This is a genomic window from Paraburkholderia sp. RL17-373-BIF-A, assembly GCF_046030175.1.
In the GTDB taxonomy this organism is placed as follows: Bacteria; Pseudomonadota; Gammaproteobacteria; order Burkholderiales; family Burkholderiaceae; genus Paraburkholderia.
Genome location: NZ_JARESO010000025.1, coordinates 57,672 through 113,448 on the forward strand (window position 1 = coordinate 57,672; position 55,777 = coordinate 113,448).

Here is a 55,777-nt window from a genome sequence, read left to right on the forward strand (position 1 = left end):
GCCTCGTGCTGGGCGCGAAGCAATACCGCGGCAACGTGCAGCAGGCGCATCAGCCGCTCGAGGGAATCGAGCCGCAGCACTTCAGCCGCTGGCTGTATCTGTTTCTGGATACGGTCGAATCGCGTTATCAGCCTGCCGCGGCGGTGCGCTTCATGGAACCGGCGCTGCGGATCGCGCAGAGTCTACAGTTGAGCCGTTTCGGCTGGGACTACAAGATTCCGGAGGAACAGCAGGCATTGCTGGAGCGCGTTGCGCCGAAACGGCGTCCGCGCGACGGTGAGGATGCGGCTCACGCGGCGCGTCCGTCAGGCGAGCCGTTTCCGGCGCGGATCATTGGCCGGGCGCGGGATGAATGAGCCGGGTTCAGGCTTCAGGGTCGTTTTATCCCATCCGGCGGGCCGGAAAGCATCACCCGAGCGGTTACAGTTTTGGGAGCGCTTCAGAACGTCGTGAGTGGCGCCAAGATGCTTGTTTGGCCCGCAGAATCCTGCAAACCCGAAGCCGCCACGCCTACTCCCCCGTCCGATTGCCCGATTCAATGCCCCAACGGGCGAGCGCCGCGTCGTCGGTGACGCGGGCATCGACCCAGTGCTCACCGGCCTCGGTCTTCTCTTTCTTCCAGAACGGCGCTTGGGTCTTCAGGTAGTCCATCACGAATTCGCACGACGCGAACGCTTCCCCGCGATGCATGGCCGTCGTCGCCACCAGAACGATCTGATCGAGCGGATAGAGCTTGCCGACCCGATGCACGATCGACACCTCGATGCCCGGCCAGCGCTCGCGCGCGCTCACGATGATCGCCTCCAGCGACTTCTCCGTCATGCCGGGATAGTGTTCGAGTTCCATCGTCTCGACCGTGCTGCCGTCGTTCAGATCGCGCACGGTGCCGACGAAGCACGCCACGGCGCCGATCTTCGGATTGCGCGCGCGCAATGCGGCGACCTCGGCAGTGAGGTCGAAGTCTTCCGTCTGGACGCGAACGGGCATCTGTGGCTCCTATGCGGTTAAGCGGCGTGGCGGCGTTGCGGCTCAGCCACCAGTGACGGGCGGAAAAAACGCGACTTCGCAGCCTTCGGTGACGCGCGTGCCGGCGCTGGTCATCACGTGATTGCAGGCCATGCGCAGCGCGCGGCCTTCAGCCAGCGTGTCGGCCCAGATGCCGCCGCGCACGCGCAGCCACGCGCGCACATCGCCGACGGTCGCGATGCCGTCGGGCAGGTCGACGGTTTCGTCGGCCAGGTCGAGCGCTTCACGCACGCTCGCAAAATATCGGAGTTGAATCTTCATCGGGATGCCACCGGCTCTGGCCGGCCTCAGTTCAGCAATTCAGAAAAAGGAATGAAGCGCACGGTCTCGCCGGCGCTGATCGCGTGATTCGGCGGATTATCGATCAGGCCGTCGCCCCAGACCGTCGACGTCAGCACGGCCGAACTTTGATTCGGAAACAGATCGAGGCCGCCGGCCGGGTTGATGCGCGCGCGCAAGAATTCGTTGCGGCGGTCGGCCTTGCTCTGCGTGAAATCCGCCCGCAGCGACAGTGCGCGCGGCGCGACCGTCTGCACGCCGGCGAGGCTCAGGATGAACGGACGCACGAACAGCAGGAAAGTGGCGAAGCTGGACACCGGATTGCCGGGCAAGCCGATAAAGAAGGTTTCCGCCGAGTCCGAGGCCGAGGCCAATGCCGCAGCGGAAGCCGACTCCGCCGCCTCACCACGCTGCGCCGCGCGGCGCACCGCGCCGAATGCGAGCGGCTTGCCCGGCTTCATCGCGATCTGCCACATCGCAAGCCGGCCCTCTGCCTCCACCGCCGGCTTCACGTGATCTTCCTCGCCCACCGACACGCCGCCGCAAGTCAGGATGAGGTCATGCGCCTCGGCGGCTTCGCGCAGCGTCGCGCGGGTCGCGTCGAGCTTGTCCACGACGATGCCGTAGTCGGTGACTTCGCAGCCGAGCTTCTCCAGCAGGCCGCGCAGCGTGAAACGGTTCGAGTTGTAGATCGCGCCCGGCTTCAGCGGCTCGCCGGGCATGGTCAGCTCGTCTCCGGTGAAGAACACGGCGACCTTGACGCGCCGCCGCACCACCAGTTCGGCGCAACCGACCGAGGCGGCGAGTCCCAGCGCCTGCGGCGTGAGCCGCGTGCCCGCCGGAAGAATGACCGAGCCGCTGCGGATATCCGCGCCTTGCGCCGTGATCCATTCGCCCGGTTGCGGACTGTGCAGGATGGTGACTTCCGCGCCGGCGGCTTCGGTTTGCTCCTGCATCACGATCGCGTCGGCGCCGGGCGGCACCGTAGCGCCGGTGAAGATGCGCGCCGCCGTGCCGGGCTTCAGGGGCTCCGGCGCGTGACCGGCCGGAATGCGCTGCGAGACCGGCAAGCGGCTGTTGCCCTGCGTCGTCAGATCCGCCGTGCGGATCGCGTAGCCGTCCATTGAACTCGTGTTCATCGGCGGGACGTCGAGCGGCGACGTGACGTCGGCCGCGAGCACGCGGTTCAGCGCTTCCAGCGTGGGGATCGATTCTGTGCCGGCAATCGGGCTCGCCGCGCTGAGCAGGGTCGCCAAGGCTTCGGCGGTGGCGAGCATCGGCGCGCGGGGCGTGGGTGTGGACATCTCAGGTCTCGAAGCCGCAGGTTAAAAGAATATTGTAGCGGTCGAAGCAGATAGCCTGGGCGGCGGGCGTTATCAGGGGAGTTTTTTGGAGCTTGAGCGCTTGCCGCGAGGCTTCGCGGCAAGCGTCATTTTGCGTGAGGCGCCTGGAGCATGTCGGCCAGGCTGCGTGAGCCCTGGACAACGCGCTCACGCTTCACGGCAACCGCGTCTTAAGCGCCCGCCTTCGCCACAATGAAGTCCTTCACGCGCTGCGCATCCGCCGGCAGCACTTCGAAACGCTGCGGCAGCGACTCCAGGCCCGAGAATGCGGCCGGCCGCTCCGGCTCGCGCAACAGCGCTTCGCGGATCGTCTCGCCGAACTTGATCGGTTGCGCCGTCTCCAGCACGATCATCGGAATGCCCGGCTGCAGATGTTCGCGCGCCACCTTCAGACCGTCGGCCGTGTGCGTGTCGATCATCGTGTCGTAACGTTCGAACACGTCGCGGATCGTATCCACGCGGCTGTCATGGCTGCTGCTGCCCGACACGAAACCGAACTCCTTCACGCGCGCGAAATCGCCGCTCGCCGCGAGATCGAAGCCGCCCTTCTCCTCGACATCGCGGAACAGTTGCAGCACGCGCGCCGGATCGCGGCCGAGCAGATCGAACACGAAACGCTCGAAGTTCGACGCCTTCGAAATGTCCATGCTCGGGCTGCTGGTGTGATACGTCTCGGCCGCCTTGCGCACGCGGTAAATGCCCGTGCGGAAGAACTCGTCGAGCACGTCGTTTTCGTTGGTCGCGACGACCAGCTTCTCGATCGGCAAGCCCATCATGCGCGCGATGTGGCCCGCGCACACGTTGCCGAAGTTGCCCGACGGCACCGTGAACGACACGCGCTCGTCGTTCGACTTCGTGGCTTCGAAATAGCCCTTGAAGTAGTACACGACCTGCGCGACGACGCGCGCCCAGTTGATCGAGTTGACCGTGCCGATCTTGTACTTCGCCTTGAACGCGTGATCGTTCGACACGGCCTTGACGATGTCCTGCGCGTCGTCGAACACGCCTTCCACGGCGATGTTGAAGATGTTCGGGTCTTGCAGGCTGTACATCTGCGCGGTCTGGAACGCGCTCATCTTCTTGTGCGGCGACAGCATGAACACGCTGATGCCCTTCTTGCCGCGCATCGCATATTCGGCGGCGCTGCCGGTGTCGCCCGAGGTCGCGCCGAGAATGTTCAGCGTTTCGCCATGCTTGGCGAGCGCGTATTCGAACAGGTTGCCGATCAACTGCATCGCCATATCTTTGAACGCGAGCGTCGGACCGTTCGACAGTTCCAGCAGCGACAGCGGCGCGCCGTTCTCGACGCCCAGCGTCTTCAACGGCGTGATCTGCGCGGCGCTTTCGTCGTCGCGCACGTTGCAGTACGTGGCCGCCGTGTACGTCTTACGTGTGAGCGCGCGCAGGTCTTCGGCGGGAATGTCGTCGCTGAATTTGGACAGGATCTCGAAGGCGAGGTCCGCGTACGGCAGCGTGCGCCAGCGCGTCAGTTCGTCAGCCGTGACGCGCGGGTAGTCGGCCGGCAGGTAGAGGCCGCCATCTTTGGCGAGACCGCCCAGCAGGATGTCGGAAAAGGTATGGCGCTCGCCGGCTCCGGCGCCGCGCGTGGAGAGGTAGTTCATAGTTCGGCCTAGTTCAGCGCTTCCATGCGCAGCTTCGTGACTTGCGAGACAACGGTCTTCAACGCTTCGATCGTTTTGATCGCGGCGTTGACGTTCTTCTCAACCGTTTCGTGCGTAATCAGGATGATGTCGGTTTCGCCCTTGCCGTTCGCGTCGACCTGCTCCGATTCCTTCTGCAGCAGCGCGTCGATCGAAATGCCGGTGTCGGCCAGAATGCGCGTGATGTCGGCCAGCACGCCCGTCACGTCCGCCACCCGCAGACGCAGGTAGTAGCCGCTCGTGACTTCGTCGATCGGCAGGATCGGGGTGCTCGACAGGCTGTCCGGCTGGAACGCCAGATGCGGCACGCGATGCTCCGGGTCGGCCGTGTGCAGACGCGTCACGTCGACCAGATCGGCCACCACGGCCGAGGCCGTCGGCTCGGCGCCCGCGCCCTTGCCGTAGTACAGCGTGGTGCCGACCGCGTCGCCGTGTACGACGACCGCGTTCATCGCGCCTTCCACGTTCGCCAGCAGGCGCTTTTCCGGAATCAGCGTGGGATGCACGCGCAATTCGATGCCCTTGTCGGTGCGGCGCGCGATGCCGAGCAGCTTGATGCGGTAGCCGAGTTCCTCGGCATATTTGATGTCGATCGCCGCGAGCTTGCTGATGCCTTCGACGTAGGCGCGGTCGAACTGCACCGGCACGCCGAACGCGATCGCGCTCATGATGGTCGCCTTGTGCGCGGCGTCCACGCCTTCGATGTCGAAAGTCGGATCGGCTTCGGCGTAGCCCAGTTCCTGCGCGGCTTTCAATGCGGTCGCGAAATCGAGCCCGCGGTCGCGCATCTCCGAGAGGATGTAGTTCGTCGTGCCGTTGATGATGCCCGCGATGTACTGGATGCGATTAGCCGTCAGACCTTCGCGCAGCGCTTTGATGATCGGAATGCCGCCCGCCACCGCTGCCTCGAACGCCACCATCACGCCGTTGGCGCGCGCCGCTTCGAAAATTTCCGTGCCGTGCACCGCGAGCAGCGCCTTGTTGGCCGTGACCACATGCTTGCGGTTCTTGATCGCGCGCAGAACGAGGTCGCGCGCCACGCCCGTGCCGCCGATCATTTCGGCCACGATATCGATCGACGGATCGTCGACCACCGCGTTGAAGTCATCGGTCAGCGCCACCGTGCCGGCTTCGCTGCCCAGCGCCGCTGTCGCCTTCGCGGGATTGCGCACGGCAATGCGCGCAATCTCGATGCCGCGGCCCGCGCGGCGTTTGATTTCTTCCTGATTGCGGCGCAGTACCGTGAAGGTGCCGCTGCCTACCGTGCCGAAGCCCAGCAGTCCAACTTTGATCGGTTCCATGCAGCGTGTGTTTTCGAGTAGATGATTAAAAGGGAAACGGGTGGCGCCTGGTGGACGGCGCGACGCGGTGGGTGCCGCGTCGTACGCCCTATTGTGCGCTAGGCTGCGTGACGCTTGCGGTAACCGTCGAGGAAGCGCGCGATGCGGTTGATCGAATCCGCGAGATCGTCCACGTTCGGCAGGAACACGACGCGGAAGTGATCCGGCGTTTTCCAGTTAAAGCCCGTGCCCTGCACGAGCAGCACACGCTCTTCCAGCAGAAGGTCGAGGATGAACTGCTGGTCGTCCTGAATCGGATAAATCTTCGGGTCCAGACGCGGGAACATGTACAGCGCCGCTTCGGGCTTCACGCAACTCACACCCGGGATGGCCGTCAACATGTCATACGCGAGTTCGCGCTGTTTGTACAGGCGCCCGGTCGGCACGATCAGGTCGTTGATGCTCTGATAGCCGCCGAGCGCGGTCTGGATCGCGTACTGGCCGGGCACGTTCGGGCACAGGCGCATGGACGCCAGAATGCCGAGCCCTTCGAAGTAGTCTTTGGCGTGACGGCGGTTCTCGCCGGCGGTCAGGCCGGAGATGAACATCCAGCCGGCGCGATAACCGCACGAACGGTAGCTCTTCGACAGACTGTTGAAGGTGACCGTGAGCACGTCTTCGGAGAGCGCCGCCATGGACGTGTGCTTCTTGCCGTCGTAGACGATCTTGTCGTAGACCTCGTCGGCGAAGATTACGAGGCCGTGCTGGCGGGCAATCTCGATCAGGCCGAGCAGCAGTTCGTCCGAATACAGTGCGCCGGTCGGATTGTTCGGGTTGATGACCACGAGCGCGCGCGTGTTCGGCGTGATCTTCGCGCGAATGTCGTCGAGGTCGGGCATCCAGCTATTCGATTCGTCGCAGATGTAATGCACCGGCGTGCCGCCCGACAGGCTCACGCCGGCGGTCCACAACGGGTAATCGGGCGCGGGCAGCAGCACTTCGTCGCCGTCGTTCAAAAGGCCCTGCAGCGCCATCACGATCAGCTCGGAGGCGCCGTTGCCGATGTAGATGTCGTCCAGTTCGACCCCGTGCACGCCCTTTTGCTGCGTGTAATGCATGATCGCCTTGCGCGCGGCGAACACACCCTTGGAATCGGAGTAACCCGACGAACCCGGCAGGTTCAGGATCATGTCCTGAATGATTTCGTCCGGCGCGTCGAAGCCGAACGGCGCGAGATTGCCGATGTTCAGCTTGATGATGCGATGACCCTCTTCTTCGAGCCGCTTCGCGTGTTCGAGGACGGGCCCGCGAATGTCATAACAGACATTCAACAACTTGTTGGATTTGAGAATCGGTTTCACGGCGGGCACTTCATCCTGGTTGATGGCTTGGGCGAACAGACGTGCGTTCCTCAGGCGCGCCAGCGGCGGATTGCACCGGTACGGCAGCGAGCAGAACACACACAGACAAAGCAGACGAAAAGCGGCCGAAAGCGGGCAAAACCAAGGCGGGTAGCCGGTGGGCCGCACCCGTGGACTCAGCGCGGCTTGTGGCGGCGCATGAGCGAGGGGCGCCGCAAGGCGGCTAAAAAGTTATAATTTAGCGGATTTTGGCCGACTTCCGCAATGCACCAACCGCAACGGCAAGCCTTTTCGGCCGCTTGTGACCCGCTTGTGACCCGCTTGTGACCCGCTTGTGCCCCGTTTGTGCCGGTTTGTGCCCCATGCGCGTGTCCCACTCGCGTCGAATCGCCCTGCCTCGGCTCAAGCCGGTCAGGCCGCCCACACGCATGATGTCTCACGACGACTTCGGAAAACCAATTTGAAATTACATCAGGATTCGAGCGGCGCCCTCAACACCGTCACCGGCTACGGCGCCGACTACGTCGAAATCAATCTGGTGCGCCATTCGGGCAGCATTCTCGTGCTGCCGGACGCACCGGTCATCCCTTGGCCCGTCTCCTCTTTCGAGCAGCTCAGTGCCGAGCACTTCGCCATGCTGGTCGACTCCGCGCCCGAAGTGGTGGTGTTCGGCAGCGGCGAACGGCTGCGCTTTCCGCATCCGCGCCTGATCGCCGCGCTCACCGCGAAGCGCATCGGCGTCGAAACGATGGACTTCAAGGCCGCCTGCCGCACGTACAACATTCTGATGGCCGAGGGCCGCAAGGTCGCGGCCGCGCTGCTGATCGAAGCCTAGAACCGTGGTCGCGCTGCCGGCCCGGAGCGTGTCGGTTGCAATGCGCGCGCGGGCTGCTGCGCAACTTGTCCAGGGCGTTCGCGCCACCGCATTGGAGCGCGCGCCCTGGCCGCGTCACGGCCGATAACGTACACTGCGCGCCATTGATTGCCGGACCGCCAGTCTAAGCATGACCGCGCGCGCCGGCAGCGACCTCTGTCGACGCAAGGTGAAGCAAGCGCCGCCGTCGAAGCTAGCGGCGCGTCGCAACGCAACCAGAACGCCACGCGGACGGTCTCATGCACGCGCGCGCCGAGGATGGCCGTCCCGCCAGGCGCCGGCCGCCTCGCGGGCGACCGCCCGCCTGACCGGTCGCCATTTCCGAACAACACCGCTTCGCCGCCCGCGCGGCGTCGCCACAAAGGTTGAAATCCATGAACGATACGCCGTCCAGGCTACCGCTCAACCGCACCACGATCCTGCTGCTGGTGCTGGCCCTTGCCGTGATCTGGTTCGTGCCGCTCGGCTGGCGCCACCTCTTGCCGAGCGACGAAGGCCGCTACGCCGAAATGGCGCGCGAGATGTTCACGACCGGCGACTGGATCACGCCGCGCTACAACGGCTACAAGTATTTCGAAAAGCCGCCGCTGCAAACCTGGGCGAACGCACTCACGTTCGCGTGGTTCGGCATCGGCGAATGGCAGGCGCGGCTCTACACGGCGCTGACGGGCTTTGCCGGCGTGCTGCTGGTCGGCTTCACCGGCGCGCGCGTGTTCAACGCGGCGACCGGCGTGTTCGCGGCGATCGTGCTGGCGACTTCGCCCTACTGGAACCTGATGGGCCACTTCAACACGCTCGACATGGGCCTGTCGTTCTGGATGGAACTGACGCTGTGCGCGCTGCTGCTCGCGCAGCGCCCCAACCTGCCGACCGGCAGCGTGCGCGGCTGGATGTGGGTGTGCTGGGGCTCGATGGCGCTGGCGGTGCTCTCCAAGGGACTCGTCGGCGTGATCCTGCCGGGTGCGGTACTCGTGCTGTACACGGTGATCGCGCGCGATTGGGCCGTGTGGAAGCGCCTGCATCTGATCGGTGGCCTGATCGTGTTCTTCGCGATCGTCACGCCGTGGTTCGTGCTGGTGCAGCAGCGCAACCCGGAATTCCTGAACTTCTTCTTCATCGTTCAGCAGTTCAAGCGCTATCTGACGCCCGAGCAGAACCGTCCGGGGCCGTTCTACTACTTCGTGCCGGTGATGATCGTCGGCTTCCTGCCGTGGCTCTCGGTGACGCTGCAGAGCGTGCGCCACGCGTGGCGCCTGCCGCGCCAGCCGAATGGCTTCGCGCCGGTCACGCTGATGCTGACGTGGACCGTCTTCATCTTCCTGTTCTTCAGCGCGTCGCATTCGAAGCTGCTGTCCTACACGCTGCCGATCGCGCCGCCGATCGCGCTGCTGATCGGCATGTACCTGCCGCTCGTCACGCGCGAACAACTGCGCCGCCATCTCGCCGGCTATGCACTTTTTCTCGTAGTCGCCGCGTTTGCCGCGTTGTTCATGTCGCGCTTCGGCAGCGCCCGCAATCCGGCCGAACTCTATGCGGAGTACCGCACGTGGGTGCTGGCGGCGCTCGCGGTCGCCTTCGTGCTGACGCTGGCCGCGCTGTGGCTGAACCGCCGCAGCCGGGCCGGCAGCCTCGGTGCCGTCGCCACCTTCGGCGCGGCGTGGCTGCTGCTCGGCACCATCGCCGGCACGGGTCACGACGTGTTCGGCCGCCTGAGTTCCGGCGCGCCGCTTGCGCCCGCCATCAAGGCGGAGATCGCGAAGTTGCCGGCGGATACGCCGTTCTACTCGGTAGGCGTGCTCGACCACACGATGCCGTTCTATGTCGATCACGCCATGATCATGGTCGAGCATCCGGACGAACTGGCGTTCGGCGTGTCCGTCGAGCCGCAGAAATGGATTCCCACCATCGATGCCTGGATCGAGCGCTGGAAGGCCGACCGCTACGCGCTCGCGCTGCTCCCGCCGCCGACCTATGACCGGCTCCTCAAGGAAGGCCTGCCGATGCAGGTGATCGCCCGTGACTCGCGCCGCGTGGTGGTGGAAAAGCCGCTGGCCACGCCCGGCGCGCCGGCAACCGACGCATCGGCACCCGCGTCAGTAGAAAAACCACAACAATGACCCCATATCAGGATCTAACCGTTCGATGAACCCGATTTCCCTCTTTTGCATTCTTGCAGGCGTCACGTTGAACGCCGGTGCGCAGTTGCTGCTCAAAGCCGGTACGAATGCCGTTGGACACTTCGAATTCACCCGTGCGAACATCCTGCCCATCGCCTTTCGCCTGGCAACCCAGCCGCCAATCATCGGCGGGCTGGCCTGTTATGTGATCAGCGTGGCGGTGTGGATCATCGGGCTGTCGCGGGTGGACGTGTCGATCGCCTATCCGATGCTGTCGCTCGGCTACGTCGTCAATGCGTTCGCGGCGTGGTACCTGTTCGGCGAAGTGCTGTCGGTACAGAAGCTGATCGGTATCGGCATCATCCTGATCGGCGTGCTGGTGCTGGCGCGCAGCTAGATGCCGCGGTCCTGGGCAACGGTGTGCCGGACACAATTTATTACTGTTTATCGCCAGCGCCGACTGGGAAGATGCAGACGGCAAAAGAAACCGTAAGCGGGCAACCCAACCGGCTAAGGAATCCGTAAGGTTGACCACGGTATGCTGTGCGGTTGCGCCCTTTTTTGCCGCGGCCTGGATTTGCGCACAATTTGCGCTCAGTGTGTGGTTTACTTCGCGCCCTTCGGGTTGCGCCCTTTCAATCGAGCGAAGCATTCATGAGCCAGTCAACAGTCCCGTTCTTGCCATTTGTCAAACCCGAGATCGATGAGGAAACGATTCAGGGCGTCGCCGACGTGCTGCGCTCCGGCTGGATCACCACCGGCCCGCAGAACCAGAAATTCGAAGCGGCGCTCTCCGAGTTCTGCGGCGGCCGTCCGGTGCGCACGTTCAATTCGGGCACGGCGACGCTGGAGATCGGCCTGCGCATCGCCGGCGTGGGCGAAGGCGACGAAGTCATCACGACACCGGCGTCGTGGGTTTCGACCAGCAACGTGATCTATGAAGTCGGCGCGACGCCGGTGTTCGTCGATATCGACCCGGCCACGCGCAATATCGACCTCGACCTGCTCGAAAAAGCCATCACGCCGCGCACCAAGGCGCTGCTTCCGGTGTATCTGTCGGGCCTGCCGGTCGACATGGATCGTCTGTACGAGATCGCCCGCGCCCACAAGCTGCGCGTGATCGAAGACGCCGCGCAGGCGTTCGGCTCGACGTGGAAAGGCGAGCGCATCGGCAAGCTGGGCGACATGGTCTCGTTCAGCTTCCATGCGAACAAGAACCTGACCTCGATCGAAGGCGGCGCGCTGGTGCTGAACAACGAGGAAGAAGCGATCCTCGCGCAGAAATACCGCCTGCAGGGCATCACGCGCACCGGCTTCGACGGCATGGACTGTGACGTGCTCGGCGGCAAATACAACCTGACGGATGTCGCCGCGCGCGTCGGCCTCGGCCAGTTGCCGCATCTGAAGCGTTTCCTCGCGCAGCGCAGGAAACTGGTCCGCGCGTATTTCGCGGGCCTGGAAGGTGGCGCGGCGTCAAAACTGGGGGTCGGCCTGCCACTTGCTGACCTTGAAAACAGCAACTGGCACATGTTCCAGATCACGCTGCCGCTCGAGAAACTGTCGATCGACCGCGCCGGCTTCATGGGTCAGTTGAAGGAGCGCGGCATCGGTTCGGGCGTGCACTACCCGGCGATCCACCTGTTCTCGCTGTACCGCGCGCGCGGCTTCAAGGAAGGCATGTTCCCGCATGCGGAGCGGTTCGGCGCGACCAACGTCACGCTGCCGCTCTTCACGTTGATGAACGAAGGCGACGTGGAGCGCGTGTGCCGCGCGGTCAATGAAATTTGCGAACAATACGGAAAATAAGCGGAAATGATTTATTCGGAACATCGCGCTGCCGCACCGGAAGTGTCGGTCATCATCCCGGTGTACAACGAGGAAGCCGGTCTGGCTGCGCTGTTCGCGCGCCTGTATCCGGCGCTCGACGCGCTCGGCACCGGTTATGAAGTGATCTTCATCAACGACGGCAGCCGCGACAAATCCGCCGCCCTGCTCGCCGAACAGTTTCGCGCGCGTCCCGACACGACGCGCGTGATTCTGCTGAACGGCAACTACGGCCAGCACATGGCGATTCTGGCGGGCTTCGAGCAATCGCGCGGCGAGATCGTCATCACACTCGACGCCGACCTGCAGAATCCGCCGGAAGAAATCGGCAAGCTGGTCAACAAGATGCGCGAAGGCTACGACTACGTCGGCACGATTCGCCTGCAACGCCAGGACAGCCTGTGGCGCCGCAAGGCTTCGCGCGCGATGAACCGGCTGCGCGAGCGCATCACCCGCATCAAGATGACCGACCAGGGCTGCATGCTGCGCGCGTACAGCCGGCACATCATCGACACGATCAATCGCTGCGGTGAAATCAACACGTTCATTCCGGCGCTCGCGTACACCTTCGCGCAGAATCCGGTGGAAATCGAAGTCGCGCACGAAGAGCGTTTCGCCGGCGAATCGAAGTACTCGCTGTATTCGCTGATCCGCCTGAACTTCGACCTCGTCACCGGCTTCTCGGTCGTGCCGCTGCAATGGCTGTCGTTCATCGGCGTGATCCTGTCGCTCGGGTCCGCGGCACTGTTCGTGCTGCTGCTGATTCGACGCTTCATCATCGGCGCGGAAGTGCAAGGTGTGTTCACGCTGTTCGCTATCACGTTCTTCCTGCTCGGCGTAATCATCTTCGCGCTCGGCCTGCTCGGCGAATATATCGGCCGGATCTATCAGCAAGTGCGTGCGCGTCCGCGCTACCTCGTGCAGACCATTCTCGAACAGCGCGACGGCACGACCGTGACCGAAGCGCCGCGCCAGACCGTCGTGCAGGCCGTGCAGGCCGCGCCGCTCCTCGATCAGGGCCCGAATCCATGAAGCCACGCGCTGTCGTATTCGCGTATCACAACGTCGGCGTGCGCTGCCTGCAGGTGCTGCTCGCGCGCGGCGTGGACGTGGCGCTCGTCGTCACGCACGAAGACAGCCCGACCGAAAACATCTGGTTCGGCAGCGTCGCCTCGGTCGCGGCCGAGCACGGCATTCCGGTCGTGACGCCGAACGACCCGAAGAGCCCCGAACTGCGCGCCGCGGTAAGCGCCGCGCGCCCGGACTTCATCTTCTCGTTCTACTACCGCCACATGCTGCCGGTCGACGTGCTGGCGCTCGCCGCACGGGGCGCTTACAACATGCACGGCTCGCTGCTGCCGAAATACCGCGGCCGCGTGCCGACCAACTGGGCGGTGATTCACGGCGAAACGGAAACCGGCGCGACGCTGCACGAAATGGCCGCCAAGCCCGACGCGGGCGCGATTCTCGCGCAAACACCAGTGCCGATCCTGCCCGACGATACCGCAGCACAAGTCTTCGACAAGGTCACCGTGGCCGCGGAGCAAACGCTGTGGCGCGTGCTGCCGTCCCTGCTGGCGGGCGAGGCGCCGCATCTGCCGAACGACATCGCGCACGGCAGCTATTACGGCGGACGCAAGCCGGAAGACGGCCGCATCGACTGGACACAATCGGCGCAGCAGGTCTACAACCTGATCCGCGCGGTGGCGCCGCCCTATCCCGGCGCTTTCACGGATATCGGCGAGCGGCGCTTCATCGTCGCGCGCGCGCGCCTCGCCGCGCCCGGCGCGCTTCGCTCGGATTTGCCCCCGGGCCTGCACGTAAGCGATAATGCCGTTTTCGCGATATGCGGCGACGGCCGCGCGATCGCCATCCACGAATTGCGGCACCAGCACGACGGCAGCGAGACTGTCGTCACTCCGGCCGAATTTGCCCAGCTCATCCAAACTCCCCGTTACTCATGAAAAAAGTCCTGATTCTGGGTGTGAATGGCTTCATCGGCCATCACCTGTCCAAACGCATTCTCGAAACGACCGATTGGGAAGTCTTCGGCATGGACATGCAGACCGAGCGTCTGGGCGATCTGATCAATCATGAGCGGATGCACTTCTTCGAAGGCGACATCACGATCAACAAGGAGTGGGTCGAATATCACGTCAAGAAGTGCGATGTGATCCTGCCGCTGGTCGCGATCGCCACGCCCGCCACGTACGTGAAGCAGCCGCTGCGCGTGTTCGAACTCGACTTCGAGGCGAACCTGCCGATCGTGCGTTCGGCCGTCAAATATGGCAAGCACCTCGTGTTTCCGTCCACGTCCGAGGTCTACGGCATGTGCACGGACGAGCAGTTCGATCCGGAAGAATCGCAACTCTCGTACGGCCCGATCAACAAGCCGCGCTGGATCTACGCGTGCTCCAAGCAGTTGATGGACCGCGTGATCTGGGGTTACGGCATGGAAGGCCTGAACTTCACGCTGTTCCGTCCGTTCAACTGGATCGGACCGGGCCTCGACTCGATCTACACGCCGAAGGAAGGCAGCTCGCGCGTGGTCACGCAGTTCCTCGGCCATATCGTGCGCGGCGAGAACATCAGCCTCGTCGACGGCGGCGCGCAAAAGCGTGCGTTCACGGATATCGACGACGGCATCGGCGCACTGATGAAGATCATCGAGAACAAGGACGGCATCGCCACGGGCAAGATCTACAACATCGGCAACCCGACCAACAATTTCTCGGTGCGCGAACTCGCGCACAAGATGCTGACGCTCGCCGCCGAATTCCCGGAGTACGCGGACACGGCCAAGCAGGTGCAACTGATCGAAACGTCGTCGGGCGCTTACTACGGCGCGGGCTATCAGGACGTGCAGAACCGCGTGCCGAAGATCGACAACACGATGCAGGAACTCGGCTGGGCGCCGAAGTCGACCTTCGACGAAGCGCTGCGCAAGATTTTCGAAGCGTATCGCGGCCACGTCGGCGAAGCGCGCGCGCTCGTCGAACAGCAATAAGGGCTGATCCTTGGCTCGTATCGTCCTGAAGATCGACGTCGACACGCTGCGCGGCACCCGCGAGGGCGTGCCGAACCTCGCACGTATCTTCGACCGCTTCAAGGCGCGCGCCACCTTCCTCTTCAGCCTCGGGCCCGACCACACCGGTTGGGCAATGCGCCGCGTGTTGCGCCCGGGTTTTCTGAAAAAGGTTTCGCGTACCTCGGTGGTCGAACACTACGGTGTCAAGCAGCTGATGTACGGCGTGCTGCTGCCCGGTCCGGACATCGGCGCCAAGGCCTCGGCGGAAATGCGCGCGATCCACGAAGCCGGCTTTGAATGCGGCATTCATACGTGGGATCACGTCTACTGGCAGGACAACGTGCGCTCGAAAGATCGCGCATGGACCACTGCGCAGATGCAGCAAAGCCACGACCGTTTCGTCGAGGTGTTCGGCGCGCCGCCGACCACGCACGGCGCGGCCGGCTGGCAGATGAACGGCCATGCGTTCGAGCAGATCGACGCGTGGGGCATGCACTACGCGTCCGACGGGCGCGGCCACTCGCCGTATCTGCCGGTGGTCGACGGCCGCACGCTCACGCATGTGCAGATGCCCACCACGCTGCCCACGCTCGACGAAGTGCTCGGCGTGGACGGTGTCGAAGCGCACAACGTCGCCGCATGGATGTTGAAGCACACCGAAAACAATCCACACGATCAGGTGTACACGCTGCATGCGGAACTCGAAGGGCAAAAGCTCGCGCCGATCTTCGAGCAGCTTCTGGAAGGCTGGCGCGCGCAAGGCCACACCTTCGCGACGATGGGCGATTACTACGCCACGCTAGACCGCAGCACGCTGCCATCGTACCCTGTTACATGGGGCGAAATTCCAGGGCGCTCCGGCGAGTTGATTGTCCAGCCCTGACTGATCAACGTGCAGCCGGCCCTGACGATCCGTCCGCCGCGCGAGAGCATGCCGCGCGCCGGCTGCCCACCCCCAAGTCTCGATGCCAGGCCGACGCCGCCGCACTCATCCGGCGCAGGCCATCACAACCGGAGAACCTCGTGCCCATTGCAGTCGACCAACCCATCCCCGACTTCACCGCCCCTGCTACCGGTGGCGAGATCACGCTGTCCAAGCTGCGGGGCAAGAAGGTGGTGCTGTATTTTTATCCAAAGGACAACACGCCGGGCTGCACGACCGAAGGTCTGCAGTTCCGTGATCTGTATCCGAAGTTCAAGAAGGCCGGCGCGGAAATCCTCGGCGTGTCGCGCGACAGCCTGCGCTCGCATGACAACTTCAAGGCAAAGCTCGAATTGCCCTTCCCGCTGATCTCGGATCCTGAAGAAACGCTGTGCGCGCTCTTTAGCGTCATCAAAATGAAGAAAATGTATGGCAAAGAAGTACGGGGAATTGAACGCTCCACGTTCCTCATCGACGGCGAAGGCGTGCTGCGCCAGGAGTGGCGCGGTGTGAAAGTGCCCGGCCACGTCGACGATATTCTGGAGGCTGTACAAGCGCTTTGAGGCGCGTTATATTGGGTTGCAATGAGTGCCTGTACACCCCAATTTTTTGCCGCTGCGCCAGACTTGACGGCCGCTTCCCGTTTCCTGGGTTCCGTCGGAGTCGTGAGGTGCAACGCGAGCACTGTAGGCGAGCCGCTTGCCCCGTACGCCGGGGCGGCGGCTTTTTTAATTGCGCGCAGCCGTTCGTTCACTCGGCCGCGCGCTTCCGTTAAGGAGCCGATCGAAGACCAGGCGAACCGGCATCTCTAGACCGAATGCGCGCCTCCGGGCGCAATCTGCGTGCGCACTCATTGGCACCGGCAGAATGCGACAGGCGGCGCACGATATGTGACCCGATTAATTCGAGGGAAACCATGCCTTTGCCTACCCCCCCCAGCAAGCTCGGCAATCTCCTGCCGCCTGACGAATACAAGGCCAAAGCCGCCAGCCCGGCGCGCTCCGCCGCGAAGAAACAGGCTGCCGACGGGGAATCCGCAGAGTCGGCCGACTACGGCCGCGCGAACGTCGCCACGCCGATGGCGCACGCCGCCAATGCCGCGACCACCTTGCGGCCGGTGCCGGCATCGTCGGCTGCTCCTGCCGCGTCCGCCGGGCAAGCCGCTCCGGCGCGCAGCGCAACGGCGCCCGGCCGCAAATCGAAGCAGACCGCCGCCCTGCTGCAACCGGTTCCCGCTACCCGTCCGCAAGCCGAGCCGGCTGCGCAGCCGGTCGTCGCCCGCACGCCGAGCGCGAAGCAGGCCGAAGCCAGCACACCCGCAGCCGTCGCGCCGAGCACGCGCGGCACCAGCAAGAAACGCGGCACCGGCACCCAGCCGGCCGAAGTCCAGAAGCTCTTCGTGCTCGACACGAACGTGCTGATGCACGATCCGAGCTGCCTGTTCCGCTTCGAGGAACACGACGTCTATCTGCCGATGATGACGTTGGAAGAACTCGACAACCACAAGAAGGGCATGTCGGAAGTCGCGCGCAACGCCCGTCAGGTGAGCCGCACATTGGACGCGCTGGTGGCGAACGCCGGCAACATGTCCGACGGCATTTCGCTCGCGCGTCTGGGCAGCCGCGAGGCGTCTGGGCGTCTGTACTTCCAGACCAAGCTGACCGCCATCGAGCCGGTGGAAGGTCTGCCGGAAGGCAAGGCCGACAATCAGATCCTCGGCGTGGTGCGCGCATTGCAGCGCGACCGGATGGATCGTCAGGTCGTGCTGGTGTCGAAAGACATCAACATGCGCATCAAGGCGCATGCGCTTGGCCTGCCCGCTGAAGACTACTTCAACGACCAGGTGCTCGAAGACAGCGATCTGCTGTATTCCGGCATCCGCGCGCTGCCGCAGGATTTCTGGACCAAGCACGCAAAGGGCATGGAGAGCTGGCAGGACACCAAGACCGGTACGACGTACTACCGCGTGACGGGTCCGCTGTGCGCCTCGATGCTGGTCAACGAGTTCGTCTATCTCGAGCCGCAGAACGGCGAGCCGGCGTTTCACGCGCTGGTGCGCGAGCTGAACGGCAAGACGGCGCTGCTGCAAACCTTGCGCGACTACGGCCACCACAAGAACAACGTGTGGGGCATCACGGCGCGCAATCGCGAGCAGAATTTCGCGCTGAACCTGTTGATGAATCCGGAGATCGACTTCGTCACGCTGCTGGGTCAGGCCGGTACCGGCAAGACGCTGGTCGCGCTCGCCGCCGGTCTCGCGCAGGTGCTGGACGACAAGCGCTACAACGAGATCATCGTGACGCGCGCGACGGTGCCGGTCGGTGAAGACATCGGTTTCCTGCCAGGTACGGAAGAGGAAAAAATGCAGCCGTGGATGGGCGCATTCGACGACAACCTCGAAGTCCTGCAAAAGACTGACGACGCAGCCGGCGAATGGGGCCGCGCCGCGACTCAGGAGCTGATCCGCTCCCGCCTGAAGGTCAAAAGCATGAACTTCATGCGTGGCCGCACGTTCGTGGACAAGTATCTGATCATCGACGAGGCGCAGAATCTGACGCCTAAGCAGATGAAGACGCTGGTCACGCGCGCAGGTCCGGGCACAAAAATCATCTGTCTGGGCAACATCGCGCAGATCGATACGCCTTATCTGACGGAAGGCAGTTCGGGTTTGACGTACGTGGTCGATCGCTTCAAGGGTTGGGCGCACAGCGGGCATGTGACACTGGCGCGCGGCGAGCGCTCGCGCCTTGCCGACTACGCGTCGGAAATTCTTTAAGTTTCAGTTAGTTAGCTTTACCCAGAAGCCGCCTCCGGAGTATTCCGGGCGCGGCTTTTTTCTTGACTGCGCGTTCTCGCCGGGCAACACTTAGCGCACGAACTTCATGTAATTTGTCAAGAATTCTTGCCGGAGCGAGGTTCCAAGGGCTACCATCCCGACATCGTTCGCCGTTAAACGGGCGTTTACCGCTCTCCTCGTCTTCATGCGCCGACTCGCCTTTTCGCTGTTGACCGTTTTTCTGCTCGCCGCCTGCGCCGGCGCGCCGCAGAAAACGTCGTCGCGCTCGGGCGGCTCGGTTGTAGTGGCGAACGGCGCTTATCATGCTCCGCCGCCCGGCTTCCCGAATTTCGTCGACCACAGCATCGGCCGCGAGGAAATCTCGATTCAGGCGATGAGCCTCGTCGGCATTCCATACCGTTGGGGCGGCAATACGCCGGACAGCGGCTTCGATTGCAGCGGATTGGTTCGCTATGTCGTCTTGCGCGCGGCGTCGGTGAATCTGCCTCGCACGACGGCGGACATGAGCGGGCGCGGCGAATCGATAGAACCGGACGGGATCGCCCCGGGCGATCTGATTTTCTTCAACACGACGGGGCGCGCGCATTCGCACGTCGGCATTTATGTGGGCAAGCTGCGCTTCGTCAACGCGCCGTCGACCGGTGGCACGGTGCGGCTCGACTATCTGACCAATCCGTATTGGGCCAAGCGTTTTGACGGGATTCGTCGCGTGGCCGGACCGGCTGCGACGCCGGCGCCGTTCGATACGCCGAGTTATCAGGCGGCGGCGCCCCAGCCTGAGCGCGTCGCGCCTGTGGCGCAGACGGCGCCGGCTTATGCGGGTACGGCGGCGGCCGTGGCGCCGACGTCGGCGAAGACAGCCACACAGCAGCCGGTTTATGCCGCAGGCGCGCTGCAACCCCAATCGCAATCGCAGCAGACAGCCCGCGTCGCGGCGACGCCGCGCGCGCCGTTGACCACTGAGGCGCAACCGACAACGACCGCGGCCACGCCCCAAGCCGATCCGTTCGAACCACCACCGCCCGGAATGAGCGCAGCGCAGATGCAGGCGCGCGCGGCGGGCGCCGTATCGCCGACGCCGGTTCAGGCGGCCCAAGCCAGCGCGTACGACGCCGGCGCGCCCGCTCAACAACAGCCGACGGCTTCACGCACCGCTCCGCAAACGGCAGCCGCCCGCGCGCCCGATCCAATCGATGCCGCCGCCGACGCGTTCGAGCCACCGCCGCCCGCGTCCGTCGCCGCGCGCCAGGCTCGACAGGCGCAGCAAGCCGATGAGAATGGCAGCGTGCAGATCATGCGCGCGTCGACGGCCTCGCGCGGCATGCCGGCCCCCACGCAAACCAACGACGATCCGATCGCCCGCTTCGCCAACGGCAACTACTGACGCCATCACGCGGGGCTCAGCCGCGCCAACTTGCGCGCCATCATGCGCGTCGCCATCGCCCCGCACGCCACAACGACCCCGCCGATCTGCTATCGTCATCGATATTCTTTCGACAGCGGGTGATGACGATGGATCTCGGGCTTAAAGACAAGGTGGTGTTGATCACGGGCGGCAGCAAGGGGATCGGGTTCGCCTGCGCCCGCGCGTTTGCGCTCGAAGGCGCGAAAGTCGCGATCGTCTCGCGCGATCCCGCGAACCTCGCGCGCGCTTACGAGCAGTTGAAGCAGGAAGGCCTGCACGTGCACCGGACCCGCGCCGATCTGCACGAACCGCACAGCGCCGCCGATATCGTCGAGGAAGTCAGCACCGCGGTCGGCCCGATCGACATACTGATCAACAGCGCCGGCGCCGCGCGCCGCTACGACCCGGAAACGCTCGATGCCGACGCGTTCCGTGCCACCATGGAAGCGAAATACTTCCCCTACATCTATCCCCAGCAGGAAGTGCTGCGCCGCATGGCCGAGCGCGCCAAATCCAGCAACGGCGGCGAGCCCGGCACGATCGTCAACATCATCGGCATGGGCGGCAAGATTGCGAGCGACATCCATATTGCAGGCGGCGCCGCGAACGCCGCGCTGATGCTCGCCACCGTCGGTCTCGCCCACTATTACGCGCGCTACGGCATCCGCATCAACGCGATCAACCCCGGCGCGACGCTGACCGAGCGTGTCGAGGAAGCGGTCAAGCTCGAAGCGACGCAGCAAGGCATCGAGAGCGCGGAAGCGCTCGCGCGCGGGCAGGCCAAAGTGCCGCTCGGACGCTATGCCAAACCGGAGGAAATCGCTGACGTCGCGCTGTTTCTGGCGAGCCGCCGCGCGAGCTATGTGACGGGCGCAATCGTCCCGATGGATGGAGGCAGCGCGCCGCTGATCTAGACGGCGCGCTTCGAACCCCGAGTGTGATAACGCGGTGGTCAGCGCCGCCGCGCGCTTACAGGAAGCGGTGGCCGAGCCACCATGCAGCGCCGGAGAGCGCCGCGGAAGCCGGGATCGTCAGAATCCACGCCCACACGATGTTGCCGGCCACGCCCCAACGCACCGCGCTCAGCTTCTGCGTCGCGCCGACACCGACGATCGCGCCGGTAATGGTATGCGTGGTGGACACCGGAATGCCGAGCCATGACGCGGTAAACAGCGTGATCGCGCCACCCGTCTCCGCACAAAAGCCGCCGACCGGCTTGAGCTTGGTGATCTTCTGGCCCATCGTGCGGACAATGCGCCAGCCGCCGAACAGCGTGCCGACGCCCATGGAGAGATAACAGCCGCCAATCACCCACAGCGGCGGCGCATCCGCAAACGACGACGCATAGCCGGTAGCGATCAGCAGCATCCAGATAATGCCGATGGTTTTCTGCGCGTCGTTGCCGCCGTGGCCGAGGCTATACAAGCCCGCCGACACCAGTTGCAGGCGCCGGAAACGCCGGTCGACCTTGCTCGGCGGCGTGCGGAAGTAGATCCACGACACCGCCAGCATGAAGAACGAGCCGAGCACGAAGCCGAGCAGCGGCGAAATGAAGATGAAGGCGACCGTCTTCATCAGGCCGTCGAAATTCAGCGAGCCCCAACCCGATTTGGCGAGCGCCGCGCCCACCAGGCCGCCGATCAGCGCATGCGAGGAACTCGACGGAATGCCGTAGTGCCAGGTGATGATGTTCCAGCCGATCGCGCCGACCAGCGCACCGAAAATCACGTAATGGTCGACGATATTCGGGTCGATCGTGCCCTTGCCGACGGTCGCCGCCACTTTCAGGTGAAACACGAAATACGCGATGACGTTGAAAGCCGCCGCGAAGGCCACCGCCTGCTGCGGCTTCAGCACGCCGGTCGAGACGACCGTGGCGATCGAATTGGCTGCGTCGTGGAAGCCGTTCATGAAGTCGAAAATCAGCGCGACGGCGACCAGGCCGGTGACGACCCAGATTGCGAGTTGTATCGATTGCATTATGCGTTTTCCAGCACGATGCCTTCGATGATGTTCGCTACATCCTCACACTTGTCCGTGATCGTTTCGAGCAATTCATAGATCGCTTTCAGCTTGATCAGGGTCTTGACGTTGTCTTCTTCGCGGAACAGTTTCGACATGGCCGAGCGCAGCACGCGGTCGGCTTCCGATTCCAGACGGTCGATGTCCTCGCAGGCCTTCAGGATCTGGCTCGCCTGCTTCATGTCGGACAACAGGCTCACGGCGAACTGCACGCGCTCAGAGGTTGCCGTGCAGATGTGCGCCAACTGGCTCGCCTCGGAGGTCACGGCCTGCACGTCGTACAGCGAAATGGCGGTGGCGACGTCCTCCATCAAATCGAGGATGTCGTCCATCGTGGTGATCAGCTTGTGGATCTCGTCACGGTCGAGCGGCGTGATGAACGTCTTGTGCAGCAGGTCGATGGTTTCGTGCGTGAGCTTGTCAGCGGCCTTCTCGGCTTTCTGCACGTTTTGCTTATGGGTCTCGGCGTCCTGCAGGTTGTCGATCAGCAGCTCGAGTTCGCGGCTTGCAGAGACGATGCACGTTGCGTGCGCATTGAAAATTTCAAAGAACTTGCCCTCGGTGGGCATGAATCGACCGAACATTGGGATCCCGAAAATTGGTCACATTTATGGCTGACATAAAACCGCCACATTGTACCGTTGCGAGACCCGAGCCGCACTTTTGAAAGCGCCGTTACAACGACGCTCCAGTTATCGCTTCACTTCTCCGCTCAATCGCTGTAGAAATTCTGCGCGCCGGCAAAGTTGTCGAACTTCGTGAATTGGCCATGGAACGTGAGCCGAACGGGGCCGATCGGACCATTCCGCTGTTTACCGATGATGATCTCGGCCGTGCCTTTGTCCGGACTGTCCGGGTTGTACACTTCGTCGCGGTAAATGAACAGGATCACGTCGGCATCCTGTTCGATAGCGCCGGATTCGCGCAAGTCCGACATGATCGGCCGCTTGTTCGGACGCTGCTCGAGACCCCGGTTGAGCTGCGACAAGGCAATTACCGGCACGTCGAGTTCCTTGGCGAGACTCTTCAGCGAACGCGAGATTTCCGAGATTTCGGTCGCGCGGTTTTCACCCGACGACGAGCCGCTCATCAGCTGCAAATAGTCGATGATGATCAACCCGAGCTTGCCGCACTGGCGCGACAATCGGCGCGCGCGCGAGCGCAATTCCATCGGGTTCAGACCGCCGGTTTCGTCGATGAAAATCTGCGCCTCGCTCATTTTCTGCACGGCGTGAGTGAGCTTCGGCCAATCCTCGTCAGTCAGGCGCCCGGTTCGCATGCGGTGCTGATCCAGCCGTCCGACCGAGCCGAGCATACGCATGGTGAGCTGTGAACCCGGCATTTCCATCGAGAACACCGCGACCGGCAAGCCGTACTCGACCGCCACGTATTCGCCGACGTTCATCGAAAACGCCGTTTTACCCATCGACGGACGGCCCGCGACGATGATCAGCTCGCCGCCGTGCATGCCCGAAGTCATGCGGTCCAGATCGACAAAGCCGGTCGGCGTGCCCGTTACGTCGCTCGGATTGGCGGTGTGATACAGCGTGTCGATCCGCTCGACCACTTCCGTGAGCAGCGGCCCGATTTCGAGGAAGCCTTGCGTGCCGCGCGCGCCGTCTTCGGCGATTGAAAACACCTTCGACTCGGCCTCGTCCAGCAGCTGGCGGACTTCCTTGCCCTGCGGATTGAAGGCGTCGGCCGAGATTTCATCGGCAACCGAGACCAGCCGGCGCAACACTGCGCGATCGCGCACGATTTCCGCGTAGCGGCGGATATTGGCCGCGCTCGGCGTGTTCTGCGCCAGCGCGTTCAGATAGGCGAGACCGCCAACCTCTTCCGCCTTGCCCGAGGTGCCGAGCGCCTCGTACACGGTGATTACGTCGGCCGGGCGCGTGGCCGCGATCAGCTTGCCGATGTGCTCGAAGATGATGCGGTGGTCGTAGCGGTAAAAATCGCTCTGCGACAGGAAGTCGGCGATGCGGTCCCACGCGGCATTGTCGAGCAGCAGGCCGCCCAGCACCGATTGCTCGGCCTCGATCGAATGCGGCGGGACTTTCAGCGACTCGAGTTGGGGATCTTTGGACGGTGCGTTCATGGAGAGGGATTATCGGGCAAATCGGGGGCGCGCGGGCGGCTGCGGCGAGCGAGAAAAACAAAAAAACGGGCGCAAAAAAACAGGGGCCGGTTCCCCGGCCCCTGCCTTTTGCCAGCAACCTCCTGGCAGATGCTATTTGATGCTTAGACGCGGTCGGCTTAGACGTGCTCGCCGATCACAGCCACCGTCACATCGACCAGAACGTCGGTGTGCAGCGAGATTTGAACTGCGTGTTCGCCAACCATCTTCAGCGGGCCTTCCGGCAGACGCACTTGCGCCTTTTCCACTGCGAAGCCTTGCTTGACCAGAGCTTCAGCGATGTCCGCGTTCGTCACCGAACCGAACAGACGGCCGTCGACGCCAGCCTTCTGATTGATCTGAACCGTCGAGCCGCCCAGCTTTTCGCCTTGAGCTTGAGCCGCAGCCAGCTTTTCAGCGGCGACTTTTTCGAGTTCTGCACGGCGCACTTCGAATTCAGCCAGGGCTTCCTTCGTTGCACGGCGAGCTTGCTTGTTCGGGATCAGGAAGTTACGTGCGTAACCGTCCTTGACCTTCACGATATCGCCCAGGTTGCCCAGATTGACGACTTTTTCCAGAAGAATAATTTGCATTCGGAGACTCCTTATCGCGTCGTCGGGTTAGGCCTTGTGCTGGTCGGTGTACGGCACCAGCGCGAGGAAACGTGCGCGCTTGATTGCCGTGTCCAGCTGGCGTTGATAGTGCGACTTCGTACCCGTGAGACGCGCCGGCGTGATCTTGCCGTTTTCGCCGATGAAGTCCTTCAGCGTTTCGAGGTCCTTGTAGTCGATGTGATCGACGCCAGCGGCCGTGAAACGGCAGAACTTCTTGCGCTTGAAGAGCGGATTTTGTTGCTGACGACGCTTGTCGAATTTCTTACCAGTCGGGCGGGGCATGTTCAGTCCTTTCCAATGTCCTGCAATGCTGTGATGTGAAATACCAGAGTTCTTGCGTTGCGGTGCTTTTTCGCCAGAAAGCCTGTGAAGAGCGTTTCTACGCCCATCTGACAGCTTTCCAGCTTACCGCTCGCCTCGCCTGCGGCTACTGCCTGCATGGTCAGTTCGACTTGCCGGGCGATGCCGGCTTCGACGACTTCCGTGCGGTGGTGCAACGTGCAGCCTGCAATCGGAACGCCGGCGGGGGTGTACCGCACCGGTTCGCGTTCGACGACGCTGGCCGTGAGTTGCAGCCGGTTCATGTAGCCTTTGGCGAGAACGACGCTGAATCTGGTAGCTTAAATAGTGTGTCTTAAGCCTGCGCTTCGGACGGTTGCGTAGCAGCCGACTTCTTGGCTTCTTCGCGCTGCACTTCCTTCATCATCGGCGACGGGCCGGTTTCGGCCTTCTTCATCTTGACGATCAGGTGACGCAGAACGGCGTCGTTGAACTTGAATGCGTGTTCCAGCTCGTCGAGCGTGGCTTGGTCGCATTCGATGTTCATGCAGACGTAGTGAGCCTTCGCGAGTTTCTCGATCATGTAGGCCAGTTGGCGACGGCCCCAGTCTTCGATACGGTGGATCTGGCCACCGTGCGAGGTGATCGTGCTCTTGTAACGCTCGATCATGGCGGGCACTTGCTCGCTCTGATCGGGATGCACGATAAAGACGATTTCATAATGACGCATACACACTCCTTGTGGATTAAAGCCACCCGGGCGTCGGAACCGGTGTGGCAAGTGAGAAGCCAAAGAGTGTAACCCGAATGGGGCCGGGTTGCAAGATATCCCGTTATTGCGGCGCGTGAATCGGGTGTGTTTTCAAGGGTTTAGGCGGTGGCGCCGCGAAGCCGGATGCGGCATCTCGTGCCGGGCAGGCTGAAACGGGCGGTCAGCCTTTTCGCGTTAAGCAAGAGCAGCCGCCCGGGCCAGGCGGCCCGCCCAGGCCGCCAAGCCGCCGTTTGCAGTCTACGAGCCCGCTTCCGTGCGCTCGCTGCCGCTTTGCAGCCGCGCCTTCAACGCCACTTCCAGCCCCTTCAGCGCGTCGGGCGCGGCGTCTGAGATCGCCCACCAGGTCATGCCTTCCGCGTTCCAGTGCGCGATCGAGTAGCCTTCCCGACCGAGCGTCGCGGGCACCGCGCCGCCGGTGTCTCGGCCTGTCCCGCCGGAACCGGTCTGCGGAAAGACGTACACGTCGATCACGTGCTTCTGGTAGCGGTACACCAGCACGGCCACCCGCTGATGCGCGAGGTAGTCCAGACGGCCGCCTTCCAGCGCGAAGCCGTTCGCCGCCAGATCCTCGACCGGCGGCGAATAGTCGAGCCGCCCATTGAACCACGGCTTGACCGTATGCCGGTCCGTCGAAATCACGTCGATGTCGCGCCCCGACACCTGCGCGCGCACGTGGCTTTCCACCAGTTCGTCGGCGAACGGCCCGAAGTCCGCCGGCCGGCGCAGGTTCAACGCCACGCCCGCCGCGACCGCGCACAACGCGACGACCAGCGCCGCCAGCCAGCCGCGCGCAAACACGCCGCCTGAGCCAACCGAGCCGCCCACGCCCGTCGGCCAGCCAAATCCGCCTTGCGGCGCGCGCCAGCCGTCCAGCCAGCGATCGAGCCAGCCCCGCCGCGCATGCTCGCGCGGCGGCGTCTTGACGTTGGCAACCGGCACCTCCGCCGCCGCAACCGGTTCCTCGACGGGCGGCAACCCGGCGACGATCCGCTCACGCAGCGACTGCGGCGCACGATGATAAGGCGCCGCGCGCACCGCGCCACTCAAGGCCCGCAGGTTCTCGCTTTCGCGCCGGCAGGCGGCGCAGCTCTCGATATGCTGCTGGACGCGCCGGGCATCCGGCGCGGGTAATTCGTGATCGGCGTTCGCGTCGAGGAGCGGCCGCGCTTCGTTACAGTCCATCTGGCGTCTCCTGAGCGTTGCCGGCGGCGCTGCCGCCTGGCGTGTTGAGTGGCCGGCCGTTGGCGGACGCCCGCAATGGGGTCACGCTCGCCGTGGCCGATTTACCTGGGCCGGGCCCCGCGCACGTCGACGACCTGTGCGACGCCACTGCGCCCCCCTGTTTCTCCATGAGCAGCGCGGCAAGCTTGCGACGCCCCCGCGCGAGCCGGGACATCACCGTGCCGATCGGCACGTCGGCCACCGCCGCGATCTCCTTGTAGCCCATCTCCTCCAGCTCCCGCAGCGTCAGCACTTCCCGATATTCGACCGGCAACTGCGCGAGCGCCTCGTGCACGAGCTTCGAGTCCTCGTCGCGGATCAGGAGCGCTTGCGGGTCGGCGCCGCCCACGCTCCAGCCGTCGAAGGTGGCGTCGTCCATGGTGTCGTCGAACTCGACCGTTTCGTGCGACGAAGCCCGCCGTCGCCATTCCGTGTACCAGGTGCGGCGCACGATCGCCAGCAGCCACGGCCGCGCCGAATCGCCGCGAAAGGTGTCGAAGAAGCGAAACGCGCGCATGAAGGCTTCCTGCACGACATCGTCGGCATCGCTGGCGTTACCGCACAACCAGCGCGCAAGGTTATACGCGGCATCGAGGTGCGGCAGCGCCATCTGCTGAAAGCGCCGGCTCCTCGCTGCTTCGGACTCGCCGTGCGCGCGGACAGGTTCTGAATCGGTCTGGACCACCTCGGCCCTCCAGGGCATTGCGGGCTATGCGATGGAGCTCGTCGTGACACTCTCTACAGCGCATAACCGGGCATTTGCGAAGTTTATTCCCGCCGCCGAACGAAATCCGCCAAAAATCCGACCGGGCCGGCGCGCGCCCGCCTGTCAGTAGGCCGGGCGGTTCCAGTAATCCTCGCTGGCGTACACCTCTTTCAGATAATCGATGAAGTACCGCACCTTGGCCGGCACATACCGCTGCTGCGGATAGACCGCGAGAATGTCGTAGTCGGGCAGCGCGAATTCGTCGAGTACCGTTTCCAGCTCGCCGCGCGCCAGTTGCTGCTGGATCTCCCACGTGGAGCGCCAGCCGAGCCCGAGCCCTTCCGACACCCAGCGGTGCAGCAGCTCGCCGTCGTTGCAGTCGAGCGTGCCGCCCACCCGCACCGTCGCCAGCTTGCCGTTGCGGCGGAAGTACCAGCCGCGGTTCTGTCCGCCTTGCAGATTGAACGCGAGACAGTTGTGCTGCGGCAGGTCTTCGAGTGTTTTCGGCCTGCCGTGCCGGCGAAAATACTCCGGCGTGCCGCACACCACGCGCCGGTTCGACGCCAGCTTGACCGCCACGAAATTCGGATCGACCGCGCCGCCGATGCGGATCGACAGGTCGTAACCCTCGCGCACCAGATCCACCACCCGGTCGGTCAGATTGAACGACACCTGCAATTCCGGCTTGTCGGCGAGAAACGTCGGCGCGAGCGGCGCGACGTGCTTGCGCCCGAACGCGGCCGGCGCCGACACGATCAGATGGCCGTTGACCGCGCGCCGCCCGGCGCTCAGTTCGTTTTCCGCCTGATCCCATTCGGTCAGCAGGCCCCGGCAGCGCTCCAGGAACGCGGCGCCGTCTTCGCTGACCACCAGCCGGCGCGTCGACCGGTACATCAGTTTGACGCCGAGGCGCTTTTCCAGCGCGTCGATGCGGCGGCCGAGAATGACCGGCGACACGCCCTCCTCCAACGCGGCCGCCGCCAGGCTGCCCGCGTCCGCGACGCGCACGAAGGTTTCGATCTGTTTGAAGCGGTCCATTTTTGTCTCCAACTGGCCGGGCGCCAGGCTGCGGGCCATTCCATACTTTTTGTTTCGAAATAAGCGACCCGGACTGATCTTATCAAACCTTTACGTCAAGCCTAAAGTGCACTCAACACGTTTAATTCGCCCATTCCCAGACATTCAGGAGACATTCATGGCCAAGATGAGAGCCGTCGACGCAGCCGTGCTGGTGCTCGAAAAAGAAGGCATCGACACCGCATTCGGCGTTCCGGGCGCAGCGATCAACCCGTTCTACTCGGCCATGCGCAAGGCAGGCAACATCAGCCACGTGCTGGCCCGCCACGTCGAAGGCGCGTCGCATATGGCCGAAGGCTATACGCGCGCCCAACCGGGCAACATCGGCGTGTGTATCGGCACGTCGGGCCCCGCCGGCACCGACATGATCACCGGTTTGTACTCGGCTCAGGCCGACTCCATTCCTATTCTCGCCATCACGGGCCAGGCGCCGCGCGCGCGTCTGTACAAGGAAGACTTCCAGGCCGTCGATATCGAATCGATCGCCAAGCCCGTCACCAAGTGGGCCGTCACCGTGCGTGAACCGGCGTTGGTGCCGCGCGTGTTCCAGCAGGCTTTCCACCTGATGCGCTCGGGCCGTCCGGGTCCGGTGCTGGTCGACCTGCCGATCGACGTGCAGCTCGCCGAAATCGAATTCGACATCGACACGTACGAACCGCTGCCGGTCTACAAGCCGAAAGCGACACGCAAGCAGATCGAAGCCGCGCTCACGTTGCTGAACAACTCGGACAAGCCGTTGATCGTCTCGGGTGGCGGCGTGCTGAACGCAGCCGCTGAAGACCTGCTCGTCACGTTCGCTGAAACCGTCGGCGTACCGGTGATCCCGACGCTGATGTCGTGGGGTGCGATTCCCGATGACCATCCGCTGATGGCCGGCATGGTCGGCCTGCAAACCTCGCACCGCTACGGCAACGCGACGATGCTCGCCTCCGACTTCGTGCTCGGCATCGGCAACCGCTGGGCGAACCGTCACACGGGCAGTGTCGAGGTGTATACGAAGGGCCGCAAGTTCGTGCACGTCGATATCGAACCGACGCAGATCGGCCGCGTGTTCGGCCCGGATCTGGGCATCGTGTCGGACGCCAAGGCCGCGCTCGAACTGTTTGTCGAAGTGGCGCAGGAATGGAAGGCCGCGGGCAAGCTGAAGGACCGCGGCGCATGGGTCGCCGACTGCCAGCAACGCAAGAAGACGATGCTGCGCAAGACGCACTTCGACAACGTGCCGATGAAGCCGCAGCGCGTCTACGAAGAGATGAACCAGGTGTTCGGCCGCGACACGTGCTACGTGAGCACGATCGGTCTTTCGCAGATCGCCGGCGCGCAGTTCCTGCATGTCTACAAGGCGCGCAACTGGATCAACTGCGGCCAGGCGGGCCCGCTCGGCTGGACGATTCCGGCAGCGCTCGGCGTGCGTGCGGCCGACCCGCAACGTTCGATCGTGGCGCTCTCGGGCGACTACGACTTCCAGTTCATGATCGAAGAACTGGCAGCCGGCGCGCAATTCAAGCTGCCATATGTGCATGTGGTGGTGAACAACTCGTACCTCGGCCTGATCCGCCAGGCCCAGCGCGCGTTCGACATGGACTTCTGCGTGCAGCTCGGCTTCGAGAACATCAACGCGCCGGAAATGAACGGCTACGGCGTGGATCACGTCGCGGTGGCGGAAGGCCTGGGTTGCAAGGCGATCCGCGTGTTCAAGCCGGAAGAACTGAAGCCCGCGCTGCTGAAGGCGCAGTCGATGCTCTCCGAGTTCAACGTGCCGGTGATCGTCGAAGTGATCCTCGAGCGTGTGACCAACATTTCGATGGGCACCGAGATCGACGCGATCAACGAGTTCGAAGAACTGGCCGCGAAGCGCGAAGACGCACCGACCGCGATCAGCATGCTCGACTGAGCGGCCTGACGTGTTGAACAAATAAGCATCACTTGAGCGCGGTTCAGCAACACCGAACCGCCTCACGAAAGTTATTCCACTGACCGACCAGAGAGACAGACGCACCATGCCGAAATTTGCAGCGAATCTCACCATGCTGTTCAACGAAGTCCCGTTCCTCGACCGCTTTGCGGCTGCGGCGGACGCGGGCTTTCATGCCGTCGAGTTCCTGTTTCCGTATCCGTATCAGATCGCCGAATTGAGCGAACGTCTTCAGCAGAACCGCCTGAAGCTGGTGCTGCACAACCTGCCCGCGGGCAACTGGGAAGCGGGCGAACGCGGCATTGCGTGCCTGCCGGATCGCGTGAGCGAGTTCCAGGAAGGCGTCGGCCGCGCGATCGAATATGCGACCGCACTGAAGGTGCCGCAACTGAACTGCCTCGTTGGCATTCCGACGGCCGGCGTCGATGCGGACAAGGCACGCTCGACGATCGTCGACAACCTGCGCTTCGCCGCGGGCGAACTGAAGAAGGCCGGCATCAAGCTGCTGGTCGAGCCGTGCAATTCCTACGACATTCCGGGCTTCGCACTGAACCGCTCGGGCGAAGGTCTCGACGTGATTCGCGCAGTCGGTTCGGACAATCTGTTCCTGCAATACGACATCTATCACATGCAACGGATGGAAGGCGAACTCGCGGCGACCATCAAGAAGAACCTGCCGCAGATCGCGCACATCCAGCTCGCCGACAACCCCGGCCGCAACGAACCGGGCACCGGCGAAATCAACTACCCGTTCCTGTTCGATCTGCTCGACTCGCTCGGCTACGACGGCTACGTCGGCTGCGAATACAAACCGCGCACGACCACGGCCGCCGGCCTCGGCTGGGTGCAGAGCGTGGCCGGGCAAACCCGCGGCGCGGCTCACGCCGCCGCCTGAGCGCCGCATCGCTGCATTGATCGGTCGGATCAGGCGCTTCTCGCCCCGAAGGACGTCCCCTTTGCGGGACACCAAACAACACTGGAGATTTAGACACATGGCAAAGATCGGTTTCATCGGCCTCGGCATCATGGGCGCGCACATGGCGCGCAACCTCATCAAGGGCGGCCACTCGCTGTTCGTGAATGGCGCATACCCGGTGCCGGAAGATCTGAGCAAAACGACGAGCGTCGTCGCGAATTCGACCGCTGTCGCGCAAGCCGCCGACATCGTCATCATCATGGTGCCGGACACGCCTGACGTCGCCAACGTGCTGTTCGCCGACGACGGCGTCGCCGCCGGCCTCTCGAAGGGCAAGCTCGTGATCGACATGAGCTCGATCTCGCCGCTCGACACGCAAGCGTTCGCGAAGAAGATCAACGCGCTCGGCGTCGACTATCTCGACGCGCCGGTCTCCGGCGGCGAAGTCGGCGCGCGTGAGGCGACGCTGACGATCATGGTGGGCGGTCCGGAAAAGGCCTTCGCCACGGCCAGGCCGCTGTTCGAACTGATGGGCAAGAACATCTCGCTGATCGGCGACAACGGCGCGGGTCAGACCTGCAAGGTCGCGAACCAGATCATCGTCGCGCTGAACATCGAAGCGGTGGCCGAAGCGCTGCTGTTCGCCTCGCGCTCGGGCGCCGATCCGGAACGTGTGCGCAAGGCGCTGATGGGCGGCTTCGCCTCGTCGCGGATTCTCGAAGTGCACGGCGAGCGCATGACCAAGCGCACCTTCGATCCGGGCTTCCGCATCGAACTGCACCAGAAGGATCTGAACCTCGCACTCGACGGCGCACGCAAGCTGGGTATCGCCCTGCCGCATACGGCAAGCGCGCAGCAACTGTTCAGCGTATGCGCGGCGAATGGCGGCAAGGCATGGGATCACTCGGCGATGGTGCGCGCGCTCGAAATCATGGCGAATTACGAAGTCGCGCAAGCGCCGGGCAGCGAAGCCAAGGCAGCTTGAGGAAGTGTTACTGACTGCCGTGATCGTTGCATGCTCAACGTCATGGCAGTCGCAGGTGGGGCGCCCGGTTCGTCGTGCGGCAAGCACGGCGGAACGGGCAAATCGTGCCGCTCTGGGCTGAGAGCGGCAAGTGGGGTCCGCAGCGGCACCCGGCGGCGCCGGGGAAGCCTTGGTCGGTCAGACGTCGTCGTCGGGTGTCCGGCTGTCGGATTTCATGTTTAACGATGCTTATGCTTTTTCGGCCAAACTCTCGCAGCGGGTGCGTCATGACGCCGCCTGCCGGCACCTCTCTTTGCAGGTCTCCTCGCACGTGTGCTCGCAAGTCCGCTTGCATTTGCTTGCAACTCCGTCCCCTTTGCACGACCTTTTTTGACACATCGGTCCGCGCTTTTCTCCTACACTCGTTGAGTCTGGTTGCGGGCGTATCGGCATTCAAGTGCGGCTTGCCGATCAAGGCAACGCATGTCCTCTGCATCATTCGCCCGATTCCCAACCAGTGTTCAACCCGTGAGCGGAATGTGCTCGCGCCAGTAACCCCTCTGCAAAGGATTCAGAATGAGCATCTTTGGTGACATCGTAAACAAGCTCTTCGGCAAAGCGAAGCCCGACCAGCCTGCGCCCGCGGTTGAGCCGACACCGGATCCGGCAGCGGCGCAAGCTGCTGCGCCGGCGGCTGCACCGGCGCCCGCGCCGCTGGCCGACGTCGACGTCGCTGTCGTGATGGACCAGTTCGTGAGCGAGAGCGGGCAAACGCTGAACTGGCGGATCTCGATCGTCGACACGCTGAAGGCGCTCGGCGTCGACAGCAGCCTCGAGCATCGCAAGGAGCTCGCCAAGGAATTGAAGTACAGCGGCGACACGAACGATTCGGCGAGCATGAACATCTGGCTGCACAAGCAGGTGATGAAAGCGCTGGCGGCGAACGGCGGAAAGTTGCCTGCGGATCTGGCGGACTAACTGCTTGCCGACACCGCCTATCTCTGGCGATAGCGACAAACCTCAAGCTGAAACGACAACGCGGCGCTCGGGTCGATGACCTGGGCGCCGCGTTGTCGTTTCAGCTTCATGCGCGAGACACGGTTGCGACTTTGAACCGGGCCGTCCGTGCTCAATCAATCAGTACGTATCGAAAGTCTTCTGCAACGCAACCGGCCCTGTGCCGCCCGCGGCCAATGCCAGCATCAGCAACACGCGTGCCTTGTACGGATTCAGCGAACCTGCGCTGACGAAACCGAGTGCGTCGTCGGCGGCTGCGCCATTGCGCATCACATGTCCCGAACCCACACGCGAAGCACGCACCACCACGACGCCTTGCGAAGCGGCATCGGCCAATGCCTGCTGCACCGAAGCGTGAATCGAGCCGTTGCCCGTGCCCGCCACGACGATGCCACGCACTCCAGCGGCAACCAACGCGTCCACGGCAATGCGCGAGACGCCCGCGTAACTCACGACGATCTCCACATGCGGCCACTTCGCGCCGATCACGAATTCGGTCGCGAGCGTATGCGGACGCACCACGCCGCGCTGGAATTCGACGCGACCGTCCTGCACCCAGCCGAGCGCGCCGATTTCGGGCGAATGAAAAGCATCGACCGCGTAGGTGCTCGTCTTGACCACGTCGCGCGCGCTATGGATCCTGTTGTTGAAGGCCACCAGCACGCCCTGCCCGCGCGAGGCTGCGTGCGCCGCAACCGTCACGGCGTTCAGCAGATTCAGCGGGCCGTCGGCGGACAGCGCCGACGCCGGGCGCATGGCCGCCGTCAGCACGACGGGCTTGTCCGACTTGATGGTCAGATGCAGCAGGTAAGCGGTTTCTTCGAGCGTGTCGGTGCCGTGCGTGACCACCACGCCGTCGATGTCGTCGTCGGCGAGCAGCGTGTTGATGCGTTGCGCGAGCGTGGTCCACAGCGGCATCGCCATGTCCTTGCTGTCGACGCTCGCAATCTGCTCGCGCTCGATTTGCGCCACCGTGGACAAGGCCGGCACCACGGCCAGCAGTTGCTCGACACCGATCACACCGGCCTGATAACCGGATGTGTTGGTAGCGCTCGCGGCCGCGCCGGCAATCGTGCCGCCGGTCGCCAGGACGACGATGCGCGGCAGCAGCGGCGTGGCGCCTTCGTTTGAAGGTATAGCGGAGGAAGAAGTCGGAGTATTCATGGCGGCGATTGTAAGCGATGCGCCGCACGCCGCCATGCGTGAAAAAACGGATGTCCGTTCGTTTCGGAGCTGGATGAGACCAGCGCTCTGTGCGCCACGAGTTTGCGTGCCGTTTGCATCAAGGCCAGCCACCGCCCGCATGAAGTTCGCACTGACGCCGCGGACGATCCGCGCGGCGCCATTGGCCTGTCGCGCCGGACCTCGACAGCCCGGCGCATTCCTTAAACCGCTTCGCGCAACTGCGCGGCGATATCCGCTTCGTTCAACTGCGGCGCGAACATCTCGATCAGCCGATAAGCGTACGCGCGCAGGAACGCGCCCTTGCGCAAACCGACCCGCGTCGTGCTCGCCTCGAACAGATGCTGCGTGTCGAGCGCGACCAGTTCCGTATCGCGCTTCGGATCGTAGGCCATCGCCGCGACCACGCCGATGCCCATGCCGAGTTCGACATACGTCTTGATCACGTCGGCGTCGATTGCGGTCAGCACGACGTCGGGCAATGCACCCGCTTTCGCGAATGCCTGGTCGATATGCGAGCGGCCCGTGAAATCCTGGTCGTACGTGACGATCGGGAATTCGGCGATCTCGTCGAGCGTCAGATTCGGGCGGCCCACCAGCGGATGATCTTTCGGCACGACCACGACGTGATGCCACGAATAGCACGGGAACGTGACGATATCCGGGAAGCGGTCGAGCGCTTCGGTCGAGATGCCGATGTCCGCTTCGCCGTTGATGATCATCTGCGCGATCTGTTGCGGGCTGCCTTGACGCAGCGCCAGATGCACCTTCGGGAACACCTCGGTGAATTGGCGGATCACCTTCGGCAACGCATAACGCGCCTGCGTGTGGGTGGTGGCCACGACGAGGTGCCCGCTATCCTGGTCAGCGTACTGCCGCGCGACGCGGCGCAGATTCTCGGCGTCGAGCAGCATCCGCTCGATCAGTTGATGCACCGCCTTGCCCGGCTCGGTGAGGCCCGTGAGACGCTTGCCGCGTCGAATGAAAATGTCGACGCCGAGTTCGTCCTCGAGATCCTTGATCTGTTTCGATACGCCCGACTGCGACGTGTACAGCACGTTCGCCACCTCGGTCAGATTCATGTTCTGACGCACGGCTTCGCGCACAAAGCGCAATTGCTGAAAATTCATCTTGATGTCTCCGGTTCAGCCAGAGTTGAGTTATTTGAGTTTGATCGAAACACCGAGTCGTGTTGCTGCGCGCCTGAGCACGCTCATTGCGCCGGGAAAACACGCAAGGCGCGCGGCACCGCGGTCACGCCGTCGCCGATGGAGAGTTGCAGATCGCGCCACGCTTCGCGATCGAGTTCGGCTTCGAGCAGATTGCCCTCGCGGCCCGCGAGTTCGACCCGCACCGAGCCGCCCAGCGTCACCACGCGCCGCACGTCGACGACGATGCCTTCGCGATGGCCGGACGCCTGCGGATACAACTGCAGATCGTGCGGACGCACGTAGGCGAACGCGGGGCCGCTGAAATCGGCCTTGATCGAGACCGGCAGCGCCGCGCCGTCAACCACGAAACCGCTCGCGTCGACGTTGCCGTGCAAACGGTTGGCCGCGCCGAGAAACTCATAGACGAACGAGGTTTGCGGATGGTCGTACACGTCCTGCGGACTGCCCACCTGCTCCACGTGCCCGCGATTGAGCACGACGATACGATCGGCTACTTCGAGCGCTTCTTCCTGATCGTGCGTAACGAAGATCGTCGAGATGTGCAGATCGTCGTGCAGGCGCCGCAACCAGCTGCGCAGTTCCTTGCGCACTTTCGCATCGAGCGCGCCGAACGGTTCATCGAGCAGCAGCACTTTCGGCTCGACCGCCAACGCGCGCGCGAGCGCGATACGTTGCCGCTGGCCACCCGACAATTCCGACGGATAGCGTTGCGCGAGCCAGTCGAGTTGCACGAGCTTGAGCAGTTCATGCACCTTCTCGCGAATCACCGCTTCCGAGGGACGCTCCTTGCGCGGCTTGACGCGCAAGCCGAACGCCACGTTCTCGAACACCGTCATATGACGGAACAGCGCGTAATGCTGGAACACGAAGCCCACTTCCCGCTCGCGTGCGCCGACCGTCGCCACGTCCTGGCCTTGCAGCACGACCTGGCCGCCATCGGCGTATTCGAGTCCCGCGATCACGCGCAGCAAGGTCGTCTTGCCACAACCCGACGGCCCGAGCAGCGCAACCAGTTCACCCGGCGGAAAGTCGAGCGAGACGTTATCGAGCGCGACGAAATCGCCGAAGCGCTTCTGCAGGTTACGAACGGTGATACCCATTACAGCTCTCCTTGCTTGAGCGGGTGTTGCTGCGATGCATGCGTTGTTTGCGTTGCGCGTGTTGCGTGTGTTGCGTGTGTGGCATTGGCCGGCGGCGTGACGGGCCCGGCGTACGCGGGCACATCGCGCGCGGCCGACAGTTCCGCCGACATATGGCGCTCGGCGAGCAGCTTCAGGCCGAGCGTCACGAGTGCGAGCAGAGCCAGCACCGACGCCACGGCAAACGCCGCCGAGAAGTTGTATTCGTTGTAGAGGATTTCGACGTGCAGCGGCATCGTGTCGGTCTGGCCGCGAATATGGCCCGACACCACCGACACCGCGCCGAACTCGCCCATCGCCCGCGCGTTGCACAGAATCACGCCGTACAGCAGGCCCCATTTGACGTTGGGCAGCGTGACGCGGCGGAAGATCTGCCAGCCCGACGCGCCGAGCACGTGCGCGGCTTCTTCTTCGTCGTTGCCTTGTGCCTGCATCAGCGGAATCAGTTCACGCGCGACGAACGGGAACGTGACGAAGATCGTCGCCATCACGATGCCCGGCACCGCGAAAATGATCTGGATGTTGTGGTCCTGCAGCCACGGGCCGAACCAGCCCTGCGCGCCGAACATCAAGACATAGATCAAGCCCGAGATCACCGGCGACACCGAGAACGGCAGATCGATCAGCGTGGTCAGCAGCGCCTTGCCGCGGAACTCGAACTTGGCGATACACCATGAAGCCGCGAGGCCGAACACGAGGTTCAGCGGCACCGCGATCGCGGCGGTGATCACGGTGAGCTTGATCGCCGAGAGCGCGTCCGGATCGGCGAGCGATTCCAGATAGAAACCGAGCCCCTTGTTCAACGCCTGATAGAACACGGCGACGAGCGGCACCACCAGAAACAGCGCGAGAAACAGCAGCGCGACGCCGGTCAGAATCCAGCGCACAACGGGCGGCTCGGTGACCGGATCGGGCCGGCGCGCGACGTTCAGCGGCGCGCGCGGTGCCACGGCTACAGCGTTGTTCACGCCATTTACTTCGTTCACGGCGCGGCGGCTCATTGCGCACCTCCGCCGACACCGATCGCCGCGACACTCGCAGCAGCAGGCGCCGGGCCTGCACCGCCGCGACTCGTGCGGCGCTGCAAATACCACTGCAAAGTGTTGATGAAGAGCAGCATCAGGAACGACACGACCAGCATCACCACCGCCAGCGCCGTCGCGCCCGCATAATCGTATTGCTCCAACTTGGTGATGATGAGCAGCGACGTGATTTCCGACTTCATCGGCACATTGCCGGCGATGAAAATCACCGAACCGTACTCGCCGAGCGCACGGGCGAATGCCAACGCGAAGCCCGTCAACAAGGCAGGAAACACCGCCGGCAACACCACGCGGCGAAACGTCAGCCAGCGCGAGGCGCCGAGGCACGCCGCCGCTTCTTCCTGTTCACGCTCGAACTCTTCGAGCACCGGCTGCACCGTGCGCACGACAAACGGCAAGCCGATGAACGTCAGCGCGACCAGCACGCCCGCGGGCGTAAAAGCGATCTTCAGGCCGAGCGGTTCGAGGAACTGCCCGATCCAGCCGTTGCCCGCGTACACGGCCGCGAGCGAAATGCCGGCGACCGAGGTGGGCAGCGCGAACGGCAGATCGACCACGGCGTCGACGATACGTTTGAACGGGAACGTGTAGCGCACCAGCACCCACGCCACCAGAAAACCGAACACCGCGTTGATCAGCGCGCCGCCGAGCGCGGAAAAGAAGGTGAGCCGATACGACGCGAGCACGCGCGGCGAACTCACCGCGCGCACGAACTGGCTCCAGTCGAGCGTCGCGGTCTTGAGAAAGGTCGCCGCAAGCGGAATCAGCACCACGAGGCTCAGATAAGCCACCGTGATGCCGAGTGTCAGGCCAAAACCGGGCAACGCGCTCGGTTTTCGGAAGGTCAACGTCGTCATGCTCGTTACTCGTTCAGGTTGATGCTCGTGTTGCCGGCCGCCGGGCCCTGGCGGCCAAAAGCGCGCCCATGGGCGCGCTTGGGAGTGACGCGTTGCCGCGCCGCTTCGTTGCCTATGCCGGTTCCGGCATCGGCAGTGTTATTGCGGTTGATAGATCGAATCGAACACGCCGCCATCGGCAAAGTGCGTCTTCTGCGCGTTGGCCCAGCCGCCGAACGAATCGTCCACCGTGTACAGCTTCAGCTTCGGAAACTTGGCGGTCAGCTCAGCCGGCACCTTGTTCGAACGCGGACGGTAGAAGTTCTTCGCCGCGATCTCCTGCCCTTGCTCGCTATACAGGAAGTTCAGATACGCTTCGGCGACCTTGCGCGTGCCGTGCTTGTCGACGACCTTGTCCACCACGGCGACCGGCGGCTCCGCCAGAATGCTGACCGACGGCACCACGATCTCGAACTTCTCCGGACCAAATTCCTTCAGCGACAGGAATGCTTCGTTTTCCCACGCGATCAGCACGTCGCCGATACCGCGTTGCACGAAGCTGGTGGTCGCGCCACGCGCGCCCGAATCCAGCACGCCGGCGTTCTTATAGAGCTTGCCGACGAACTCCTTGGCCTTCTGATCATTGCCGCCCGGTTGATGCTCGGCATACGCCCAGGCCGCGAGGTAGTTCCAGCGCGCGCCGCCCGAGGTCTTCGGATTCGGCGTGACGATCGACACGCCCGGCTTGGTCAGATCGTCCCAATCCTTGATGTGCTTCGGGTTGCCCTTGCGCACCAGAAACACGATCGTCGACGTGTACGGCGACGCGTTATCCGGCAAGCGCTTCTGCCAGCCCTTGTCCAGCAAACCCTTGCCGGCCAGTGCGTCGATATCGTATGCAAGCGCCAGCGTCACCACGTCGGCCTGCAGGCCGTCGAGCACCGAGCGCGCCTGGGCGCCCGAGCCGCCGTGCGACTGCTTGAAGGTGATCGTCTCGCCCGTCTTCGCCTTCCATTCCTTGCCGAACGCCTGGTTGACGTCCTGATACAGCTCGCGCGTCGGGTCGTAGGACACGTTCAGCAGCGTCGTGTCGGCGGCGTGCGCCTGCGCCATCACGCCGAGCGCGCCCGCCGCGCCCAATGCGAGTGCCGCGATCAGTTTTTTCGTCCTGCCTGCCAGCCCCGTACCTTGGTGATCCATGTCAACTTTCTCCGCGTTGTGTCCGCTGAAACAGCGTGTGGTGTCTTTTTACGTCGCGGTCACGTGCACATGAGCGCCAACTGGAGGCCAGTCTATCGAAGGGCTTTCATCATTAAAAATAATGTTTCTTCATTCTTTAATACGCAAAAGTGGTAATGACAGCTGGATAAGGCGTTGCGGCAGGAAAACGGGTGTTTGAGCGTCGCTTGACGGCGCTGGAACGACACCCTTCACCCCGAACTTAAAGTAAAGCTTGAATTGCGCCGAATACTGTATAAAAATACAGTCACCTGTTCATACATACAGTGGCGCCATGACCAAACTCACCGCACGACAGCAGCAGGTTTTCGATCTGATCCGCAGGGCTATCGAACGCACCGGCTTTCCGCCCACCCGCGCGGAGATCGCCGCCGAGCTGGGTTTCAGCTCGGCCAACTCGGCAGAAGAACATCTGCGCGCGCTGGCTCGCAAGGGCGTGATCGAACTCGCGGCCGGCGCATCGCGCGGCATTCGCCTGCTGGCCGGCCCGGAAGACTCGCCGCATCAGTTCACGCTGCCGCACGCCAGCATCATGCAACTGTCGCTGCCGCTCATCGGGCGGGTTGCCGCAGGCAGCCCGATCCTCGCGCAGGAACATATCTCGCAGCACTACGCGTGCGACCCGGCGCTGTTCTCGAGCAAGCCCGACTACCTGCTGAAGGTGCGCGGGCTGTCCATGCGCGACGCGGGCATCTTCGACGGCGACCTGCTCGCGGTGCAAAAGCGCAGCGAAGCCAAAGACGGCCAGATCATCATTGCCCGGCTTGGTGACGACGTCACGGTCAAGCGCCTGAAGCGCCGGCCGAACGGGCTCGAGCTGATCGCCGAGAACCCCGATTACGAAAACATCTTCGTTGAAACCGGCAGTGCGGAGTTCGCGCTGGAGGGTATCGCCGTGGGGCTGATCCGCCCCGGCGAGTTTTAACCCTCTCGCCCGTTCGACAAAATAAGAAGCCGCGCCAACGCCGCATCAACGTTGCATCGCCTGGAGAGTCTCATGGAACGTCTTGCCCGCCTGCTGCCCTTTCGCCAGTTCGGTCGTCTGCGCCATCTTCGCAAGCTGGTGCCCTGCTCATTGATCGAGGCGGCCACGCTCGGCACGCCGTCGCTGTTCGACTCGCCGGAGGCCGCGCCGAGCCTGCCGTCGTCGATGCCGGCATTTGCCCGCGTGTCGTTGAATTCGGGCTTGAATACGGCCGAACCGGCGCGTCGCGCACCGGTGCGGGTTTATCACGGGCCGTCGCGTCTGATCATGGTCGGCACGATGGACGCGGTTTGCCGCATGATCGACCGCTGCATCGCCGATGAAGCCAACGTGCATGGGGCGGTGTTCGAGTCTTGAGGGGTCTTGAAGGGTCTTGAACGGGACAGCGAGAGATGTATTGCGTGGGATCGTTTTCGCGTGGCTGCGGTCCACGTTAGATCACACCTGATGGAGAGTCCCACTCGATGGCAGTTTCAAAACGTACCAAACGCGGCAGCAAGCGCGGCATGCATGGCGGCGCCACCCGGCCGCTGATAGTCACGCTGATCGTGATCGTGGTGATCGCCGCGCTGGGGTTTGCTTACGCGACACCGTACATCGCGCTGAACAATCTCAAACGCGCGGCCGATGCGCGCGACGCGCAAACCGTCAATCAGTATGTCGACTTCCCCGCGTTGCGTGAGAGCCTGAAGGAGCAAGTCGCCGGCTTGCTGACACGGCGGCTTGGCGCGCACAGCAACGGCAATCCATTGGCCGCCATTGGCGCGATGATCGGCGTTGCGTTGATCGGTCCGCTCGTGGATGCGTATGCCACACCGGACGGCGTGGCGGCCTTGCTGAACGGCATGCCGCCGCGCGGCGATCCGGGCGAGCGACCGCCCGCGCCCCCGGCCGCAAATAATCCGCCGGACGCCGCTGCGACCGCACCTGCGCCTGCAGCTCCCGCAAACGGCAACGCGGCCAATGTCAACTCCGCGCCACCGCAACCGCCGCAAACCACGGCGGGCTATCGCGGCCTCAACGAGTTCGTCGTCACGTACCAGCATGGCGCCGGCGACGCGCGTTACTCGGCGATCTTCCAGCGCGAGGGCGTATTCACGTGGAAGCTGGCCGCGGTCAACCTGAACGAGTGATCACCTGATGCCGTCAGGCCGAGGCGGCCGGTCGCGTGACTAGCCCGCCTCAAGCCGCCGCTTGCTGCTGCTCCTGCGCTGAAGAACACGCCACCAGAATGCTGCACGAGACACGGTCGAGCAGCGGCGTATTGCCCGCGCCCATCCACCATCGCGACAAGCCCGTGCGGCAGCGGTGGCCGACCACGACCAGGTCGACATGCAATTCATTGGCGAGGTTGGCAATCTCGTCGATCGGATGGCCGAACGCGAAATGCCCCTGGGCGCTCACGCCTCGCTCCGTGAGCCAGTCCACGCCTTCCTGCAGGATGTCGCGCGCGGTCTTTTCAAAACTGCCACAGGCCACGTCGGTCAACAGGCCCGCGCTTTGCGCAATGCTCGAACGCATGTCGACGACCGACAACAAGTGCGTTTCCGCTTTCAGATCCAACGCCAGGTCGGCGCCGCAACGTAGTGCTTTGCGGCCTTCACGCGAGCCGTCGTAGCACAGCAGGATTTTCTGGTAGCTCGCCATGATTTTTCTCCCTTCGCGCGGGACGCGCGATCTGAATTAATCATGGTGCGCCGCAATTCAGGTTGCAAGGGATGGAAAACGCTAACTGTGCGCTAACTGCCCCTTAACGACGCCCTAAACAGGTGCGCGAGCCGCCCGCGGGTCCTCCGCGCGCCGATGCCGCAGTGCAAGAAACCCGCTTCGGACTGTCGGGGGCGAACCAACAGCGTCCCGCCGATGCCCTAGAATAGGCGGCCTCCCCCGGCCATTCGCGTCATTCACGTCTTTTCCGGAGACTCGTTCGATCCATGCCCGAAGCCGCCATCGAATTTCATCAGGTCAAAAAAAGCTACGGCGAAAAAACGGTCGTCGATGGACTGTCGTTTCATGTCAACGCCGGCGAATGCTTCGGCCTGCTCGGCCCAAACGGCGCGGGCAAAACCACCACGTTGCGCATGCTGCTCGGTATCGCGGCGCCGGATGCGGGCAGGATCCGTCTGTGCGGCGAGCCGATCCCCGGCCGCGCGCGCGTGGCGCGGGCGCGCGTCGGCGTGGTGCCGCAGTTCGACAATCTCGATCCTGACTTCACGGTGCGCGAGAACCTGCTGGTGTTCGGCCGCTACTTCGGTCTGAGCGCCGCGCAATGCCGTGCGATGGTGCCGTCGCTGCTCGAATTCGCGCGGCTCGAGAGCAAGGCGGACGCGCGCGTGAGCGAATTGTCAGGCGGCATGAAGCGGCGCCTCACGTTGGCGCGCGCGCTCGTCAACGATCCCGATGTGCTGATCATGGACGAGCCGACCACCGGCCTCGATCCTCAGGCGCGGCATCTGATCTGGGAGCGGCTGCGCTCCTTGCTCGCGCGCGGCAAGACCATTCTGCTGACCACGCACTTCATGGAAGAAGCCGAACGGCTCTGCCACCGGCTGTGCGTGATCGAGGAAGGGCGCAAGATCGCGGAAGGCGCGCCGAGCGCGTTGATCGCATCCGAGATCGGTTGCGATGTGATCGAGATCTTCGGGCCCGATCCGGTGGCGTTGCGCGATGAACTGGCGCCGCTCGTCGAGCGCACCGAGATCAGCGGCGAGACGCTGTTCTGCTATGTCAACGACGCGCAGCCGGTGCATGCGCGGCTCAAGCAGCGCGCGGATCTGCGCTATCTGCATCGACCGGCGAATCTGGAGGATGTGTTCCTGCGGCTCACCGGTCGCGAGATGCAGGATTAGAGGCGCATCGAGACCGGACTCGCACGCAACGCGCTACAGATACAAAGACACCCCAAAAGGAAGTTCCGTAGAGGAACACCGCACGAGACACGCAATGGACGCACGCACTTACGAAACCCCGGGCGATACGCCGTCGAAACAGGAAGCCTTCGCCGCCTTTCCCGCGAACGCAAGCAACTGGATCGCCGTGTGGCGCCGCAACTATCTGGTGTGGAAGAAGCTCGCGATCGCCTCGATGTTCGGCAACCTGGCCGATCCGATGATCTATCTGTTCGGCCTCGGCTTCGGGCTGGGGCTGATGGTGGGGCATGTCGACGGCGTGTCGTATATCGCGTTTCTTGCGGCGGGCACGGTGGCCTCGAGCGTGATGATGTCGGCGAGTTTCGAGTCGATGTATTCGGGCTTCTCGCGCATGCACGTGCAGCGCACCTGGGAAGCGATCATGCATACGCCGCTGACACTCGGCGACATCGTGCTCGGCGAGGTGATCTGGGCAGCCAGCAAGGCGGCGCTCTCGGGCGCGGCGATCATGCTGGTGGCCGGCGCATTGGGCTACGCGAATTTTCCGTCGATGCTGCTGGCGTTGCCGGTCATTGTGCTGACCGGGCTCGCGTTTGCGAGCGTCGCGATGGTCGTGACGGCGCTTGCGCCTTCGTACGACTTCTTCATGTTTTACCAGACGCTGGTGTTGACGCCGATGCTGTTGTTATCCGGCGTGTTCTTTCCCGTGTCGCAACTGCCCGCAGTGGCGCGAGGCGCCACCCAGCTGTTGCCGTTGGCGCATGCCGTCGACTTGATGCGGCCGGCCATGCTGGGCCGGCCCGTCGACAATGCGCTGTGGCATGTGGCCGTGCTGGCCGCGTATGCGGTGGGCGGGTTTATCGTGTCGGCGATTCTGTTTCGGCGCCGGATGATGAAGTAGGTTTTCCGGCTTTCGACAACCACGCACCACAGGCGCCGATACCCGCAATCAACCCGGTATCACCGCCTGTCGCGAACCGGCTTGCTTAGTCCTCGTCGTCCGTCCACGGAATGTCCACGTCGGAAATAAACGCCACCGTGGCGAATGGGCCGCCGTCCTGACGCCCGATCTTGCCGTCGGCGCGCTGCCACTCGACCCGGAACACCGTGCCCGGATCGTCGGCGATCAGACGGACCGTACGCACTTCGTCCGGATCGGCTTCTTCGACGGGACCGTCGAGCGAGATCTGCAGTTCCTGCGGCCACAGCCCATCGGCCGGATCGTAGATCTTGTCGCCGTCGGGAATCAGTGTGAAGGCTTCCACGCCGATCGTCGCCGACGCGTCCACGATCATCTTGCCCAACGCGCGCAGCAACGCCGTGGCCCGCGCCGAATTCGCCTGACGGATTGCGAGATCCCCGCGCGTCAGCGCCTGCTCAAGTTTTGGGTTTGTTTTTTGTTGCGCCATTCGATGTCCTGAGTCCTATCGCTCTGTTGTGGATGGCACGCGAATCCGAGCGCGCGCCGCTGTCCATTTTTCGGGCTGAATCCTACCACCGGTGTCCCCAAGGTGACTTCCTTCGGTGCGTGCACTGCAGCATTGCCAGCCGCGCATCCCGCGTCTTCAACCCGCCCCGTCCACCACAGTTTAGGTCGTGATTCGCGTTCCGGCTGGGACATTTGCCTTTCATTTAGTAGCGAATGGATCGCTATCGCACGCATGCGGCCAGCCTGCTTCGTGGTGCGCGGGCGCTCGCAAACCCTGTTTCGCCGCGTTGATGCCACGTGGATTCTCCAAACCCTGGAGCCGTCAGCGCGTGCTCCTGCTGCGCTTTCGCGTGGCCTTCGAGGAAGCCGCATCGGCTGGCTTCGCGCCCGCGATTTCCGCGATCAGATGATCCCGGAACGCCCTCACCGACTGCGGCAGTTCACGCCCCGCCATGGTCTGCACCTGAATGCTGCGCTGGCGCATCTGCGGATGCGTCATCGGCATCACGACGAAGCCATCGCCGGCATAACGATCGCGCACGGACAGCAGACCCGTGAACATGATCGCGCCGGACTTCTGCGCGTAGCGGTACATGGCGCCGCTGTTGTTGCAGGTGAGTTCGGGCTCGAGCAGGACGCCTTCGAGCGCACAGGTAATGTCGATCAACTGACGAATCGTCGTGCCGGGTTCAGGCAGCACGAGCGGATAGCGCTGCAAGTCGGCGAGCGACACCTTCGCGCGCGCGGCCAAGGGATGATCGGCGCGCAGCAGCGCCAGCACCGGTGCGCGTTCCGTGTGCTCGACCTTGACGCCCTTCTCCGGCGCGAGGCTAAAGGTCAACGCGAGGTCGGCGTCGCCGTCGCGCACCTGACGGGTCGCCTCGCCCGGCGACATGACCGAGAGCGTGAAGTCGATGCCCGGATACTGAACCCGGAAGCTTGCCATCGCGGTGGGCAGGAAGTCCGCGGCGAAGCCTTCGGAACTCGCCACCTTGATCATGCTGCCATGCAAGGTCTCAAGGCCGCCGATCTCCTTCATCACATGCTCGGCTTCGAGCAGGCTGCGCTGCGCGTAGGCGAGCAGGCGCTCGCCGGCTTCCGAGAGCGCCATGCCGCGCGGACGCCGCTCGAACAGCGCGACGCCGAGGTCGCTTTCGAGCCGCGCCACTTGCCGGCTGATCGCGGAGACAGCGACATGCAAGCGCGCGGACGCGTCGCTGAGCGAGCCGGTGCGAGCGACCTCGACGAAATAGCGCAGCGCGATGCCATGCAGCGAAAGTGCCATGCCTTGTGCCTCGTTCAACGGTATGCGCCGCCGAGCCAATGTCCGCGAGCGCTTCAACTCAATGCAGCGAGCTTTGCCTTTTCGGCAACGCAAGCTTCGAAAGACGATCATTGTGACAAAAAAAACGGCCTTCTAGAATCGGTTCGAAGCTGCAGGCCACGTCCAATCGAAATCAGACAAGACCACGCGCCGCCCGCCCCCACATTCCGCCCGCATTGGAGACACCCATGAGCCGCACACAGGCCATCGAGCACGCCACCCAGCATTTCGAATCCGGCGCCTTTCTCGAGACCCTCAACCGTCGCGTCGGTTTTCGCACCGAAAGTCAGGAGGACGATCGCGCCGCCACACTGCTGTCGTATCTGACCGACGAGATCACGCCCGAAGCGGCGGCCCTCGGTTTCCGCACGCGCATCGTCACGAATCCGGTGGATGGCTTCGGGCCCTTCCTGATCGCGAGCCGCCACGAGGGTGACCATCTGCCGACCGTGCTGATCTACGGCCACGGCGACGTGGTGCGCGGCTACGACAGCCAGTGGCGCGCGCCGCTCACGCCGTGGGCCGTGACCGTCGATGGCGAGCGCTGGTTCGGCCGCGGCACCGCCGACAACAAAGGCCAGCACAGCATCAACCTCGCCGCGCTGGCGAGCGTGCTCGCCGCGCGCGACGGCAAGCTCGGCTTCAACGCGAAGCTGCTGATCGAGATGGGCGAGGAAACCGGCTCGCCCGGACTCGACGCGATCTGCCACGCGCACCGTGAAGAACTGGCCGCCGACGTGTTGATCGCCTCAGACGGTCCGCGTCTTGCCGCGCGCCGCCCCACCGTGTTCCTCGGCTCGCGTGGCTCGGTGAACTTCAAGCTGTCGTTGAATCTGCGCGAGGGCGCGCATCATTCGGGCAATTGGGGCGGTCTGCTGCGCAATCCGGCCACGGTGCTCGCGAACGCGTTGGCGAGCCTCGTCGACGCACGCGGCGTGATCGCTGTCGCCGGTTTGCGCCCGCCGCCGATTCCCGAAGCGGTGCGCCGTGCTCTCGCGGATATCACGGTAGGCGGCGGCCCGGGCGATCCGGCCGTCGACGAGAACTGGGGCGAGCCCGGCCTCTCCGCGCCCGAGCGCGTGTTCGGCTGGAACAGCTTCGAAATACTCGCGTTCAAGGCTGGCAATCCGGAGAACCCGGTCAATGCGATCCCGTCGTCGGCGTTCGCGCATTGCCAGTTGCGCTTCGTGGTCGGCACCGATTGGGACAACCTCGAACGGCATCTGCGCATGCATCTGGATGCGCACGGCTTCTCGCAGGTGCGGATCGACGTCGAGCGCGGCGCGCCCGCCACGCGTCTGAACCCGGACGATCCGTGGGTCACCTGGGCGATCGCCTCGCTTGAGCAGACCACCGGCAAGAAGACCGCCGTGCTGCCGAATCTGGGCGGCACGCTGCCCAACGAAGTGTTCGCCGACACGCTCGGCCTGCCGACCATCTGGGTGCCGCACTCCTACCCCGCCTGTTCGCAGCACGCGCCGAACGAGCACCTGCTCGGCCCGGTCGTGCGCGAAGGCCTGCAGATCATGGCGGGCCTCTTCTGGGATCTCGGCGAGAACTCGCCGCGCGCCGTACCTCACGCCGCAACCTGAGCGACGCCCGGACCAACCGGGCGCAAGCCGCCGTTATCCGCATCTGTCACGAGGCACGTCCACGATGAGCACGTCCACTTTGCAAGCCAGCGCCGCGCGGCCGTCCGCCGCGAAGGTCCATCGCATCATTCTCGCGGCGTCGATCGGCAACGCGCTCGAATGGTTCGACCTCGTCGTCTATGGTTTCTTCGCGGTGACCATCGCGAAGCTGTTCTTCCCGGCGCGCACCGAAGCGATCTCGCTGATGCTCACGCTCGGCACCTTCGGCATCTCGTACATGATCCGGCCGCTCGGCGGACTCGTGCTCGGTTCGCTCGCGGATCGCGCCGGACGCAAGGCGTCGCTGCTGCTGTCGATCGCGCTGATGATGATCGGCACCCTGACGATCGCCGTGATGCCGCCGTATGCGGCGATCGGCCTGTGGGCGCCCGCGGGCATCATGCTCTCGCGGCTCGTGCAAGGTTTTTCGGCGGGCGGAGAGTTCGGTGCGTCCACCGCGTTTCTGGTCGAACATGCGCCCGAGCGCCGCGGCTTCATGGGTAGCTGGCAGTTCGCGAGCCAGGGCATGGCGACGCTGCTCGCCTCCGGTTTCGGCGCGCTGCTGACGAGCCAGCTCACGAGCGCGCAACTCGAATCATGGGGATGGCGCGTGCCGTTTCTGTTCGGCCTCGCGATCGGTCCGGTCGGCTTCTACATCCGCCGCTATGTAGATGAAGGCGCGGAGTTCAATGCAGAGCCCAAAGCCCGCACGCCGCTGCGCGACCTGTTCGGCACGCAGAAGGTTCGCATGACGCTGGCGGTCGGCTCGCTGATCATTTCGACGGCGGCCAATTACATGATCCTGTACATGCCGACCTACGCGATCAAGCAGCTGCACCTGCCCGCCTCGACCGGCTTCGCGGCGACACTCGCCACCGGCGTGGTGCTCACGGTGCTGACGCCGTTCGCGGGCCATCTGTCCGATAGCCTCGGACGCATCCGCATCATGGCGACGGCCGCCGTGCTGATGCTGGTGACGGTGTATCCGGCCTTTATGTATATGAACGCGCATCCCTCGTTCGCGACGATGCTGCTCGCGTTGATCTGGATCGGCGTATTGAAGGCGACGTATTTCGGCGCGCTGCCCGCGTTGATGTCGGAGATTTTCCCGACGCAGACGCGTGCGACCGGGCTCGCGGTGAGCTACAACATCGGCGTGACAGTGTTCGGCGGCTTTGCGCCGTTCGTGATCACGTGGCTGATCGACGCAAGCGGCAACAAGCTCGCGCCTGGTTTCTATCTGATGTTCTGTGCGGTGGCGAGTTTGCTCGCGCTTTATGCTGTACGCGGGAAGCTGAAAATCCGCTGAGAGCGTACGTCGAGGTCAAGGCGGCGGCGTTGTGGAAGCGAAGCACACCACCGCCTTGCGAACGCCCCGGCCGCGAAGCCGGGGCACAGTCACGCATGATTCGAGCCGGACCCAAACCATGCGCTCAACGCTCGCGCATCAAGGCGCCGGATTCGGCTGCAACTCATGCAGCGCGTCGATTTCCGCCAGCACTTCCGGCGAGAGTTTCACCTCGGCGCTGGCGATGTTTTCCTTCAACTGATCGAGCGAGGTCGCGCCGATCAGATTGCTGGTCACGAACGGCTGGCTATTGACGAACGCGAGCGCGAATTGCGCGGGCGACAAACCGTGACGCTTCGCCAGCTCGACGTAGCGCGTGATCGCCTGCACCGCTTGCGGCTTGCTGTAGCGCTGAAAGCGCTCGAACAGCGAGATGCGGGCGCCGGCCGGACGCGCGCCGCCTTCATACTTGCCCGTCAGCCAGCCGAAGGCCAGCGGCGAATAAGCCAGCAAGCCGATGTGATCGCGATGCGCATACTCGGACAGACCCACTTCGTACGTGCGATTGACGAGGCTGTACGGATTCTGAATGCTGACGATGCGCGGCAAGCCGAGCTTTTCGGCCGCGCGCAGAAACTGCGCGACGCCCCACGGCGTTTCATTCGACACGCCAACGTGGCGCACCTTCCCCGCCTTGACGAATTCGGCGAGCACCGACAGCGTTTCTTCGATCGGCACCGTATAGGCGTCGTCGACCCACGGATACGCGGGGCGGCCGAACGTCATCGTGCTGCGATCCGGCCAGTGCAGCTGATACAGATCGACGTAATCCGTTTGCAGGCGCTTCAGGCTGTCGTCGAGCGCTTCGGTCAGATTCTTGCGGTCGAACTGGTTGCCTTTGCCACGAATATGGGTCGGGTTGTGCGGTTGACGCGCCGGGCCGGCGATCTTGGTGGCCAGCACGATTTTCTCGCGGGCGCTGCGATGCTGCGCGAGCCACGTGCCGATGAAGCGCTCCGTCGAACCCTGCGTCTCGGCATGCGGCGGCACGGGGTACATTTCAGCGGTGTCGATCAGATTGACGCCGTGATCGAGTGCGTAATCGATCTGCGCGTGCGCTTCCTGCTCCGTGTTCTGCTCGCCCCACGTCATGGTGCCGAGACCGATCAGGCTAACCTGCACATCGGAGTCGCCGAGTCTGCGGTATTCCATTGAACTTGTCCTGTTGATAGGTTGAACGAAAAGCGCATGACGTTACCATGCCCGCGCGATACCTGCAGGGCAGGCTAAAATGCGGTTCCAGCGGGCGCCGCCCGCTTTGCCGCGCAAAACGTGTCGCGGCGGTTTCCCAGCGCCGACCCTTCTGCAATGAATCCCGAACATCTCGAACTGCTGGTCACGCGCGTCATGCCTTACGGGAAATATAAAGGCCGCATCATTGCGGACCTGCCCGGTCATTATCTAAACTGGTTTGCTAGCCAAGGCTTTCCGCCGGGCGAAATCGGCCGGCTGCTGGCGTTAATGCACGAGATCGATCACAACGGTTTGAAGTCGCTGCTCGAGCCGTTGCGCAAGCGCTGATCGCCTCCCGGTGAAAGCCGCGTGAAGCGCCGTGAAGCATGACTGAAAGTTGCCCTGCAGGCATCGTGCAAGCAATGTAGGCCTGTACAAATTTATACAGTCTTTTGCTTGTACCTTGCCGGCTGAATGGACTTTAATCCACGTAGGTCTTCGCGCAAACTTCCATGATTCGCGCTATCGTCCGCCTGTCATCTTGCCTGTCTGTCCATGTCTGAATTCAGCTTGTCCGCGCTGCTCGAATTTATCGGCCACGACCTCTCGCCGGTACGGGCGGTCATCGCGTTCTTCCTGATCGGCTACCTCGTCGTCGGACTGCCTGTGCATTTCCGCCAGGGCGCCGCATCGCGCGACATCTGGGGCACCGCCGCCGGCGTCACGATGGCTGCCATCTATGCGGCGTTCATCATCGGCGTGTACCCGGCTTTGCATCATTCGGCCGGGTTGTTGCGGTAACGCGAAGCCGATTCGAAGCGCGCCTTGCATATGCGTGTGCGTGTGCCTACGGTCGATGCGCATCGCTTAAACGGGCGACACCTTCGGCAGCTGCCAGCCGTAGGTCACGGCGAGCACGCGCAAGATGAAGCACGCCGAGCCGCCCGCCAACGCCGCGGCGCCCGGTGGCAAGCCGGCGCGACGCGCCACCACCACGATGAACGCCCCCGCCAACGCAGCCGTCGCATAGATGTCGGCATGCAGGACGAGCGGCACGCGCGCCAGCAGCACGTCGCGAATCGCGCCGCCGCCCACACCCGTGACCGTACCCATCAACATCGCGATGAACGGACGGATGCCGAACAGCAGCGCTTTTTCCACGCCCGCCACGGCGAAGAGCGCGAGGCCCGCCGCATCGAGCACGGTGACGAGCGCGACGGGAAACTGCTGCGCCGTCGAGTGGAAAATGAAGGTGAGCAAACCGGTGACGAAGGTCAGCGCCGGATAGCGCCAGTCGCGGATCGCGTTCGGCGGCGAATCGCCGATCAGCAGATCGCGAATCACGCCGCCGCCGAGCGCCGCGACAAACGAAATCACCATCACGCCCAACAGGTCGAGACCGCTGCGTATCGCGCTGAGCGCACCCTCGAGCGCAAAGACCACCGTGCCCGCCAGGTCGGCCGCGAGCACCAGTGTTTCGACGTTCAGCCTGACTTTTCGTATCGGCAATGTCGGCATCGACGCTTCACCCCTTCTGTCCCCGAGAAAGCGAAACGGTATAGCGAAACGTCGTGGGCCGGGTGAGAAATCTGCGCATGGCTCGCCGGGTTTCAGGACGAAGCGCGCTAACGGCTCAGACGCCCCGTCGCGACCAGATGCGCGAGCAGGCGATCCACTGATTCGTCGACTGGCATCCGGTCGCTCTCGATCTCCACATCGGATGCGAGCGGCGCTTCGAAAGGCCCGGAAATGCCGGTGAAATACGGAATCTCGCCGCGCCGCGCGCGAGCGTAAAGCCCTTTGGCATCGCGGGCTTCGCAGACCTTGAGCGGGGCATTCACGAACACTTCGACGAAACCGTCACCGACAATTTCACGCGCCGAACGCCGATGCCGGTGCTCCGGCGAAATCACCGCGGCAATCACAACGTAGCCCTGCTGCATGAAGAGCGCCGCGACATGCGCGACCCGCCGCAAGTTCTCGGTGCGGTCCTCGGGCGTGAAGCCGAGGTCGGCGTTCAGTCCGCGCCGCAGCACATCGCCATCGAGCACGATCGCGGCATGCCCCGCTTTCCTCAGCCGCTGATGCAAGGCGTTGGCGAGCGTCGATTTGCCGGCGCCGGAAAGCCCCGTCATCCAGATCACGGCGCCGCGGGACGCGCTCATGAGCGACGCTCCGTGCCGCCGGCCGCGACCTCGTCAGCCTCGTGGTGACACGCCGGAGCGAGTTCCGGGCCCAAGCCGTCGAGCAATGGTTGCAGCAACGCGCGTTGCGGCTGCCAGCGTTGCAGCGACGTCTTGTACAGCGGACGGCGCACCTGCGCGGAGCTGGCCGTGTTCACCTGGCGAGTGGTCCGATAAAACGACAGACAGCGTTCGTCCCAGTCGAGCCCGCAATGCGCGAGCACGCGGCGCACATTGGCTTCGAAATCGCCGACCAGTTCTTCATACTTGACCTCGATCATCACACCTTCAGGGAGCACGCGTTGCCAGTGAGCCATCAAGGCGTCGTACGCGCGGTAGTAGCGGCCCAGTTCGCCGAGATCATAGCTGAACGGCACGTCGTGAAAGATCCGCGAAAAAATCGACAGGCAGGTTGGTAACGGCGCGCGGCGGCTGTGAATGAAGCGGGCGTTCGGCAACGCGAGATGGATCAGGCCGAGGTTGATGAAGTTGAACGGATATTTGTCGGTGAAGTGCGTGTAGTTCGCAGCCGGACTGCACTCGTTGTTTTGAGCGAAGTCCTGGAGTTCCGGCAACGCATTGCGCATGCGACGCAGATAGTCCGCGCCGAGCGTGCGCAACGGCGCGGCGCCGACGTCCCACAATGCTTCGATATCGATCCGCAACGGATCGCCGAGATCGCGGCGGATGCAATTCACCAGCGCCTCGCCGAATTCCGTGCGCTCGCCCGCGCCGAACACTTGAGGATGGCTCGCAAGAATCTGTTCGATCAAGGTCGAACCCGAGCGCGGCATGCCGACGATAAAAATCGGCGCCTGCGATGCGTCGCCGAGACCGCGCTTCGCCGCCAGCACGTCGGAGGTCATCAGCTCCGGCAGATGCGCGAACAGGCCGAGCGTTTCCGCTTCGTTGTACCGCACGCCGGCGCGGTGCAGCGCATTGCCCTTCAGGAAGTGATCGAACGATACGTCGTTGCGGCCCACGTCGGACAGCGCCTGGCCGTACGCGAAGTGAAGCTCCGCCTGATTGGCCGGCGTGAGCGACGCGGCGTCGTCGACGAGGCGCGCCATCGCGAGGAACACGGGATCGTCGGCGGCGAGGCGCTTGGACTGCACGAAGTTGCGATAGTACAGCGGCACTTGCGGCGCGGCTTCGATCGCGCGGCGATACGCTTCGTGCGCTTCGTCGAAACGGCCGAGCGCCTGCAGGCAGTTGCCCATGTTGTTGTGCGAGCCGTCGGCTTGAGGATTTACGCGCGTCGCCTCACGATAGGCTTCCACCGCCGGTTCGAGCCGATGCATCTGCTCAAGCGTCCAGCCGAGGCCGTGATGCGAATCCGTATCGCGCGGATCGAGCGCGATTGCTTCGTGGTAACGGACGACGGCTTCGGGAAAACGGTTCAGCGCGGCGAGCGTGGCCGCGAGGCGCTGCTGAACGAGTGCGTCCGAAGGATCGAGGGCGCGGGCAGTTTCGTAACGTTGGAGCGCGGCGTCGAGTTCACCGCGCGCGGCGCAGGCGTCGCCTTCGGCGCGCCATTCCGATGCGGTAGCCGGCTGCGGATCTTGCTTCATTGACGGCTGGATTTTTGCAGGCTTCGCATCGAGCGGTCCTGACAGTGAGCGAGTGCGATCTTTTCATCCAGCCCGGCAAGCGGCACGGTCGGGAGTCGAAGGTAATTGTCTGAAGGCAACTTAACAGGCGCGCCCTACAGTTGCGTTTCGAATATTTAACTAACTGTTACAGCACGACGCATGGGTAAGGCGTGGAGAGCTTGTCGCCCCGCCTTATTGCCATGGCTTTCGATCGCCATGCAAGTCTGAGCGCCGCGCCATGTCATGCGCAAACCGTAATTTGTGGACACAAATGCTGCTGAACTCCTGCGCGTGCGTTTTTTCTGAATCACATACGAAGGAGAAAATCGTGAGCAAGCTCATTGCATCAATGGCGCTGTTGGCAGTGACGGCCAGTCTGACCGGATGCGCGGTCGCACCGGGATATGACTACGGCTACGCGCAACCTTATTACCCTGATTACGGCTATGCCTACGGGCCGCCGTATGCGCCGGTTTATGGCAGCGTCGGCATCTATGGCGGCTGGGGTGGATCCTGCTGTTATCACGGCGGGTACTGGCATGGCGGCCATGGATGGCATGGCGGAAACGGATGGCACGGCGGCGGCGGTGGCTGGCATGGCGGTGGATACGGCGGATCTCACGGCGGCAGCAGCGCTAGCGGCGGGGGAAGTTCGTGGAGCAGCGGCGGTGGCGGCCACGGAGGACATGGGCATTGAAACCGCGAACCCAAAACAAAAACGGCGTTGTGATTTCTCACAACGCCGTTCGTAAAACTTTTACTGCCTGAATTCTTTGGGGTGGCTGATGGGGCTCGAACCCACGACAACAGGAATCACAATCCTGGACTCTACCAACTGAGCTACAGCCACCACTGACATCTGCTTGACTCGCCGTAAAACTTGGCTCGCCGATGAAGAAACGAGATTATACGAACAAGAATCCCGTTTGCCTAGTCCTTTATTCAAAAATTTCGATAGGCTCGCGCAGATGCTGTCTTGCCTCGTCGAAGATGGTCAGATCACGCGCGGCGAGCCGCTTGCTATCGGACAACACGCGACGCCATCCACGTGCACCCGCTTCGCCGCGATAGAGACCGAGCGCATGGCGCGTGATA

Annotated in this window: 57 protein-coding genes and 1 tRNA gene (2 of these 58 only partly in view); 27 read left to right on the forward strand and 31 right to left on the reverse strand. The window is 63.7% G+C overall.

Annotation, left to right across the window (positions count from 1 at the left end):
• On the forward strand, nt 1-356 hold the 3' portion of the coding sequence (locus tag P0D80_RS27705; protein ID WP_408175584.1) for a group III truncated hemoglobin. Its footprint begins 190 nt before the window's first position; 356 of the gene's 546 nt are visible here — the last part of the coding sequence; its start codon lies beyond the left edge, outside the window; its stop codon occupies nt 354-356.
• 154 nt (nt 357-510) lie between these two features.
• Here P0D80_RS27705 and P0D80_RS27710 read toward each other — a convergent pair whose 3' ends face one another.
• The 6 genes from P0D80_RS27710 to P0D80_RS27735 all read right to left on the reverse strand — a co-directional run bounded on the left by P0D80_RS27710 (nt 511) and on the right by P0D80_RS27735 (nt 6,959).
• A complete protein-coding gene (locus P0D80_RS27710; protein ID WP_408288133.1) occupies nt 511-987 on the reverse strand; it encodes a molybdenum cofactor biosynthesis protein MoaE in 477 nt (158 codons plus the stop codon).
• Nucleotides 988-1,029: 42 nt separating this feature from the next.
• Nucleotides 1,030-1,287, reverse strand: a complete 258-nt coding sequence (gene moaD / locus P0D80_RS27715; protein ID WP_132374790.1) for a molybdopterin converting factor subunit 1 — start codon at nt 1,285-1,287, stop codon at nt 1,030-1,032.
• 26 nt (nt 1,288-1,313) lie between these two features.
• The gene (locus tag P0D80_RS27720; protein ID WP_408288246.1) at nt 1,314-2,582 is read right to left on the reverse strand and encodes a molybdopterin molybdotransferase MoeA; all 1,269 of its coding nucleotides are present in this window, start codon (nt 2,580-2,582) and stop codon (nt 1,314-1,316) included.
• 236 nt (nt 2,583-2,818) lie between these two features.
• Complete coding sequence (gene thrC, locus P0D80_RS27725; RefSeq protein ID WP_132374791.1) at nt 2,819-4,270, reverse strand: threonine synthase; 1,452 nt, start codon at nt 4,268-4,270, stop codon at nt 2,819-2,821.
• Nucleotides 4,271-4,278: 8 nt separating this feature from the next.
• Nucleotides 4,279-5,610, reverse strand: coding sequence for a homoserine dehydrogenase (locus P0D80_RS27730; protein WP_132374792.1), 1,332 nt, complete (start codon nt 5,608-5,610; stop codon nt 4,279-4,281).
• Nucleotides 5,611-5,708: 98 nt separating this feature from the next.
• Entirely contained in the window at nt 5,709-6,959 is a 1,251-nt protein-coding gene (locus P0D80_RS27735) for a pyridoxal phosphate-dependent aminotransferase (protein WP_408288249.1), read from the reverse strand.
• 451 nt (nt 6,960-7,410) lie between these two features.
• Between P0D80_RS27735 and P0D80_RS27740 the strand changes: the two genes are divergently transcribed.
• The 12 genes from P0D80_RS27740 to P0D80_RS27795 all read left to right on the forward strand — a co-directional run bounded on the left by P0D80_RS27740 (nt 7,411) and on the right by P0D80_RS27795 (nt 20,831).
• Complete coding sequence (locus P0D80_RS27740) at nt 7,411-7,785, forward strand: Mth938-like domain-containing protein (RefSeq protein WP_408175589.1); 375 nt, start codon at nt 7,411-7,413, stop codon at nt 7,783-7,785.
• Between the two features lie 413 nt (nt 7,786-8,198).
• On the forward strand, nt 8,199-9,941 hold the full coding sequence (locus tag P0D80_RS27745; RefSeq protein WP_408288139.1) for a glycosyltransferase family 39 protein: 1,743 nt from the start codon (nt 8,199-8,201) through the stop codon (nt 9,939-9,941).
• A 25-nt stretch (nt 9,942-9,966) separates the two neighbouring features.
• Nucleotides 9,967-10,338, forward strand: a complete 372-nt coding sequence (locus P0D80_RS27750; RefSeq protein WP_132374797.1) for an SMR family transporter — start codon at nt 9,967-9,969, stop codon at nt 10,336-10,338.
• 257 nt (nt 10,339-10,595) lie between these two features.
• Nucleotides 10,596-11,747 (forward strand): DegT/DnrJ/EryC1/StrS family aminotransferase, encoded by a 1,152-nt coding sequence (locus tag P0D80_RS27755; RefSeq protein WP_408175592.1) that lies wholly within the window; start codon nt 10,596-10,598, stop codon nt 11,745-11,747.
• Nucleotides 11,748-11,753: 6 nt separating this feature from the next.
• The gene (locus P0D80_RS27760; RefSeq protein ID WP_132374799.1) at nt 11,754-12,797 is read left to right on the forward strand and encodes a glycosyltransferase; all 1,044 of its coding nucleotides are present in this window, start codon (nt 11,754-11,756) and stop codon (nt 12,795-12,797) included.
• Nucleotides 12,794-13,729, forward strand: coding sequence for a formyltransferase (locus tag P0D80_RS27765; RefSeq protein ID WP_408288144.1), 936 nt, complete (start codon nt 12,794-12,796; stop codon nt 13,727-13,729). Before P0D80_RS27760 ends, P0D80_RS27765 begins: the two co-directional genes overlap by 4 nt.
• Nucleotides 13,726-14,772, forward strand: a complete 1,047-nt coding sequence (locus tag P0D80_RS27770) for a bifunctional UDP-4-keto-pentose/UDP-xylose synthase (RefSeq protein ID WP_132374801.1) — start codon at nt 13,726-13,728, stop codon at nt 14,770-14,772. Before P0D80_RS27765 ends, P0D80_RS27770 begins: the two co-directional genes overlap by 4 nt.
• 10 nt (nt 14,773-14,782) lie before the next feature.
• Nucleotides 14,783-15,676: a polysaccharide deacetylase family protein gene (locus P0D80_RS27775; protein WP_408175595.1), complete on the forward strand. Its 894-nt coding sequence runs from the start codon at nt 14,783-14,785 to the stop codon at nt 15,674-15,676.
• 140 nt (nt 15,677-15,816) lie between these two features.
• Nucleotides 15,817-16,278, forward strand: a complete 462-nt coding sequence (locus tag P0D80_RS27780) for a peroxiredoxin (protein WP_408288149.1) — start codon at nt 15,817-15,819, stop codon at nt 16,276-16,278.
• Between the two features lie 353 nt (nt 16,279-16,631).
• Complete coding sequence (locus P0D80_RS27785; RefSeq protein ID WP_132374804.1) at nt 16,632-18,491, forward strand: PhoH family protein; 1,860 nt, start codon at nt 16,632-16,634, stop codon at nt 18,489-18,491.
• Between the two features lie 205 nt (nt 18,492-18,696).
• Nucleotides 18,697-19,896: an NlpC/P60 family protein gene (locus tag P0D80_RS27790; protein WP_408288153.1), complete on the forward strand. Its 1,200-nt coding sequence runs from the start codon at nt 18,697-18,699 to the stop codon at nt 19,894-19,896.
• Nucleotides 19,897-20,024: 128 nt separating this feature from the next.
• Entirely contained in the window at nt 20,025-20,831 is an 807-nt protein-coding gene (locus P0D80_RS27795; RefSeq protein ID WP_408288156.1) for an SDR family oxidoreductase, read from the forward strand.
• 55 nt (nt 20,832-20,886) lie between these two features.
• Here P0D80_RS27795 and P0D80_RS27800 read toward each other — a convergent pair whose 3' ends face one another.
• The 10 genes from P0D80_RS27800 to P0D80_RS27845 form a co-directional block, all read right to left on the reverse strand.
• Nucleotides 20,887-21,897 (reverse strand): inorganic phosphate transporter, encoded by a 1,011-nt coding sequence (locus P0D80_RS27800; protein WP_132374806.1) that lies wholly within the window; start codon nt 21,895-21,897, stop codon nt 20,887-20,889.
• Complete coding sequence (locus P0D80_RS27805; protein WP_012432805.1) at nt 21,897-22,523, reverse strand: DUF47 domain-containing protein; 627 nt, start codon at nt 22,521-22,523, stop codon at nt 21,897-21,899. Before P0D80_RS27805 ends, P0D80_RS27800 begins: the two co-directional genes overlap by 1 nt.
• Before the next feature lie 128 nt (nt 22,524-22,651).
• On the reverse strand, nt 22,652-24,037 hold the full coding sequence (locus tag P0D80_RS27810; protein ID WP_064269887.1) for a replicative DNA helicase: 1,386 nt from the start codon (nt 24,035-24,037) through the stop codon (nt 22,652-22,654).
• A 158-nt stretch (nt 24,038-24,195) separates the two neighbouring features.
• Complete coding sequence (gene rplI, locus P0D80_RS27815) at nt 24,196-24,648, reverse strand: 50S ribosomal protein L9 (RefSeq protein ID WP_132374835.1); 453 nt, start codon at nt 24,646-24,648, stop codon at nt 24,196-24,198.
• A 27-nt stretch (nt 24,649-24,675) separates the two neighbouring features.
• Nucleotides 24,676-24,951, reverse strand: a complete 276-nt coding sequence (rpsR, locus tag P0D80_RS27820) for a 30S ribosomal protein S18 (RefSeq protein WP_007182109.1) — start codon at nt 24,949-24,951, stop codon at nt 24,676-24,678.
• Between the two features lie 2 nt (nt 24,952-24,953).
• Nucleotides 24,954-25,253, reverse strand: coding sequence for a primosomal replication protein N (gene priB / locus P0D80_RS27825; RefSeq protein ID WP_007182110.1), 300 nt, complete (start codon nt 25,251-25,253; stop codon nt 24,954-24,956).
• A 50-nt stretch (nt 25,254-25,303) separates the two neighbouring features.
• Nucleotides 25,304-25,678, reverse strand: coding sequence for a 30S ribosomal protein S6 (gene rpsF / locus P0D80_RS27830; RefSeq protein ID WP_097392318.1), 375 nt, complete (start codon nt 25,676-25,678; stop codon nt 25,304-25,306).
• Nucleotides 25,679-25,957: 279 nt separating this feature from the next.
• A complete protein-coding gene (locus P0D80_RS27835) occupies nt 25,958-26,902 on the reverse strand; it encodes a zf-HC2 domain-containing protein (RefSeq protein WP_408288161.1) in 945 nt (314 codons plus the stop codon).
• On the reverse strand, nt 26,892-27,626 hold the full coding sequence (locus P0D80_RS27840) for an RNA polymerase sigma factor (protein ID WP_408288164.1): 735 nt from the start codon (nt 27,624-27,626) through the stop codon (nt 26,892-26,894). The genes P0D80_RS27835 and P0D80_RS27840 overlap by 11 nt, the downstream gene beginning before the upstream one ends.
• Before the next feature lie 144 nt (nt 27,627-27,770).
• Nucleotides 27,771-28,685, reverse strand: a complete 915-nt coding sequence (locus P0D80_RS27845) for a LysR family transcriptional regulator (protein WP_132374838.1) — start codon at nt 28,683-28,685, stop codon at nt 27,771-27,773.
• 157 nt (nt 28,686-28,842) lie between these two features.
• Between P0D80_RS27845 and gcl the strand changes: the two genes are divergently transcribed.
• The 4 genes from gcl to P0D80_RS27865 all read left to right on the forward strand — a co-directional run bounded on the left by gcl (nt 28,843) and on the right by P0D80_RS27865 (nt 33,497).
• Entirely contained in the window at nt 28,843-30,618 is a 1,776-nt protein-coding gene (gene gcl / locus P0D80_RS27850) for a glyoxylate carboligase (protein WP_408175603.1), read from the forward strand.
• A 106-nt stretch (nt 30,619-30,724) separates the two neighbouring features.
• Nucleotides 30,725-31,534, forward strand: a complete 810-nt coding sequence (gene hyi / locus P0D80_RS27855; protein ID WP_408288168.1) for a hydroxypyruvate isomerase — start codon at nt 30,725-30,727, stop codon at nt 31,532-31,534.
• A gap of 97 nt (nt 31,535-31,631) precedes the next feature.
• Nucleotides 31,632-32,540: a 2-hydroxy-3-oxopropionate reductase gene (locus P0D80_RS27860; protein ID WP_132374841.1), complete on the forward strand. Its 909-nt coding sequence runs from the start codon at nt 31,632-31,634 to the stop codon at nt 32,538-32,540.
• Nucleotides 32,541-33,095: 555 nt separating this feature from the next.
• A complete protein-coding gene (locus P0D80_RS27865; RefSeq protein ID WP_408288172.1) occupies nt 33,096-33,497 on the forward strand; it encodes a DUF3597 domain-containing protein in 402 nt (133 codons plus the stop codon).
• 159 nt (nt 33,498-33,656) lie between these two features.
• Here the strand turns inward: P0D80_RS27865 and P0D80_RS27870 are convergent, their stop codons facing one another.
• The 6 genes from P0D80_RS27870 to P0D80_RS27895 form a co-directional block, all read right to left on the reverse strand.
• Complete coding sequence (locus tag P0D80_RS27870; RefSeq protein ID WP_408288175.1) at nt 33,657-34,700, reverse strand: asparaginase; 1,044 nt, start codon at nt 34,698-34,700, stop codon at nt 33,657-33,659.
• 221 nt (nt 34,701-34,921) lie between these two features.
• A complete protein-coding gene (locus P0D80_RS27875) occupies nt 34,922-35,848 on the reverse strand; it encodes a CysB family HTH-type transcriptional regulator (protein WP_106283582.1) in 927 nt (308 codons plus the stop codon).
• An 83-nt stretch (nt 35,849-35,931) separates the two neighbouring features.
• Entirely contained in the window at nt 35,932-36,990 is a 1,059-nt protein-coding gene (locus P0D80_RS27880; protein ID WP_012432793.1) for a sulfate/molybdate ABC transporter ATP-binding protein, read from the reverse strand.
• Nucleotides 36,990-38,030 (reverse strand): sulfate ABC transporter permease subunit CysW, encoded by a 1,041-nt coding sequence (cysW, locus tag P0D80_RS27885; protein ID WP_408175609.1) that lies wholly within the window; start codon nt 38,028-38,030, stop codon nt 36,990-36,992. Before cysW ends, P0D80_RS27880 begins: the two co-directional genes overlap by 1 nt.
• Complete coding sequence (gene cysT / locus P0D80_RS27890) at nt 38,027-38,929, reverse strand: sulfate ABC transporter permease subunit CysT (protein ID WP_408247270.1); 903 nt, start codon at nt 38,927-38,929, stop codon at nt 38,027-38,029. Before cysT ends, cysW begins: the two co-directional genes overlap by 4 nt.
• 138 nt (nt 38,930-39,067) lie before the next feature.
• Nucleotides 39,068-40,108: a sulfate ABC transporter substrate-binding protein gene (locus P0D80_RS27895; protein WP_408288178.1), complete on the reverse strand. Its 1,041-nt coding sequence runs from the start codon at nt 40,106-40,108 to the stop codon at nt 39,068-39,070.
• 313 nt (nt 40,109-40,421) lie between these two features.
• Between P0D80_RS27895 and lexA the strand changes: the two genes are divergently transcribed.
• From lexA to P0D80_RS27910, 3 genes are all read left to right on the forward strand, one after another.
• Nucleotides 40,422-41,072 (forward strand): transcriptional repressor LexA, encoded by a 651-nt coding sequence (gene lexA / locus P0D80_RS27900; protein ID WP_012432789.1) that lies wholly within the window; start codon nt 40,422-40,424, stop codon nt 41,070-41,072.
• 72 nt (nt 41,073-41,144) lie between these two features.
• Complete coding sequence (locus tag P0D80_RS27905) at nt 41,145-41,489, forward strand: hypothetical protein (protein WP_132374847.1); 345 nt, start codon at nt 41,145-41,147, stop codon at nt 41,487-41,489.
• 107 nt (nt 41,490-41,596) lie between these two features.
• Nucleotides 41,597-42,265: a DUF2939 domain-containing protein gene (locus P0D80_RS27910; RefSeq protein ID WP_408288181.1), complete on the forward strand. Its 669-nt coding sequence runs from the start codon at nt 41,597-41,599 to the stop codon at nt 42,263-42,265.
• A gap of 49 nt (nt 42,266-42,314) precedes the next feature.
• On the opposite strand, the gene P0D80_RS27915 is transcribed toward P0D80_RS27910, so the two are convergent.
• Nucleotides 42,315-42,779, reverse strand: a complete 465-nt coding sequence (locus P0D80_RS27915; RefSeq protein ID WP_091794608.1) for a universal stress protein — start codon at nt 42,777-42,779, stop codon at nt 42,315-42,317.
• A 287-nt stretch (nt 42,780-43,066) separates the two neighbouring features.
• Here P0D80_RS27915 and nodI point away from each other — a divergent pair, with 287 nt between their 5' ends.
• Both nodI and P0D80_RS27925 read left to right on the forward strand, forming a co-directional pair.
• The gene (gene nodI / locus P0D80_RS27920; protein ID WP_408288184.1) at nt 43,067-43,981 is read left to right on the forward strand and encodes a nodulation factor ABC transporter ATP-binding protein NodI; all 915 of its coding nucleotides are present in this window, start codon (nt 43,067-43,069) and stop codon (nt 43,979-43,981) included.
• 94 nt (nt 43,982-44,075) lie between these two features.
• Entirely contained in the window at nt 44,076-44,903 is an 828-nt protein-coding gene (locus P0D80_RS27925; protein ID WP_408288187.1) for an ABC transporter permease, read from the forward strand.
• Between the two features lie 85 nt (nt 44,904-44,988).
• Here P0D80_RS27925 and P0D80_RS27930 read toward each other — a convergent pair whose 3' ends face one another.
• Nucleotides 44,989-45,411: a hypothetical protein gene (locus P0D80_RS27930; protein ID WP_106283591.1), complete on the reverse strand. Its 423-nt coding sequence runs from the start codon at nt 45,409-45,411 to the stop codon at nt 44,989-44,991.
• Nucleotides 45,412-45,753: 342 nt separating this feature from the next.
• Nucleotides 45,754-46,716: a LysR family transcriptional regulator gene (locus tag P0D80_RS27935; RefSeq protein WP_408175617.1), complete on the reverse strand. Its 963-nt coding sequence runs from the start codon at nt 46,714-46,716 to the stop codon at nt 45,754-45,756.
• 227 nt (nt 46,717-46,943) lie between these two features.
• Between P0D80_RS27935 and P0D80_RS27940 the strand changes: the two genes are divergently transcribed.
• Nucleotides 46,944-48,347: a M20 family metallopeptidase gene (locus P0D80_RS27940; protein WP_408288191.1), complete on the forward strand. Its 1,404-nt coding sequence runs from the start codon at nt 46,944-46,946 to the stop codon at nt 48,345-48,347.
• Between the two features lie 64 nt (nt 48,348-48,411).
• A complete protein-coding gene (locus P0D80_RS27945; protein ID WP_408288194.1) occupies nt 48,412-49,695 on the forward strand; it encodes an MFS transporter in 1,284 nt (427 codons plus the stop codon).
• A gap of 138 nt (nt 49,696-49,833) precedes the next feature.
• On the opposite strand, the gene P0D80_RS27950 is transcribed toward P0D80_RS27945, so the two are convergent.
• Nucleotides 49,834-50,886, reverse strand: coding sequence for an NADP(H)-dependent aldo-keto reductase (locus tag P0D80_RS27950; protein ID WP_408288198.1), 1,053 nt, complete (start codon nt 50,884-50,886; stop codon nt 49,834-49,836).
• A 156-nt stretch (nt 50,887-51,042) separates the two neighbouring features.
• Here P0D80_RS27950 and P0D80_RS27955 point away from each other — a divergent pair, with 156 nt between their 5' ends.
• Both P0D80_RS27955 and P0D80_RS27960 read left to right on the forward strand, forming a co-directional pair.
• Nucleotides 51,043-51,255 carry a DUF3820 family protein gene (locus P0D80_RS27955; RefSeq protein ID WP_132376917.1) on the forward strand — a complete coding sequence of 71 codons (213 nt, stop codon included), beginning with the start codon at nt 51,043-51,045 and terminating at the stop codon, nt 51,253-51,255.
• A gap of 207 nt (nt 51,256-51,462) precedes the next feature.
• Entirely contained in the window at nt 51,463-51,708 is a 246-nt protein-coding gene (locus tag P0D80_RS27960) for a hypothetical protein (RefSeq protein WP_132374854.1), read from the forward strand.
• A gap of 66 nt (nt 51,709-51,774) precedes the next feature.
• Here P0D80_RS27960 and P0D80_RS27965 read toward each other — a convergent pair whose 3' ends face one another.
• The 3 genes from P0D80_RS27965 to P0D80_RS27975 form a co-directional block, all read right to left on the reverse strand.
• Complete coding sequence (locus P0D80_RS27965; RefSeq protein WP_408288201.1) at nt 51,775-52,425, reverse strand: trimeric intracellular cation channel family protein; 651 nt, start codon at nt 52,423-52,425, stop codon at nt 51,775-51,777.
• Nucleotides 52,426-52,532: 107 nt separating this feature from the next.
• On the reverse strand, nt 52,533-53,072 hold the full coding sequence (cysC, locus tag P0D80_RS27970; protein ID WP_408288204.1) for an adenylyl-sulfate kinase: 540 nt from the start codon (nt 53,070-53,072) through the stop codon (nt 52,533-52,535).
• Complete coding sequence (locus P0D80_RS27975) at nt 53,069-54,661, reverse strand: tetratricopeptide repeat-containing sulfotransferase family protein (RefSeq protein WP_408288207.1); 1,593 nt, start codon at nt 54,659-54,661, stop codon at nt 53,069-53,071. Before P0D80_RS27975 ends, cysC begins: the two co-directional genes overlap by 4 nt.
• A 349-nt stretch (nt 54,662-55,010) precedes the next feature.
• On the opposite strand from P0D80_RS27975, the gene P0D80_RS27980 reads away from it, so the two are divergent.
• Nucleotides 55,011-55,379, forward strand: coding sequence for a hypothetical protein (locus P0D80_RS27980; protein ID WP_408175627.1), 369 nt, complete (start codon nt 55,011-55,013; stop codon nt 55,377-55,379).
• 77 nt (nt 55,380-55,456) lie between these two features.
• On the opposite strand, the gene P0D80_RS27985 is transcribed toward P0D80_RS27980, so the two are convergent.
• Both P0D80_RS27985 and dusA read right to left on the reverse strand, forming a co-directional pair.
• A tRNA-His gene (locus P0D80_RS27985) sits at nt 55,457-55,532 on the reverse strand.
• A gap of 88 nt (nt 55,533-55,620) precedes the next feature.
• Nucleotides 55,621-55,777 carry the end of a tRNA dihydrouridine(20/20a) synthase DusA gene (gene dusA / locus P0D80_RS27990; protein WP_408288211.1) on the reverse strand. 845 nt of this gene lie beyond the right edge of the window, so the window shows 157 of its 1,002 coding nt (coding positions 846-1,002); the start codon falls outside the window, past its right edge; its stop codon occupies nt 55,621-55,623.

Excerpts from the sequence above, each read along its gene's own strand:
- nodI (WP_408288184.1), top strand. The coding sequence starts at position 43,067 with ATGCCCGAAGCCGCCATCGAATTTCATCAGGTCAAAAAAAGCTACGGC.
- P0D80_RS27750 (WP_132374797.1), top strand. The coding sequence starts at position 9,967 with ATGAACCCGATTTCCCTCTTTTGCATTCTTGCAGGCGTCACGTTGAAC.
- cysW (WP_408175609.1), bottom strand. The coding sequence starts at position 38,030 with ATGAGCCGCCGCGCCGTGAACGAAGTAAATGGCGTGAACAACGCTGTA.
- rpsR (WP_007182109.1), bottom strand. The coding sequence starts at position 24,951 with ATGCCCCGCCCGACTGGTAAGAAATTCGACAAGCGTCGTCAGCAACAA.
- lexA (WP_012432789.1), top strand. The coding sequence starts at position 40,422 with ATGACCAAACTCACCGCACGACAGCAGCAGGTTTTCGATCTGATCCGC.
- priB (WP_007182110.1), bottom strand. The coding sequence starts at position 25,253 with ATGAACCGGCTGCAACTCACGGCCAGCGTCGTCGAACGCGAACCGGTG.
- P0D80_RS27795 (WP_408288156.1), top strand. The coding sequence starts at position 20,025 with ATGGATCTCGGGCTTAAAGACAAGGTGGTGTTGATCACGGGCGGCAGC.
- P0D80_RS27940 (WP_408288191.1), top strand. The coding sequence starts at position 46,944 with ATGAGCCGCACACAGGCCATCGAGCACGCCACCCAGCATTTCGAATCC.
- P0D80_RS27710 (WP_408288133.1), bottom strand. The coding sequence starts at position 987 with ATGCCCGTTCGCGTCCAGACGGAAGACTTCGACCTCACTGCCGAGGTC.
- P0D80_RS27790 (WP_408288153.1), top strand. The coding sequence starts at position 18,697 with ATGCGCCGACTCGCCTTTTCGCTGTTGACCGTTTTTCTGCTCGCCGCC.
- P0D80_RS27730 (WP_132374792.1), bottom strand. The coding sequence starts at position 5,610 with ATGGAACCGATCAAAGTTGGACTGCTGGGCTTCGGCACGGTAGGCAGC.
- P0D80_RS27875 (WP_106283582.1), bottom strand. The coding sequence starts at position 35,848 with ATGAATTTTCAGCAATTGCGCTTTGTGCGCGAAGCCGTGCGTCAGAAC.
- P0D80_RS27810 (WP_064269887.1), bottom strand. The coding sequence starts at position 24,037 with ATGAACGCACCGTCCAAAGATCCCCAACTCGAGTCGCTGAAAGTCCCG.
- P0D80_RS27945 (WP_408288194.1), top strand. The coding sequence starts at position 48,412 with ATGAGCACGTCCACTTTGCAAGCCAGCGCCGCGCGGCCGTCCGCCGCG.
- P0D80_RS27745 (WP_408288139.1), top strand. The coding sequence starts at position 8,199 with ATGAACGATACGCCGTCCAGGCTACCGCTCAACCGCACCACGATCCTG.
- P0D80_RS27845 (WP_132374838.1), bottom strand. The coding sequence starts at position 28,685 with ATGGACCGCTTCAAACAGATCGAAACCTTCGTGCGCGTCGCGGACGCG.
- gcl (WP_408175603.1), top strand. The coding sequence starts at position 28,843 with ATGGCCAAGATGAGAGCCGTCGACGCAGCCGTGCTGGTGCTCGAAAAA.
- P0D80_RS27955 (WP_132376917.1), top strand. The coding sequence starts at position 51,043 with ATGAATCCCGAACATCTCGAACTGCTGGTCACGCGCGTCATGCCTTAC.
- P0D80_RS27880 (WP_012432793.1), bottom strand. The coding sequence starts at position 36,990 with ATGGGTATCACCGTTCGTAACCTGCAGAAGCGCTTCGGCGATTTCGTC.
- P0D80_RS27835 (WP_408288161.1), bottom strand. The coding sequence starts at position 26,902 with ATGGACTGTAACGAAGCGCGGCCGCTCCTCGACGCGAACGCCGATCAC.
- P0D80_RS27895 (WP_408288178.1), bottom strand. The coding sequence starts at position 40,108 with ATGGATCACCAAGGTACGGGGCTGGCAGGCAGGACGAAAAAACTGATC.
- P0D80_RS27755 (WP_408175592.1), top strand. The coding sequence starts at position 10,596 with ATGAGCCAGTCAACAGTCCCGTTCTTGCCATTTGTCAAACCCGAGATC.
- P0D80_RS27760 (WP_132374799.1), top strand. The coding sequence starts at position 11,754 with ATGATTTATTCGGAACATCGCGCTGCCGCACCGGAAGTGTCGGTCATC.
- P0D80_RS27930 (WP_106283591.1), bottom strand. The coding sequence starts at position 45,411 with ATGGCGCAACAAAAAACAAACCCAAAACTTGAGCAGGCGCTGACGCGC.
- P0D80_RS27765 (WP_408288144.1), top strand. The coding sequence starts at position 12,794 with ATGAAGCCACGCGCTGTCGTATTCGCGTATCACAACGTCGGCGTGCGC.
- P0D80_RS27800 (WP_132374806.1), bottom strand. The coding sequence starts at position 21,897 with ATGCAATCGATACAACTCGCAATCTGGGTCGTCACCGGCCTGGTCGCC.
- P0D80_RS27770 (WP_132374801.1), top strand. The coding sequence starts at position 13,726 with ATGAAAAAAGTCCTGATTCTGGGTGTGAATGGCTTCATCGGCCATCAC.
- P0D80_RS27860 (WP_132374841.1), top strand. The coding sequence starts at position 31,632 with ATGGCAAAGATCGGTTTCATCGGCCTCGGCATCATGGGCGCGCACATG.
- P0D80_RS27925 (WP_408288187.1), top strand. The coding sequence starts at position 44,076 with ATGGACGCACGCACTTACGAAACCCCGGGCGATACGCCGTCGAAACAG.
- P0D80_RS27915 (WP_091794608.1), bottom strand. The coding sequence starts at position 42,779 with ATGGCGAGCTACCAGAAAATCCTGCTGTGCTACGACGGCTCGCGTGAA.
- P0D80_RS27950 (WP_408288198.1), bottom strand. The coding sequence starts at position 50,886 with ATGGAATACCGCAGACTCGGCGACTCCGATGTGCAGGTTAGCCTGATC.
- cysT (WP_408247270.1), bottom strand. The coding sequence starts at position 38,929 with ATGACGACGTTGACCTTCCGAAAACCGAGCGCGTTGCCCGGTTTTGGC.
- P0D80_RS27870 (WP_408288175.1), bottom strand. The coding sequence starts at position 34,700 with ATGAATACTCCGACTTCTTCCTCCGCTATACCTTCAAACGAAGGCGCC.
- rplI (WP_132374835.1), bottom strand. The coding sequence starts at position 24,648 with ATGCAAATTATTCTTCTGGAAAAAGTCGTCAATCTGGGCAACCTGGGC.
- P0D80_RS27865 (WP_408288172.1), top strand. The coding sequence starts at position 33,096 with ATGAGCATCTTTGGTGACATCGTAAACAAGCTCTTCGGCAAAGCGAAG.
- P0D80_RS27965 (WP_408288201.1), bottom strand. The coding sequence starts at position 52,425 with ATGCCGACATTGCCGATACGAAAAGTCAGGCTGAACGTCGAAACACTG.
- P0D80_RS27785 (WP_132374804.1), top strand. The coding sequence starts at position 16,632 with ATGCCTTTGCCTACCCCCCCCAGCAAGCTCGGCAATCTCCTGCCGCCT.
- hyi (WP_408288168.1), top strand. The coding sequence starts at position 30,725 with ATGCCGAAATTTGCAGCGAATCTCACCATGCTGTTCAACGAAGTCCCG.
- thrC (WP_132374791.1), bottom strand. The coding sequence starts at position 4,270 with ATGAACTACCTCTCCACGCGCGGCGCCGGAGCCGGCGAGCGCCATACC.
- P0D80_RS27935 (WP_408175617.1), bottom strand. The coding sequence starts at position 46,716 with ATGGCACTTTCGCTGCATGGCATCGCGCTGCGCTATTTCGTCGAGGTC.
- P0D80_RS27805 (WP_012432805.1), bottom strand. The coding sequence starts at position 22,523 with ATGTTCGGTCGATTCATGCCCACCGAGGGCAAGTTCTTTGAAATTTTC.
- P0D80_RS27720 (WP_408288246.1), bottom strand. The coding sequence starts at position 2,582 with ATGCTCGCCACCGCCGAAGCCTTGGCGACCCTGCTCAGCGCGGCGAGC.
- P0D80_RS27905 (WP_132374847.1), top strand. The coding sequence starts at position 41,145 with ATGGAACGTCTTGCCCGCCTGCTGCCCTTTCGCCAGTTCGGTCGTCTG.
- rpsF (WP_097392318.1), bottom strand. The coding sequence starts at position 25,678 with ATGCGTCATTATGAAATCGTCTTTATCGTGCATCCCGATCAGAGCGAG.
- moaD (WP_132374790.1), bottom strand. The coding sequence starts at position 1,287 with ATGAAGATTCAACTCCGATATTTTGCGAGCGTGCGTGAAGCGCTCGAC.
- cysC (WP_408288204.1), bottom strand. The coding sequence starts at position 53,072 with ATGAGCGCGTCCCGCGGCGCCGTGATCTGGATGACGGGGCTTTCCGGC.
- P0D80_RS27975 (WP_408288207.1), bottom strand. The coding sequence starts at position 54,661 with ATGAAGCAAGATCCGCAGCCGGCTACCGCATCGGAATGGCGCGCCGAA.
- P0D80_RS27960 (WP_132374854.1), top strand. The coding sequence starts at position 51,463 with ATGTCTGAATTCAGCTTGTCCGCGCTGCTCGAATTTATCGGCCACGAC.
- P0D80_RS27910 (WP_408288181.1), top strand. The coding sequence starts at position 41,597 with ATGGCAGTTTCAAAACGTACCAAACGCGGCAGCAAGCGCGGCATGCAT.